This window comes from Cryobacterium sp. W22_MBD10_FK3 (assembly GCF_052113745.1).
GTDB lineage: Bacteria > Actinomycetota > Actinomycetes > Actinomycetales > Microbacteriaceae > Cryobacterium.
Window position 1 is genome coordinate 1 of sequence record NZ_JBGQOH010000028.1, and the last position, 45107, is coordinate 45107.

At 68.8% G+C, this 45107-nt stretch carries 44 protein-coding genes; 21 read left to right on the forward strand and 23 right to left on the reverse strand.

Features of this window, described 5'->3' with window-relative positions:
* From ACEN2M_RS17365 to ACEN2M_RS17395, 7 genes are all read left to right on the forward strand, one after another.
* Positions 1-353 (forward strand): HNH endonuclease signature motif containing protein (locus tag ACEN2M_RS17365; RefSeq protein ID WP_441649396.1); only part of this gene is annotated, 353 nt, incomplete at its 5' end.
* Between the two features lie 133 nt (positions 354-486).
* Positions 487-993 carry a universal stress protein gene (locus ACEN2M_RS17370; RefSeq protein WP_441649397.1) on the forward strand — a complete coding sequence of 169 codons (507 nt, stop codon included), beginning with the start codon at positions 487-489 and terminating at the stop codon, positions 991-993.
* A gap of 106 nt (positions 994-1099) precedes the next feature.
* On the forward strand, positions 1100-1984 hold the full coding sequence (locus ACEN2M_RS17375) for an ABC transporter ATP-binding protein (RefSeq protein ID WP_441649398.1): 885 nt from the start codon (positions 1100-1102) through the stop codon (positions 1982-1984).
* A complete protein-coding gene (locus ACEN2M_RS17380; protein ID WP_441649399.1) occupies positions 1981-3150 on the forward strand; it encodes an ABC transporter permease in 1170 nt (389 codons plus the stop codon). The genes ACEN2M_RS17375 and ACEN2M_RS17380 overlap by 4 nt, the downstream gene beginning before the upstream one ends.
* Positions 3151-3262: 112 nt before the next feature.
* The gene (locus ACEN2M_RS17385) at positions 3263-4333 is read left to right on the forward strand and encodes a threonine aldolase family protein (RefSeq protein WP_441649400.1); all 1071 of its coding nucleotides are present in this window, start codon (positions 3263-3265) and stop codon (positions 4331-4333) included.
* Entirely contained in the window at positions 4330-6036 is a 1707-nt protein-coding gene (locus ACEN2M_RS17390) for a long-chain-fatty-acid--CoA ligase (RefSeq protein WP_441649401.1), read from the forward strand. The genes ACEN2M_RS17385 and ACEN2M_RS17390 overlap by 4 nt, the downstream gene beginning before the upstream one ends.
* Positions 6037-6148: 112 nt before the next feature.
* Positions 6149-6724 (forward strand): nitroreductase family protein, encoded by a 576-nt coding sequence (locus tag ACEN2M_RS17395; protein ID WP_441649402.1) that lies wholly within the window; start codon positions 6149-6151, stop codon positions 6722-6724.
* 176 nt (positions 6725-6900) lie between these two features.
* Here the strand turns inward: ACEN2M_RS17395 and ACEN2M_RS17400 are convergent, their stop codons facing one another.
* The gene (locus ACEN2M_RS17400) at positions 6901-7950 is read right to left on the reverse strand and encodes a zinc-dependent alcohol dehydrogenase family protein (RefSeq protein WP_441649403.1); all 1050 of its coding nucleotides are present in this window, start codon (positions 7948-7950) and stop codon (positions 6901-6903) included.
* A 105-nt stretch (positions 7951-8055) separates the two neighbouring features.
* On the opposite strand from ACEN2M_RS17400, the gene ACEN2M_RS17405 reads away from it, so the two are divergent.
* The 9 genes from ACEN2M_RS17405 (at position 8056) to ACEN2M_RS17445 (ending at position 16339) form a co-directional block, all read left to right on the forward strand.
* On the forward strand, positions 8056-8868 hold the full coding sequence (locus tag ACEN2M_RS17405) for a hypothetical protein (RefSeq protein WP_441649404.1): 813 nt from the start codon (positions 8056-8058) through the stop codon (positions 8866-8868).
* Positions 8865-9764 carry a hypothetical protein gene (locus ACEN2M_RS17410; RefSeq protein WP_441649405.1) on the forward strand — a complete coding sequence of 300 codons (900 nt, stop codon included), beginning with the start codon at positions 8865-8867 and terminating at the stop codon, positions 9762-9764. Before ACEN2M_RS17405 ends, ACEN2M_RS17410 begins: the two co-directional genes overlap by 4 nt.
* Entirely contained in the window at positions 9761-11389 is a 1629-nt protein-coding gene (locus tag ACEN2M_RS17415; RefSeq protein ID WP_441649406.1) for an AAA family ATPase, read from the forward strand. Before ACEN2M_RS17410 ends, ACEN2M_RS17415 begins: the two co-directional genes overlap by 4 nt.
* A 27-nt stretch (positions 11390-11416) precedes the next feature.
* Positions 11417-11629, forward strand: coding sequence for a DUF2997 domain-containing protein (locus ACEN2M_RS17420; RefSeq protein WP_441649407.1), 213 nt, complete (start codon positions 11417-11419; stop codon positions 11627-11629).
* A complete protein-coding gene (locus tag ACEN2M_RS17425) occupies positions 11626-12354 on the forward strand; it encodes a 4Fe-4S single cluster domain-containing protein (RefSeq protein WP_441649408.1) in 729 nt (242 codons plus the stop codon). Before ACEN2M_RS17420 ends, ACEN2M_RS17425 begins: the two co-directional genes overlap by 4 nt.
* Entirely contained in the window at positions 12351-12848 is a 498-nt protein-coding gene (locus ACEN2M_RS17430) for a hypothetical protein (protein WP_441649409.1), read from the forward strand. The genes ACEN2M_RS17425 and ACEN2M_RS17430 overlap by 4 nt, the downstream gene beginning before the upstream one ends.
* 7 nt (positions 12849-12855) lie before the next feature.
* Positions 12856-13668, forward strand: coding sequence for a ComEA family DNA-binding protein (locus ACEN2M_RS17435; RefSeq protein ID WP_441649410.1), 813 nt, complete (start codon positions 12856-12858; stop codon positions 13666-13668).
* A 197-nt stretch (positions 13669-13865) separates the two neighbouring features.
* Positions 13866-15041, forward strand: coding sequence for a MalY/PatB family protein (locus ACEN2M_RS17440; RefSeq protein WP_441649411.1), 1176 nt, complete (start codon positions 13866-13868; stop codon positions 15039-15041).
* On the forward strand, positions 15038-16339 hold the full coding sequence (locus tag ACEN2M_RS17445) for an O-acetylhomoserine aminocarboxypropyltransferase/cysteine synthase family protein (protein ID WP_441649412.1): 1302 nt from the start codon (positions 15038-15040) through the stop codon (positions 16337-16339). The genes ACEN2M_RS17440 and ACEN2M_RS17445 overlap by 4 nt, the downstream gene beginning before the upstream one ends.
* On the opposite strand, the gene ACEN2M_RS17450 is transcribed toward ACEN2M_RS17445, so the two are convergent.
* The 4 genes from ACEN2M_RS17450 to ACEN2M_RS17465 all read right to left on the reverse strand — a co-directional run bounded on the left by ACEN2M_RS17450 (position 16323) and on the right by ACEN2M_RS17465 (position 22265).
* The gene (locus ACEN2M_RS17450) at positions 16323-17957 is read right to left on the reverse strand and encodes an ATP-binding protein (protein ID WP_441649413.1); all 1635 of its coding nucleotides are present in this window, start codon (positions 17955-17957) and stop codon (positions 16323-16325) included. The genes ACEN2M_RS17445 and ACEN2M_RS17450 overlap by 17 nt on opposite strands.
* 112 nt (positions 17958-18069) lie before the next feature.
* Entirely contained in the window at positions 18070-20232 is a 2163-nt protein-coding gene (locus tag ACEN2M_RS17455) for an ATP-dependent Clp protease ATP-binding subunit (RefSeq protein ID WP_441649414.1), read from the reverse strand.
* A 111-nt stretch (positions 20233-20343) separates the two neighbouring features.
* Positions 20344-21624, reverse strand: coding sequence for a Y-family DNA polymerase (locus ACEN2M_RS17460; protein ID WP_441649415.1), 1281 nt, complete (start codon positions 21622-21624; stop codon positions 20344-20346).
* Positions 21621-22265 (reverse strand): TetR/AcrR family transcriptional regulator, encoded by a 645-nt coding sequence (locus ACEN2M_RS17465; protein WP_441649416.1) that lies wholly within the window; start codon positions 22263-22265, stop codon positions 21621-21623. Before ACEN2M_RS17465 ends, ACEN2M_RS17460 begins: the two co-directional genes overlap by 4 nt.
* A gap of 135 nt (positions 22266-22400) precedes the next feature.
* On the opposite strand from ACEN2M_RS17465, the gene ACEN2M_RS17470 reads away from it, so the two are divergent.
* Entirely contained in the window at positions 22401-22865 is a 465-nt protein-coding gene (locus ACEN2M_RS17470; protein ID WP_441649417.1) for a DUF6326 family protein, read from the forward strand.
* Positions 22866-22874: 9 nt separating this feature from the next.
* Here ACEN2M_RS17470 and ACEN2M_RS17475 read toward each other — a convergent pair whose 3' ends face one another.
* The 8 genes from ACEN2M_RS17475 to ACEN2M_RS17510 form a co-directional block, all read right to left on the reverse strand.
* A complete protein-coding gene (locus ACEN2M_RS17475; protein WP_441649437.1) occupies positions 22875-23279 on the reverse strand; it encodes a LexA family protein in 405 nt (134 codons plus the stop codon).
* A 116-nt stretch (positions 23280-23395) separates the two neighbouring features.
* Positions 23396-23992, reverse strand: coding sequence for an alkylhydroperoxidase domain protein (locus tag ACEN2M_RS17480; RefSeq protein WP_441649418.1), 597 nt, complete (start codon positions 23990-23992; stop codon positions 23396-23398).
* Complete coding sequence (locus ACEN2M_RS17485; RefSeq protein ID WP_441649419.1) at positions 23989-24651, reverse strand: CMD domain protein; 663 nt, start codon at positions 24649-24651, stop codon at positions 23989-23991. The genes ACEN2M_RS17480 and ACEN2M_RS17485 overlap by 4 nt, the downstream gene beginning before the upstream one ends.
* A 38-nt stretch (positions 24652-24689) precedes the next feature.
* Positions 24690-25709 carry a putative FMN-dependent luciferase-like monooxygenase gene (locus ACEN2M_RS17490; RefSeq protein WP_441649420.1) on the reverse strand — a complete coding sequence of 340 codons (1020 nt, stop codon included), beginning with the start codon at positions 25707-25709 and terminating at the stop codon, positions 24690-24692.
* Positions 25706-27349: a dipeptide ABC transporter ATP-binding protein gene (locus tag ACEN2M_RS17495; RefSeq protein WP_441649421.1), complete on the reverse strand. Its 1644-nt coding sequence runs from the start codon at positions 27347-27349 to the stop codon at positions 25706-25708. The genes ACEN2M_RS17490 and ACEN2M_RS17495 overlap by 4 nt, the downstream gene beginning before the upstream one ends.
* Positions 27346-28224, reverse strand: coding sequence for an ABC transporter permease (locus ACEN2M_RS17500; protein ID WP_441649422.1), 879 nt, complete (start codon positions 28222-28224; stop codon positions 27346-27348). Before ACEN2M_RS17500 ends, ACEN2M_RS17495 begins: the two co-directional genes overlap by 4 nt.
* The gene (locus ACEN2M_RS17505; RefSeq protein ID WP_441649423.1) at positions 28221-29192 is read right to left on the reverse strand and encodes an ABC transporter permease; all 972 of its coding nucleotides are present in this window, start codon (positions 29190-29192) and stop codon (positions 28221-28223) included. The genes ACEN2M_RS17500 and ACEN2M_RS17505 overlap by 4 nt, the downstream gene beginning before the upstream one ends.
* A 4-nt stretch (positions 29193-29196) precedes the next feature.
* On the reverse strand, positions 29197-30828 hold the full coding sequence (locus tag ACEN2M_RS17510; RefSeq protein WP_441649424.1) for a TIGR04028 family ABC transporter substrate-binding protein: 1632 nt from the start codon (positions 30826-30828) through the stop codon (positions 29197-29199).
* Between the two features lie 210 nt (positions 30829-31038).
* Here ACEN2M_RS17510 and ACEN2M_RS17515 point away from each other — a divergent pair, with 210 nt between their 5' ends.
* Positions 31039-31977 (forward strand): uroporphyrinogen decarboxylase family protein, encoded by a 939-nt coding sequence (locus tag ACEN2M_RS17515; protein WP_441649425.1) that lies wholly within the window; start codon positions 31039-31041, stop codon positions 31975-31977.
* Positions 31978-31992: 15 nt separating this feature from the next.
* Here ACEN2M_RS17515 and ACEN2M_RS17520 read toward each other — a convergent pair whose 3' ends face one another.
* Positions 31993-32865 (reverse strand): RNA polymerase sigma-70 factor, encoded by an 873-nt coding sequence (locus ACEN2M_RS17520; RefSeq protein WP_441649426.1) that lies wholly within the window; start codon positions 32863-32865, stop codon positions 31993-31995.
* Between the two features lie 141 nt (positions 32866-33006).
* Here ACEN2M_RS17520 and ACEN2M_RS17525 point away from each other — a divergent pair, with 141 nt between their 5' ends.
* Entirely contained in the window at positions 33007-34248 is a 1242-nt protein-coding gene (locus ACEN2M_RS17525; RefSeq protein WP_441649427.1) for an NAD(P)/FAD-dependent oxidoreductase, read from the forward strand.
* On the opposite strand, the gene ACEN2M_RS17530 is transcribed toward ACEN2M_RS17525, so the two are convergent.
* Together ACEN2M_RS17530 and ACEN2M_RS17535 are read right to left on the reverse strand one after the other, a co-directional pair.
* A complete protein-coding gene (locus ACEN2M_RS17530; RefSeq protein WP_441649428.1) occupies positions 34187-34840 on the reverse strand; it encodes an alpha/beta hydrolase in 654 nt (217 codons plus the stop codon). The two genes, ACEN2M_RS17525 and ACEN2M_RS17530, sit on opposite strands and share 62 nt — an antisense overlap.
* Positions 34837-35751 carry a VOC family protein gene (locus ACEN2M_RS17535; RefSeq protein WP_441649429.1) on the reverse strand — a complete coding sequence of 305 codons (915 nt, stop codon included), beginning with the start codon at positions 35749-35751 and terminating at the stop codon, positions 34837-34839. Before ACEN2M_RS17535 ends, ACEN2M_RS17530 begins: the two co-directional genes overlap by 4 nt.
* A gap of 178 nt (positions 35752-35929) precedes the next feature.
* Here ACEN2M_RS17535 and ACEN2M_RS17540 point away from each other — a divergent pair, with 178 nt between their 5' ends.
* Positions 35930-36682 (forward strand): SDR family NAD(P)-dependent oxidoreductase, encoded by a 753-nt coding sequence (locus tag ACEN2M_RS17540; RefSeq protein ID WP_441649430.1) that lies wholly within the window; start codon positions 35930-35932, stop codon positions 36680-36682.
* An 86-nt stretch (positions 36683-36768) separates the two neighbouring features.
* On the opposite strand, the gene ACEN2M_RS17545 is transcribed toward ACEN2M_RS17540, so the two are convergent.
* From ACEN2M_RS17545 to ACEN2M_RS17565, 5 genes are all read right to left on the reverse strand, one after another.
* A complete protein-coding gene (locus tag ACEN2M_RS17545; protein WP_441649431.1) occupies positions 36769-37689 on the reverse strand; it encodes a BadF/BadG/BcrA/BcrD ATPase family protein in 921 nt (306 codons plus the stop codon).
* Positions 37690-37824: 135 nt separating this feature from the next.
* On the reverse strand, positions 37825-38934 hold the full coding sequence (locus ACEN2M_RS17550; RefSeq protein ID WP_441649432.1) for a substrate-binding domain-containing protein: 1110 nt from the start codon (positions 38932-38934) through the stop codon (positions 37825-37827).
* 128 nt (positions 38935-39062) lie between these two features.
* Positions 39063-40373, reverse strand: a complete 1311-nt coding sequence (gene mmsB, locus ACEN2M_RS17555) for a multiple monosaccharide ABC transporter permease (protein ID WP_441649438.1) — start codon at positions 40371-40373, stop codon at positions 39063-39065.
* 38 nt (positions 40374-40411) lie between these two features.
* Entirely contained in the window at positions 40412-41932 is a 1521-nt protein-coding gene (gene mmsA / locus ACEN2M_RS17560) for a multiple monosaccharide ABC transporter ATP-binding protein (RefSeq protein ID WP_441649439.1), read from the reverse strand.
* 141 nt (positions 41933-42073) lie between these two features.
* The gene (locus ACEN2M_RS17565; protein ID WP_441649433.1) at positions 42074-43252 is read right to left on the reverse strand and encodes an ROK family transcriptional regulator; all 1179 of its coding nucleotides are present in this window, start codon (positions 43250-43252) and stop codon (positions 42074-42076) included.
* Between the two features lie 149 nt (positions 43253-43401).
* Between ACEN2M_RS17565 and panB the strand changes: the two genes are divergently transcribed.
* Positions 43402-44247 (forward strand): 3-methyl-2-oxobutanoate hydroxymethyltransferase, encoded by an 846-nt coding sequence (gene panB, locus ACEN2M_RS17570; protein WP_441649434.1) that lies wholly within the window; start codon positions 43402-43404, stop codon positions 44245-44247.
* A gap of 11 nt (positions 44248-44258) precedes the next feature.
* Here panB and ACEN2M_RS17575 read toward each other — a convergent pair whose 3' ends face one another.
* Entirely contained in the window at positions 44259-44651 is a 393-nt protein-coding gene (locus tag ACEN2M_RS17575; protein WP_441649435.1) for a VOC family protein, read from the reverse strand.
* A gap of 11 nt (positions 44652-44662) precedes the next feature.
* The gene (locus ACEN2M_RS17580; protein WP_441649436.1) at positions 44663-44941 is read right to left on the reverse strand and encodes an ArsR/SmtB family transcription factor; all 279 of its coding nucleotides are present in this window, start codon (positions 44939-44941) and stop codon (positions 44663-44665) included.
* Positions 44942-45107 lie beyond the last annotated feature (166 nt).

A 45107-nucleotide genomic window follows, 5' to 3' on the forward strand; every position in this document is an offset into this window, starting at 1 on the left:
CCTGGAACACCGGCGGCCGAACCGACGTCGACAACCTCGTGCACCTCTGCAAACCCTGCCACCGCCTCAAACACCAATCCAGCTTCAGCACCAGCCAAAGCCCCGGCGGCGCCATCACCTGGACCACCCCCGCCGGCAAGAAGTACACCAACAGACTCGCCAACAACGCCGATTCAGCCGACCAGACGCCACCGCACCCGTCCCCGACCCCGTCCGAGGCCCTGGCACAGGCACAGGCACAGGCACAGGCACAGGCACAGCAGCCACCACCGACACCGACGCCGCTCCCGATGGACCGGTCGGCCACTCCACCGGCCAGGCCACCGAAGCCGAGGGACCCACCGCCCTTCTGAGCGGGCCTGACTCTCGGACCCGCTCCCGCTCGAAGTTCTCCGGGACTCCCCCTGGCATCCCGGCTAGGGTCGAAGGGAGAGCCCGTCGCCGGGTGACCCGGTGCCCGGAGCCCTCCGTCGCAAAGGAGCAGCCATGGTGCGAACCCCGCCGCCGGTCATCGTTGGCGTCACCTCCGGCCAACCCGATGCGGTGGTGCTGGCGGCCTCTGAATTCGCCGCGCAGTTCGGGTCCGAACTGATCTGCGCCTCGGTGGACCCGAGCCGCTACATGCTCGAGGAACTGCCGGACGGCAACATGACGTCCGCCTCGTTCGACCCCGACTCGTTCGAGCAGGCGGCGGCCGAATTCGACCGGGGCCTCCGCGCCCAGATCGAACGGGTTCTGCACGGTCGCAACGTCACCTGGTCTACCCGCGCCCTCGCCGGCGAACCCGCCCGGGCACTCGGCCAGCTCGCCGGCACCGTGCGGGCCGTGATGATCGTCGTCGGGTCGCGGGAGCCCTCCGTGCGGCACAGCCTGCGGTCCTTCTTCACCGGCTCGGTGGCCGTGCGCCTCGCGCACGGCCAGCAACGCCCGGTGGTCATCATCCCGTTGAACCCGGTGCCGTTCGGCTCCGAGCTGCCCTGGGACGAGGAGTGAACCGGGCACGCTCCCCCATCGGGGGGAGCCGCTCCCTCAGCCCCGCGGCGGATGCGGCCGGCCTTCGGCATCCCTAGCTTTAGAAACACCAGACGAAAGGGCAGCCATGCTCGAGATCAGCGGAATCAACAAACACTACGGGGCCCATCAGGTGCTCACGAATGTGGGCTTCAGTGTGGACGACGGCCGCATGACCGGGTTCGTCGGCGCGAACGGGGCCGGCAAGACCACGACGATGCGCATCATCCTGGGCGTGCTCTCCGCCGATTCGGGTCAGGTGCTCCTCGACGGTGCGCCCCTCACCGCAGGCGACCGCCGCCGGTTCGGCTACATGCCCGAGGAACGCGGCCTGTACCCGAAGATGAAGGTCGGTGAACAGCTCGTCTACCTGGCGCGACTGCACGGCCTCACCCCCGCCGCCGCCAAGCGAAACACCAACGACCTGCTCGAGCGGCTCGGCCTCGGCGAGCGCGCGGGCGACATGGTCGAGTCTCTCTCCCTGGGCAACCAGCAGCGCGCCCAGATCGCCGCGGCCCTGGTGCACGACCCCGAGTTCCTGGTGCTCGACGAACCGTTCTCCGGTCTCGACCCGATCGCCGTTGAAGTGGTGCTCACAGTGCTCAAGGAGCACGCTGCCGCCGGCGCCCCCGTGCTGTTCTCCTCCCACCAACTCGACCTCGTCGAACGACTCTGCGACGACCTGGTCATCATCGCCGCCGGCGAGATCCGTGCCAACGGCACCCGCGAGAAGCTCCGCGACCAGTTCAGCACCCCCCGATTCGAGATCCACGCCGAGGCCGACGCCGGCTGGATCCGCGGCGTCGACGGCATTACCGTGATCGACTTCGACGGCGGCGAGGCCGTCTTCGAGGCCGACTCGGATGCAGCCAGCCAGGCCGTGCTGCGCGAGGCCCTCACCCGCGGCGCCGTACATTCCTTCGGCCACCTCAGGCCATCCCTCGCCACCATCTTCAAGGAGGTCGTTCAATGAGCACCGAAACAGAGCCGGGTACCGAAACAGAGCCGGGCACCCGCCAGGCCACTCCCGCCGCAGCCCGCACGACGGTCGCCACCCACGACGCCCCCAGCTTCTGGGCCAGCGTCTGGCTGGTCGCCTCCCGCGAGATCGCCGCGCGACTGCGCAGCAAGGCCTTCCTCATCTCCACGGGCATCCTGTTCGTGATCGCGATCGGCTCCGTGGTCGCCGGCGGCCTGCTCAGCGCCAACCCGTCCAGCACCAGCGTGGCCGTGGTCGGCTCCGCCAGCAGCGTGGTCGGTGAGTCCGCCGGTCTCACCGCCGTGCCCGCTGACGACCTGGCCGCCGCCGAGGCACTCGTGCGCGACGGCACCGTGGAGGCCGCCGTGGTCCCCAACGGCGACTCCCTCCTCGGCGTCACCGTGATCGCGCTCGACTCACCGCCGATGGATGTGGTCAACGCGCTCAGCGTCGCTCCCGAGGTGCAACTGCTCGACCCGGCCTCGCAGGGCGGCTTCCTCGTCTACCTGGTGGCGCTCGGTTTCGGCCTGGTCTTCTTCATGTCTGCGCTCACCTTCGGCTCCACGATCGCGCAGAGCGTGGTGGAGGAGAAGCAGACCCGGGTGGTCGAGATCCTGATGACCACCATCCCGGTGCGGGCGCTCCTGGCCGGCAAGGTGGTGGGCAACTCGATCATGGCGTTCGGTCAGATCGTGGCGATCGCCGTGCTCGTGGCGATCGGCATGGCCGTCACCGGCCAACGCGTGCTGCTGGCCGACCTGGGCCCTGCCATCATCTGGTTCGCGGTGTTCTTCGCCTTCGGCTTCGTGATGCTCGCCTCGCTGTACGCGGCCACGGCCTCGATGGTGTCCAGGCAGGAAGACGTGGGCACGGCCACCTCCCCGGTGGCCTACCTGGTGATGATCCCGTACTTCGCGGTGATCTTCTTCAACGACAATCCCCTGGTGCTGGGCATCATGTCGTACGTGCCGTTCTCGGCCCCGGTGGGGATGCCCGTGCGCATCTTCCTGGGATCGGCCGAGTGGTGGGAGCCGCTGCTGTCGCTGGCGATCCTGCTGGTCTCCACGGTCGGCGTGATCCTGCTGGGCTCCCGCATCTACCGCAACTCGCTGCTGCGGATGGGCGGCCGCGTCACCTTCAAGCAGGCGTTGCGCGGCTGATCGGCGCTGCCGACCGAATCCGGGCCTGACCCGGGGCGCGAACACACTATCCGTGCGGCGCCCCGGAGCAGACGCACAGATTCGCCGCCGCGGTTTACGCCAAGATGGAGGGGTGACCTCCCTCCATGACCTGCTCTCCCGCGGCTTCGCGTCCGACAACTACTCCGGCATCCACCCGGAGATTCTCGACGCCATAGTGCGAGCCAACGGCGCCCATCAGATCGCGTACGGCGACGACGTGTACACCGCCGAACTGCAGCGCGTGTTCGTGCGGCACTTCGGCGATGGCGCCCAGGCCTTCCCGGTGTTCAACGGCACCGGCGCCAACGTCACCGGCCTGCAGTCGATGCTGCCCCGCTGGGGAGCGGTGATCTGCGCGAGCACCGCACACATCAACACCGACGAGGGCGGCGCCCCCGAGCGGGTCGGCGGCCTCAAGCTGCTGCCCATCGAGACCCCGGACGGCAAGCTCACCCCCGCGCTGATCGACCAGGAGGCCTGGGGTTGGGGCGACGAGCACCGCGCCCAGCCGCTCGTGGTGTCGATCACCCAGACCACCGAGCTCGGCACCCTCTACACGCCGGCCGAGGTGCGCGCCATCGCCGACCACGCGCACGGCAAGGGCATGCTGCTGCACATGGACGGTGCCCGCATCTCCAACGCCGCGGCAGCCCTGGGTGTGCCGTTCCGCGAGTTCACCAGCGACGCCGGCGTCGACGTGCTCAGCTTCGGCGGCACCAAGAACGGCATGATGCTCGGCGAGTGCATCGTGGTGCTGAACCCCGACGCATCCACGGGCCTGAAGTACCTGCGCAAGCTCAACATGCAGCTCTCCTCGAAGATGCGCTTCATCTCGGCCCAGCTGATCGCCCTGCTCGACGGCGACCTGTGGCTGCGCAACGCCGACCACGCCAACGCCATGGCAGCGCGCCTGCGCGGCGCTCTCGAAGAGGGCCTGGCGGATGGCTCGGTGACCGGCCTCTCGTTCAGCCAGCCCACCCAGGCCAATGCGATCTTCGCCGTGCTGCCGGCCGGGGTGGCCGACAAGGTGCGCGAGTTCTACAGGTTCTACGACTGGAACCCGGCCACCGGCGAGGTGCGCTGGATGTGCGGGTTCGACACCACCACCGACGACGTCGACGACTTCGTCGCCGCCCTGAAGAAGGAACTGGTCAGCGCATGAACGACTTCGCGAACAAGCCGTGGCTGAGCTCGTATGCCGCGGGCGTGCCGAACACCATCGAAGACCCCACCGAGACCCTCATCGACATGATCGAGGGCTCCACCCGGCGTTTCGCCGACAAGGTGGCCCTGGACTTCTTCGGCGGCACCATGACCTACGGCCAGCTGGGCGACGAGATCTCCAGGGTGGCCAACGGCCTGCGCCGCCTCGGCGTGAAGCCCGGCGACAGGGTGGCCCTCGTGCTGCCGAACTGCCCACAGCACATCGTCGCCTTCTACGCGGTGCTGCGGCTCGGCGCGATCGTGGTGGAGCACAACCCGCTCTACACCGAACGTGAGCTGCGCCACCAGTTCGAAGACCACGGCGCCAGCGTCGCCATCGTCTGGGACAAGGTCTACTCCATGGTGCGCGGCTTCCCGCGTGACATGGGCCTGCACACCGTCGTGGCCGTCGACGTCACCCGGTCGATGCCGCTGGCCACCCGGCTGGCCCTGCGCCTGCCGATCCCCAAGTCCCGCACCGCCCGTGCCGCCCTCACCGTGGCCCAGCCGCTGAAGGACGCCATCGAGTGGAGCGCCCTGGTGGGTTCGCGCCGGCTGCGCACCGCGCATCCGCGCCCGTTACTCGGCGACACCGCCGTGCTGCAGTACACCAGCGGCACCACCGGCACGCCCAAGGGCGCGATCCTCACGCACTTCAACCTGCAGGCGAACGCCCAGCAGAGCGAGGCGTGGGTGCCCGGTCTCGAACGCGGCAAGGAGGTCTTCTACGGCGTGCTGCCCATGTTCCACGCCTACGGCCTCACCCTGTGCCTCACCGTCGCCATGTCGATCGGCGCCCGCCTGGTGCTGTTCCCCAAGTTCGACGTGGGCCTGGTGCTGAACGCCGTCAAGCGCACCCCGCCCACCTTCCTGCCCGCGGTGCCGCCGATCTACGAGAAGCTCGTGACGGCCGCCAACGCCCAGAAGATCAGCCTGCGCGGCACCAAGTACGCCATTTCCGGCGCGATGAGCCTGCCCCTGGCCACCGTCGAACTGTGGGAGTCCGCCACCGGCGGCCTGCTCGTGGAGGGCTACGGCATGACCGAGTGCTCCCCGATCGCCGTGGGCAACCCGATGGGCCCGAGCCGGCGCCCCGGCACCGTCGGAGTGCCGTTCCCCAGCACCGAGATTCGGGTGGTCGACCCCAAGGACCCCACCGTGGACCGCGGCTTCAACGAGGAGGGCGAGCTGCTCATCCGCGGGCCGCAGGTCTTCTCCGGCTACTGGGACCGCCCCACCGAAACCGCTCAGACGCTGCTGCCCGATGGCTGGCTGCGCACGGGTGACATCGTCACGGTGTCGCCGGACGGCTTCGTCACCATCGTGGACCGCATCAAGGAACTGATCATCACCGGCGGGTTCAACGTGTCGCCGTCGGAAGTGGAGGCGGCCCTGCTGTCGCACCCCGATGTCGCCGATGCCGCCGTCGTGGGTCTCAAGAGCGAACACGGCGGCGAGGATGTCGTGGCCGCCGTCGTGCTGAACGCCGGTGCCACCCTCGATGTGGCCGAGCTGCGGGAGTACTGCCGCACCCGCATTTCCGCCTACAAGGTGCCCCGCCGCATCGTCGAGGTCGAGGACCTGCCCCGCTCCATGGTGGGCAAGGTTCTGCGCCGCAAGGTGCGCGACAACCTTGAAGAGTCGTCTGTGCCGGCCGCGTAGCCTCCACCAAACATGCGCATGCATGGAATAACTGCGCCCGCGCGGCGTTGACCAGATTGGGACGATGATGCCCCGCCCCGATAGAAGACCCACCAGAGAAAGCCCAGGCATCATGACCCTGATCACCGACACCCACAGCCGCGCCGCCGACACGACGGCACCGATCCTTCCCGCGATGGCCCAGCGCTGGAGCCCCCGCGGCTTCGACCCCACCGCCGTGATCGACGAGGACACCCTCACCACGGTGCTCGAGGCCGCCCGCTGGGCACCGTCGGGCAACAACAACCAGCCGGCCCGGTTCATCGTCGCCCGCCGCGGCTCCGAGAGCTTCCGCAAGATCCACTCGCACCTGATGGGCTTCAACCAGGCCTGGGCCGACAAGGCCTCTGTGCTGATCCTCAACGTCGCCGAGGGCGACAACCCCTGGGCCCAGTACGACCTCGGCCAGGCCGTCGCGCACCTCACCATCCAGGCCCAGCAGGAGGGCCTGTTCTCGCACCAGCTCGGCGGCATCGACCGCAAGGGACTGGCCGATGCGTTCCACCTCAAGGCCAACCAGGATGCCGTCACCGTGACGGTGCTCGGTGTGCTCGGCGATGCCGACGCGCTCACCCCCGAGCTGCTCGAGCGCGAGATCGCCCCGCGCACCCGCAAGCCGCTCACCGAGATCCTGCTCGTCAACGACTAACCGTCCACTCCGCCGCGGCGCTCACCCGCCGGATTGCGCCAAAGTCCCCCTTCGAGTGCGCTGAAGGGTGCATCCGCCGCAACTCGCGGGACAGACGGCCCGTGCTGCAGCTCGTTGATTCATAGAAAACGCCCCTCCGCATGACGCAGAGGGGCGTTTTCTGTGAGGGCTACGGGCTACGGGCGCAGCAGCACCTTGATGGCGCGGCGTTCGTCCATGGCGGCGTACGCTTCGGCCACCTCGGTCAGGGGCAGCTGCAGGTCGAAGACCCGGCCGGGGTCGATCGCTCCACTGAGCACCTCGGGCAGCAGCTCCTCCACGTAGGCGCGCACGGAGGCGACGCCGCCGTTCACGCCGACGTTGCGGCCGAACAGTGCCTTGATCGGCAGTTCGGCGCCGCCGTTCGGTACGCCGACGTAACCGACCATGCCGCCGGGACGGGCCGAGCGGATCGCCTGGTCCATCGATTCCTGGGTGCCGACGCATTCGAGCACGAAGTCGGCGCCCACGCCGTCGAACATCTCGTGGATGCGCTCGACGCCCGCGTCGCCGCGCTCCTCGACGATGTCGGTGGCGCCGAACTCGCGGGCCACGGCCTGCCGGTCGGCGTGCCGCGACATGGCCACGATGCGGGAGGCGCCGAGGCGCTTGGCGGCGATGATGGCGCAGAGGCCGACGGCCCCGTCGCCGACCACCACGACGGTGCTGCCGGCGGTGACGCCGGCCGAGACGGCGGCGTGGTGTCCGGTGCCCATCACATCGGCCAGGGTGAGGAGGCCCGGCACCTGGGCATCCGTGGGCTGCACGGGGGTGGCCACGAGCGAACCGTCGGCGTGCGGAACCCGCACGCGCTCGCCCTGGGCGCCGTCGGCGAAGCCGCCGAGCCGGTCATTGGAGCCCCACCAGCCGCCGTTCAGGCAGGAGGTGCTGACGCCGTTGACGCAGTTGACACAGGTGTTGTCGCAGTCGTAGAACGGAGCGATCACGAAGTCGCCCACCTTGATGGTGGTGACGTCGGGGCCGATCTCGTCGACGATGCCGACGAACTCGTGGCCGATCCGGTGCGGCTCATCGGTGGGGGTCACGCCGCGGTACGGCCAGAGGTCTGAGCCGCAGACGCAGGCCGCCACGACCCGCACGATGGCGTCGCCGCCGGTGGAGAGAACTGGGTTGGGAACTTCATCGAGTCGGATATCCCGCTCGCCGTAAATAACTGTTGCACGCATCCCAAAAGCCTACGCGGGGGAAGGCGGTTGGGCGTGCCGGGTTGGCAGGCCGCCCAGTAGTCTGTGAACATTGCGCCGCGCACATCCGGGGGGAGGGAACGCACCGTGAGCACGAACTCCGTCACCGTGTCGAGTACCGCCCGTCGGCGCATCGGCACCTTCTCGGTGTGGGTGTGGGTCTGGGGCGCCCTGGTGCTCGGCATCGGCGCGTTCACCACCTACTCCGATGTCGGTTTCGGCGACGGCGGCTTCGGCATGCTCGGTGACGGCGACAACCCCTGGGAGGTCGCCGACCCGCCGGTCTTCGAGCCCGACGGCACCACCTACTCCGGCGACGGCAGCGGCCTGATCCGCATTCCCCTGGCCGAGCACAACCAGGACCCGTACCTGGTGAACCTGCGCACCGACGAGACCCTGGACCTCTTCGTGACCGAGGCCGTGGACATCGGCCGGCCCGACGACGACCGCGGTTATCCCGACAACATCGCCTACCTCTACGACGCCGGCGACGAGGCGCTCATCATCCCCGCCGACGCCGAACTCCAACTGTGGGTGCGCAGTGACACCGCGTGGGAATTCACCCTGGTGAAGGCCGAGGTCGCCGAGATCACCGACGGCTTCGCCAGCGGAACCGGCAACGGCTTCTTCGCCTATCACGGCGACGCTGTCAGCGCCCGATTCGTGCACAAGGGCGACGGCGTCTTCTTCGTGACCATCCAGACCACCGCGGAACGCTCCGACCAGCCCATCATCGAGTCCGGCGAGGTCGACCAGCGGGTGTCCTGGGATCCCACCGACGCCGTGTACTTCACCGTCGAGGCCGACGACGGGCGCGGCGCCTGGTCGATCGACATCGACGAACTGGCCACGGATGCCCCGGTCGAGCCCGAACCCGCCACGGCAGGAGACGCACCGTGAGCATGACGGATCTTTCAGTGTCGCGCACCGCTCGCCGGGGCATCCGCACCTTCTCGGTATGGGTGTGGGTGTGGGGCGCGGTGGTGCTGTTCATCGGCGCGCTGAACACCTATGCGGTCGAGGAGGAAGTGCTCGAGAACGAGGCGGTCGAGAACGAGGCGGTCGAGCTCACCGACGGTTTCACGTACCCGTGGGAGGCGGCCGAGCCGAGAGTTTTCGAATCCGACGGCACCACATACTCCGGCTGGGGCGGCGGCCTGATCCGCATTCCCGTCGAGGAACACGACCAGGACCCGTATGCCCTCACCATGGTCGCCGGCAGTTACATCAGCTTCTACGCCACGGACGCCGAGGACCTCGGCCAGCCCGCCACTGACCGTAGCTTCCCGTCGAGTGTCACCAGTATCTACCGGGAGGGCGAAGAGAACCTGGTCCTTCCGCAAGACGCCGACCTCGAGCTGTGGGTGGATGCCGATGGCCCGTGGGAATTCACCCTGCAGAAGGCGGAGGTCACCGAGATCACCAACGGCTTCGCCACCAGCAGCCGCACCGGCACCGGCGCCAGCAACGACAAGAACATCCGCCATCTCGTCTACCGCGGGGATGCGGTGAGCGCCCAGTTTTCGCACCGGGGCCCTGGTCCATTCCTCGTGACCATCAAGTCCCTCGACAGCTCTCCCGACGACAGCTCGTCCTACTCCGCGATCAACGTGATCGGCGATGCCGACCAGCGCACCTCCTGGGACCCCACCGCCGCCGTCTACTTCAGCATCAAGACCGGCGACTTCTACGACGCCGCCTGGTCGATCGACATCGACGAGCTGGCCACGGATGCCCCGACACATGCCCCGCTCACCACGACAGCACCCACCACGACAGAAAGCACCCCTCGATGAGTTTCGCCCAGACGCTCGACCAGGCCTTCAAGGCCCGACTGCCGCTGTTGTACATCGAGACCAGCGAGGAGGAACGCGCCCTCGAGGAGATCAGCCGCGCCGCCAAGGCGCTGCGCCGCCCGCGCGAGGTGTGGACCTGGACCAGCGCCACCGGGCTCATCGGCCCGGACGGCAAGGGCGTCACCAACACGAACACGCCGGCCAGGGCCCTCGACCACATCGTCGGCATCCCCGAGAACGCGGTCTTCGTGTTCTGCGACCTGCACGCCTATTTCGGCAGCGAGCAGCGGCCGGGCGACCCGGTCATCATCCGCAAGGTGCGCGAGACCGTGCTCGAACTGCGCCACGCGGATGCCGCGCGCGCGCTGATCGTGACGGCCCCGGTGCGCACCATCCCGCCCGAGCTCGACAAGCTCGCCCACCTGCTCGAATTTCCGTTGCCGACCACGACCGAGCTGCGGCAGATGCTCGACACCATGATCGAGAACAACTCATCGGGCAGCGGCCGCATCAGCGTGAAGGCCGACGAGAAGACGCTCGAGGCGCTCGTGCAGGCGGCGCGGGGCCTCACCATGTCGGAGGCCGAGAACGCGTTCGCCCGGGCCATGGTGGACGACGGCCAACTCGCCTCGGGCGACATCACGGTCGTGCTCGACGAAAAACGACAGATCGTGAGCAAGTCCGGCCTGCTCGACTTCGTCACCAAGACCCTCGACCTCGACTCGGTCGGCGGGCTGAACAACATCAAGCGCTGGCTGTCCAGGCGCAACGGCTCCTGGCTGGCCGAGGCCGAGGAATTCGGCCTGCCCGCCCCCAAGGGTGTGCTGATCACGGGCGTACCCGGCTGCGGAAAGTCGCTCACCGCGAAGGCGATGGCCGCGTCGTGGGGCCTGCCGCTGCTCCGCCTCGACATCGGCCGCATCTTCTCCGGCCTGGTCGGTTCCTCGGAGCAGAACCTCCGCACGGCTCTGGCCACCGCCGAGGCCGTCGCCCCGTGCATCCTCTGGGTCGACGAGATCGAGAAGGGTTTCTCCAACACCACCGGCACCGGCGACTCCGGCACCACGGCCCGGGTGTTCGGCTACTTCCTCACCTGGATGCAGGAGAAGCAGCATCCTGTGTTCGTCGTCGCCACGGCCAACAACATCGACTCGCTGCCGCCGGAATTCATGCGCAAGGGCCGCTTCGACGAGATCTTCTTCGTCGACCTGCCCACCGCCGTGGAACGACGCGCCATCTGGTCGATCCAGCTGGCCTCGAACGCCACCGCCGGCAACGGGCTCGCGACCATTGACGCGACCGCTGTCGACGCCCTCGTGGAGGTGAGCGAGAACTACTCGGGCGCCGAGATCGAGCAAGCCGTGATCGTGGCACTCTACGAGGCCTTCGCCGAACGCCGGCCGGCCACCACGGCCGATCTCAGCCTGGCGATCACCAATATGATCCCGCTGGCCGTCACCCAGGCCGAAGAGGTGCAGGCCATCCGCGCCTGGGCCGAGGTGCGTGCCGTGCGGGCTACCGGCAGCGAAGACATCGACCCGCACGAAGACGCCCTGGTCGGCGCGGCCGCCACCGACGGCGCCGGGCTCTCCAGCCGCCGCGGTGGCCGCACCGTTGATTTTTAACTCGCATTCGATTTCTAAGGACACCCCATGACCGGCAAACAGCTCATCGTGCAGGTTCGGCCCGACGGCAGCGTGCACGCCGAAACCATCGGCATGCACGGCAACGAGTGCCTGGACTACATCGCGGTGCTCGAGAACATGCTCGAGGCCCAGACCACCGAGTCGTCGTTCACGGATGCCTATGGGCAGGTCGCCGCGGAGGAACAGTCCACCGCGACGAACTGGGACGGCGCCAGGTGACCCTGCCCGGCAGAACGCTCCTGGGTACCAGCCTGCCCGCAGCGAAGCCCGGCGCGGAACTGCGCTGGTCGCGGTTCCTGGCCGCGACCGCCGCCGAAGGCCCGGGCCTCCGCTCGGCGCTGTGGGTGCAGGGCTGCAGCGTGCACTGCCCCGGCTGTTTCAACCCGCAGCTCTGGGCGGAGATCGGCGGGCAGGTCGAGAACACCGCCGATCTGGCCGACCGCTTTGTGACGGAAGCGCTCGGCGCCGGTGTGCAGGGCGTCACCCTGCTCGGCGGCGAACCCTTCGACCAGGCCGGCGCCCTGGCCACGATCGCCGAGGCATTCCGTGCCGCCGGGCTCACCGTGATGACCTTCTCCGGGTACACCCTCGAGCTGCTCACCGAGTGGGCGCTCGAACGCCCGGACATCGCCCGGCTGCTCGACGCGACCGACCTGCTCATCGACGGACCGTACCTGCGTGACCGGCCAGACGCCATCCGCCCGTGGCTCGGCTCGACCAACCAGGGCATCCGAGCGCTCTCCCCCGCCTACGCCGCCGAGGTCGCCCGCATCGAGCTGGACGGTGGGCTCGACAGACTGGAGATCCGCATCCACCCGGACGGCCAGATCGACGTGAACGGCTGGGCGGACGACGCAGCCCTCGACGCACTCCTCCACGACCTCGGTCCCCGACAGGACCGGCCCCATTCGACTCGGAACCGTACGAAAGCGAGACTCGCATGAGTGTCACCCTGATCCTTCTGCCCATCGCCCTGGCCGCCGCTGCCGCGGCGGGCGGCATCGGCGTGCTCGGCGCGACCGTGACGGCCACGGCCGCCGATAAGAACTCCGGGGCGGCGCCGGAGATCCGGGTGCGCACCCGGATGAAAGACAGCACACTGCTCGCCGACGCCCTCACCAACCTCGGCGCCACGGGGGTCGTGGTGTCACGCACCCGCGTCACCGCGGAGGTCGACGGCGTGGCCCTGACGATGACCCTCACCGAGGATGCGGTCTGGGAGGCTCATGTAGAGGGCCTGGATGGCGCGGAGGCCACCGTACTGAGCGCCACCGAGCTGCTGCAGCGCCTCGACGGCGAGTACGCCCTGATGGTGCAGCATGCCGTCGCCGAGAAGATCCGTCAGCGCGCCGAGAGCTCGGGGTTCGACCTCGTCTCCGAGACCCGTGAGGCCGATGACACCGTGACCATGGTGCTCAACGTGCACGCCCAGGCGTAGCAACCCGATGACACACGCCCCGAGCCGCACCCCAGGCGCACCCGCCACGGCCACAGGTCCGTCGCTATGGTGGCGGCTGGCCTGGAGTTCGTGGTTGTTGTTGCTGCTCCTGCCGGCCGGCAGCGTGGCGTGGGCCGCCTTCGGCTTGCTCGCCAGCCTCGGCCGTCGTCGGTCCTGGGGGATCGCCGCCGGGGCGTACGCGATAGCCGCGATCATTGTGCAGATGACGGAGGACCCGGCGGGGTCCATCCTGCAGGGAACGCTCTACCTCGTGGCGCTGCTGCACGGCCTGATCATCAACCAGTCCTGGCTGCTGCTGGTGTGGGGCAGCAGGGAGAACGGTCTCTCGCTGTTCGGCAACCTGAGTCGGCGCCGTCCCAGGTCCGCAGCCGGTCCGACCCGGCCCGGCGGAGCGGTGCCGCAGGAAGCGGAGAAGCTCCTGGGCGGCGGCGGCACGTCGAGGTCTGACTACGTCGACGACTCGGCCGACGCTGTGCCGCCGGCGCGGCGTCGACGATCGACCCGCGCCGAGCGACGCGCAGCCACACCCCCACGTGCGGTGCCTGCCCCGGCGCCCGCCGAGCTCGTCGACGTGAACACCGCCAATCAGCGCACGCTGGCGAAGCTCACCGGCATGGACCGGGGGCTGGCCAAGGCGGCGATCGCCGATCGGGCCAAGCGGGGCGGCTTCTCCTCACTTGAGGATTTCGCCGGCTCGGCCGGTCTGCAACCGCACGAGTTGGTGCGTCTGAGTGCCGAGGCCTTCTGTTCGCCGCGTCCGCGGGCCAAACGCTCCTTCGGCCGACGAGTCGACTACTAGCCCCGCAGGCCCGAGTGCTCAGGCGCTGGCGGGCACGGCGGGGTAGGCCTCGGCGACGATCTCCACCCGGGAACGACAGCCTTCCACGTCAGAACGGTCCTCGCGCGCTGACACATGGCGTAAAGGTCGGCCCGCCCTGCCCGCCTGGTTACTAGGGTCAGAAAACGGCCCGTGCACGCTAGACGCGAAAGAACCCGATGACTCCATCACGTTTCGACGAGATCACTCGCGATGAGCTCACCCGCGCCAGCAGCCGCAAGTGGAGCCTGCACCCCGGCACCATCGGCGCCTGGGTTGCCGAGATGGACTTCGGCACGGCGCCGGCGGTGACCGAGGCCCTGCACCGTACCGTCGACGACGGCGAGCTGGGCTATCTCGCCCCCACGACGACCCGGCTGATGGCCGAGGCGACCGCAGACTGGCTCCGGCAGGATTCGGGCTGGGTCGTGCCCCCGGCGAACATCCACCCGGTGTCCGATGTCATGAGCGCCTTCGACGTCACCGTGCGCCGGTTCTCGCCGGACGGCAGCGGCGTCATCGTCCCCACCCCGTCGTACATGCCGTTTCTCAGCTTCACGCCCACCCTGGGGCGGAAGATCTTCGAGGTTCCCGGCCACACCGTCGCCGGCCGCTGGACTCACGACCTGGCCGGCATCGACGCTGCGTTCCACGCCGGCGCCCGCACCCTGGTGCTCTGCAACCCGCACAATCCCACCGGGGTGGCCCTCACCCGGGCGGAACTCGAGGCCATCGCCGAGGTCGTCGAGCGGCACAACGGCCGGGTCTTCGCCGACGAGATCCACGCGCCGCTTCGCTACGGCGGCACCCCGCACATCCCGTACGCGTCGATCTCCCGTGAGACGGCCAGGCACACCATCACGGCCACCTCGGCCTCCAAGGCGTGGAACCTGCCCGGTCTCAAGACCGCGCAGTTCATCACCGCCAACCCGGCCGACGAAGAGGTGTACCAGGTCTACGGGTTCAGCGTCGTGCACGGGGCATCCACGCCGGGGGTCATCGCCGCCACGGCCGCGTACGCCGACGGCCGCGACTGGCTGGCCGAGGTGATCGACTACCTCGACGGCAACCGCACGGCCCTGCGTGACCTGCTCGCCGAGCACCTGCCCGAGGTGCGGTACTCCATGCCGGATGCCACTTACATCGCCTGGCTGGACTGTTCGGCGCTGGGCATTGAGGGGTCCATCGCCGATTTCTTCCGCACCGAGGCCGGGGTGACGCTCACCGACGGCGCCCTGTGCGGCGCCGGGTACGCCAACCACGCCCGGCTGATCTTCGCCATGCCCAGACCCATCCTGGAGCAGGCGGTGCGGCAGATGGCCGCAGCCGTGCACCGACTGAAAGTGACACTGTGACCGATCCCGAAGACGACTGGGCCGGCTACGCGTTCGACACCCGCCAGGTGCACGCCGGCGAGTACGACGACCTCACCAGCGGCGCCCGCATCTCGCCGATCACCATGACCGCGGGCTTCAGGTTCGACTCCTTCACGGATGCCAAGGCCCGCTTCGCCGGCGAGGCCGACGGTCTCATCTACTCCCGGCAGCGCAACCCGTCCGGCGGTGTGGCTGAGCGCCGGATCGCCTCGCTCGAGGGCGGCACCGAGGCGATCGTGGTGGCCTCGGGGCAGGCCGCGATCACCGCCGCGCTGCTGTCGATCGCGCAGTCCGGCGACCACATAGTGTCAACGGCGAGCATCTACAGCGGCACCCGCATCCTCTTCGCCCGCAGCTTCGCCAGGTTCGGGGTCACCGTCGACTACGTCTGGAACGAGTTCGACGACGACGAGTGGGACCGCGTCATCAGGCCCAATACCAAGGCCATCTTCAGCGAGACCATCCCCAACCCGAAGAACGACATCGTGGACATCGGCCGCGTCGCCGCTGTCGCCAAACGGCACGGCCTGCCCTTCGTGGTCGACAACACGATCGCCTCGCCGTTCCTGATCCGGCCGTTCGAGCACGGCGCGGATGTCGTCGTGCACTCCTCGACCAAGTTCCTCAGCGGGCACGGCGCGGCGATCTCCGGAACCATCGTGGACGGCGGCACCTTCGACTGGGCGGCCGCCGACCGGGAGTACCCGTTGATCACGCAGTCCGCGGCGGGCCTGCCGTCCATCGCCGAGAAGTTCGGGCGCACCGCCTACGCGCGGGCCACCCGCGAGGCCGTCGTCAACGACATCGGCCCGGCGTTGAGCCCGTTCAACTCGTTCCTGCTGCACCAGGGCATCGAGACGCTGTCGCTGCGGATGGAGCGGCACCTCTCGAGCTCGCTGGCCATCGCGGCCTGGCTGGCCGGGCATCCGGGCGTCGAGAGCGTGGACTACGCGGGGCTGCCGGGCAACCCGGCCTTCGATCTCGCCCAGCGCCTCTACGGCGGCCGGAGCGGCTCGGTGTTCTCGTTCACCGTGCGCGGCGGTGAGGCCGGGGCCGGCCGGTTCCTCGACCGGCTGCGGGTGATCAGCCACATGACCAACATCGGCGACACCCGGTCGATGGCGCTGCACCCCGCGACCTCCACGCACGCCTCGTTCAGTCAGGAGTTGCGCGACCGCCTGGGCATCGCCGACGGCCTCATCCGCATCTCGGTGGGCATCGAAGACGTGGGCGATCTCATCGCCGACCTAGACCACGCGCTCAGCGCCGCGGGCTGAGCGGCACCCGCACGGTCACCGTGGTTCCCTCGCCCAGCACGCTGGAGAGCTCCACCGTGCCCTGGTGCGCGGTCACGAAGGCCCGCACGATCGCCAGGCCCAGGCCCATGCCGGGGATGGCCAGGTCGGTGGAGTTGCGGGCGCGGAAGAACCTGTCGAAGACCTGGCGCTGGTCTTCGGCGCTGAGCCCGATGCCGTCGTCGGAGACCCGCAGCACCGCATCCGTGCCGTCGAGCTCGACGCTGAGGGCAACGGCGCCCCGCGGCCTGGAGAATTTGATGGCGTTGGTGAGCAGGTTGTCGATCACCTGCTCGATGGCGGCCGGGTCGACCTGGGCGAGCACGACGGCGTCGTCCCTGGCGCTGATGGTCACCCCGGCGGCCTGGGCGAGCGGCCGGGCGGTGTCCAGGCTCGAGCGCAGGATCCGGCCGAGGTCGGCATCGACCCGGTGGATCGGCGGCTGCCCGTCGGTGGCGCTGAGCAGGTGGGCGATCACCGACAACAGCCGCTCAGCGTTTCGTTCGATCACCCCGACCTCCATCGTGATGCCCAGCCTGTCGGCGTCGATCAGGCCCAGATAGCCGATGATCGAGGTGAGCGGGGTGCGCAGCTCGTGGGACACCGTGGCCAGGAAGTCGTCGCGCACGGCGATGGCCTCCACCAGCGGCGTCACGTCGGTGGCCACCACGACGGTGCCCAGCGGATACCCCGACTCCCGTTCCACCACGCCGGCCGAGGCCATGATGGCGCTCTGGTCGTCGTCGCCGCCCACCCAGTAGATGCGGCCGGCCACCAGGTCGCCGCGCAGGGCGCGGGCGGCGATCTGATCGTCGAGGGCGACCAGGGTGGTGCGGTCCACGTCGAAGACGAGGGAGGCATCCCGGCCGTAGGCACCGGTGGCCGAGTCGGTGCGCACGGCCAGGGCGCGGGCCGCCGCGTTGCTGAGCACCACCTCACCCTGCGGGCTGTACAACTCGATGCCGGCGTCGACGGTCTCCATCACGGCCTCGAACAGCGCCTGCCGGTCCGTGGCCTCGAGCAGGGCGGTGCGCAGCTCACCCGAGACCGCCACGAGTTCGCGTTGCTGCGCGCGCAGGCCATTGGCGGCCACGCGGGCGGTGATCGCGATGAAGGCGGTGATGGTGGGCAGGAGCAGGACCGTTCCCCAGCCCACGGCGTCGGTGGGCCACCTGCCGGCCTGCACCAGCGGGAAGGCACTGACGAGGACCGCGCCGACCAGGGCGAGGCCCAGCGCCCACCAGGCGAAACCGTAGGCCAGCCAGAGCACGGGCAGCACGACGAGCATCCCCACGGCGGGGAAGGTGTCGCGCACGCCGTCTCGGAGGAAGGCGACCACCGCCACGTCGAGCAGGGGAACGATGACCAACCACTGGTGCGCGTGCCGTTGCCAGGGTGCGAACATGCCCACGAGGGTGGCGAGGATGAGCAGGCCCAGACCCACCTGAAAACCGGTCTCGAACAGGGCTTCCGGCGCCCCGGCGAGCACGAAGCCCAGGAGCACCGCCACACCGGCCAGGAACGGTATCTGGGAGTACGGGAACTCCCGGATGGTCCGCGGCCGTACCGTCGGCGCGGGTCCCTCGGGTAGCTGCGTCACTCGACGATCCTCGCGTTCAGTGAGGCGTCACAGGCGCAGTTGCCGGCCCTCCCCTGAATTCAAGCAGGTCCGCACGCAATCTCCCCCATTGGGGGCGTTTCGACGCGCCCGGTCAGGCGTGCCCGAGCGGGGTGGCGGCCACGGTCAGGGCGTCGCCGTCCTCGGCGAGGTCCACCAGAACCGTCTCGCCGTCGCGGATGCTGCCGCCCAGCAACGCCGTCGCCAGTCTGTCGTCGATCTCGGTCTGCATCAGCCGCCGCAGCGGCCGGGCCCCGTAGATCGGGTCGTAACCGCGCTCGGCCAGCCAGGCGCGGGCATCCGGGGTCACCGCCAGCTCGAGCCGGCGTTCGCCCAAGCGGCGCTGCAGCCGGTCCACGTAGAGCTCCACGATCTGGGCGAGGTCGTCGGTGGAGAGGGCGGAGAACACCACGATGTCGTCGAGCCGGTTGACGAACTCGGGCTTGAACGCCTGCCGCACCATCAGCTGCACGGCCTGCTCCTTCTCGTCCCAGCTCAGGCTGGGGTCCACCAGGTATTGCGAACCGAGGTTGGAGGTGAGCACCAGGATGGTGTTACGGAAGTCGACGGTGCGGCCCTGCCCGTCGGTGAGCCGGCCGTCGTCGAGCACCTGCAGCAGCACGTCGAACACCTCGGGGTGCGCCTTCTCCACCTCGTCGAAGAGGATCACCGAATAGGGCCGGCGGCGCACGGCCTCGGTGAGCTGGCCGCCCTGCTCGTAGCCGATGTAGCCGGGAGGGGCGCCGACCAGGCGGGAGACGGAGAACTTCTCGCCGTACTCACTCATGTCGATGCGCACCATGGCCTTCTCGTCGTCGAAGAGGAACTCGGCAAGCGCCTTGGCCAGCTCGGTCTTGCCCACGCCGGTCGGGCCGAGGAACAGGAACGACCCGGTGGGCCGGTCGGGGTCGGAGATGCCCGCGCGCGAGCGGCGCACGGCGTCGGCCACGGCCCGCACGGCCTGCTTCTGGCCAATCAGCCGGTGACCGAGTTCGCCCTCGAGGTTGAGCAGCTTCTCGGTCTCGCCCTGCAACAGGCGGCCCACCGGGATGCCGGTCCAGGCGGCGACCACCGCGGCGATGTCCTCGGCGGCGACCTGGTCGTTCACCATCCGCGGGCCCTCCTGCTCGGTCTGCTCGGCCTCGGCGAGTTCCCGTTCGATCACGGGGATGTCGCCGTAGAGCAGGCGGGACGCCTTCTCCAGGTCACCGCGCCGTTCCGCCACCTCGGCCTGGCTGCGGGCAGAGTCCAGGCGCTTCCGCAGGTCGCCGACCCGGTTCAGCGACGAGCGTTCCTTGTCCCAGCGGGCCTGCAGCTCGCCGAGCTTCTCCTGGCGCTCGGCCAGGTCGGCGCGGAGCTTCTCCAGGCGCGCCTTGGAGGCGTCGTCCTTCTCCTTCTTCAGCGCGAGTTCCTCGAGCTTCAGCCTGTCGACGCTGCGGCGCAACTCGTCGATCTCCACCGGGGAGGAGTCGATCTCCATCCGCAACCGGCTGGCGGCCTCGTCGATCAGGTCGATGGCCTTGTCAGGCAGCTGCCGGGCGGTGATGTAGCGGTTCGAGAGCGAGGCGGCGGCGACGAGCGCGGCATCCGCGATCGAGACCTTGTGGTGCGCCTCGTAACGCTCCTTGAGCCCGCGCAGGATCGCGACGGTGTCTTCGACGCTGGGTTCGTCCACCAGCACCGGTTGGAAACGACGCTCGAGCGCGGCATCCTTCTCGATGAATTCACGGTACTCGTTGAGCGTGGTGGCGCCGATCAGGCGCAACTCACCGCGAGCGAGCATCGGCTTGAGCATGTTGGATGCCGCCACGGAGCCTTCGCCGCCGCCGGCGCCCATCAGGGTGTGCAGCTCGTCGACGAAGGTGATGATCTGGCCGTCGGCGTCGTTGATCTCCTTGAGCACGGCCTTCAGCCGTTCCTCGAACTCGCCGCGGTACTTGGCACCGGCCACGAGAGCGGCCAGGTCGAGCGCCACCAGCTGCTTGCCCTTGAGCGAGTCGGCCACGTCACCGGCGACGATACGCTGGGCCAGGCCCTCCACCACGGCGGTCTTGCCCACGCCGGGTTCGCCGATCAGCACCGGGTTGTTCTTGGTGCGCCGGGTGAGCACCTGGCTCACCCGGCGAATCTCGGCGTCGCGGCCGATCACGGGGTCGAGCTTGCCGCTCTTGGCGATCTCGGTGAGGTTCACGCCGTACTGTTCCAGCGCGGTCTTCTGCTTCTCGTCGGTTGCGGGGGCACCCTGCATGTTGGCCATCGAAACATCCTTCGCAATACTTGAGTGGACTCGACTCAAGTTTAAAGTTTAGACGGATGATGGCGGATGCGCTACCGGGAGGCTCAACGGTCGATGATGCGGCCGAGCCGGCTATTTAGCGGCGACCGTGATCAGTTCGTCCCAGTGCGTGGTCGCCCGCGGCGAGACCATCTCCCGCCGCATCGTCCAGGCCCGGTTGGTCTTGAGACCGGCCCGGCCGAGGCCCAGGTTCTCCTGACCGTACTTGGCCGCGATGGAGTCGAGCACGGCACCGGCCGCGAACGGGGCTGGCTCGGTGCCGAAGATGTCCAGGGCCGCGTGCGAGTCCCGTGCCGAGAACTCGTACAGGCTCACACCCACCCGCACATACTGCTGGTCGGCCTGCAACTGCGGGCCGAGCGCGGTGATCGCCGCCCGGTACATTTCCACCGGGTCGTCGGTGGGGTTCGGAAACGCGAGCGAGACGGCGTGGCTGACCTGGTTGTCCCGAAACGCAGAGGTCGAGGCTGTGCAGCCCATCATGTGGGCCAACGACCCCTGCGCGCGCAGCCGGGCGGCCGCGCGCTGGGTGTAGACCGACAGCACCTCCTCGAGTTCGGCCACGGTGCTGATCGGCACCGCGAAGGAGCGGGAGAACTGAATCTGCTCCCGGTCGGCCCGCTCTTCCTCCAGCGGCAGGCAGTCGATGCCGCGCAGTTCCTGCACCACCCGCTCCTGGTTCACACCGAACCGCCGGCGCAGTTGCACGGCGTCGGTGTCGCGCAGGTCGGCGGCGGTGCGGATGCCCATGCCGACCAGTTTCTGCGCCGTGCGGGAGCCGATCCCCCACACGTCGACCACCTCGACCGAGGCGAGAATCGCGGTGAGCTGCTCCGGCGAATACATCCCCAGGTTGCACACCCCCTGCAGAGCCGCGGATGACTTGGAGCCCCGGTTGGCCAGCTTGGCCAAGGTCTTGCTCGGCGCGATGCCGATGCTCACCGGCAGGCCGATCATCTTCTTGGTTGCCAGCTTGATCTCCCGGGCAATCGCACTGACCTGCTCGGCGCCGCCCGTGAGCCTGATGAAACTCTCGTCGATGGAGTACACCTCCTGCGAGGAGGTGTACCGGCCGAGCAGCTCCACACAGCGGGCGGAGATGTCGCCGTAGAGCTCGTAGTTGCTGGACCGGGCGATGACGCCCTTGGCGGCGGCCTCGGCGGCGATGCTCTGCCACGATGCCGCCATGTCGATGCCCAGCGTCTTCGCCTCCTGCGAGCGGGCGATGACGCATCCGTCGTTGTTCGACAGCACGACCACCGGCTTGCCCTCGAGGCGCGGGTCGAAGATGCGCTCGCAGGAGACGTAGAAGTTGTTCGCGTCGACGATGGCGATGGAGGGGGCGTTGCTCACTCGGCGACCCGACGCTCCAGGCCCTCCAGCAGCAGCGCCAAGCCATAGTCGAACTCGTCCGCGAACGCGTAACCGCCCCCGCCGAACAGCTCGGCGCGCGAGCGCGCGATGTGCGGATACAGCTCCGCCGGCGCCGCGACCGTGACGGCGAACGCCTCCTCGGCGCCGTCCCCCGGCTCGAAGGGCAGGCTCGTCTCGGTCAGCGCGAACCCGTACACGTAGGCGTCGATCGCGGAGAACGCGTGTGTCGCGAGCGCGGCGCTGAAGCCCTCGGTCATGAGCACGCCGAGGAGCCTGTCGTGGTGCTGCAGCAGCGCCGGGCCGGGATTGGGGCGCGATTCCATCATCCCCAGCGCCCACGGATGAGCGGTGAGCACCGACCGCGCCGATCGCGCCCGGACGGTGATCGCCTCCCGCCAGCTCTCGCCCACCTCGGGCAGGTCGATCCTCGCGAAGACCCAGTCGGCCAGGTCGTCGAGCAGCGCCTCCTTGCTCGGGACGTGGTGGTAGAGCGACATCGCCTCAACGCCGAGCACCTTCGCGACACTGCGCATGCTCACGGCGACGAGCCCCGCACCGTCAGCGACGGTGGCGGCGGCGTTGATGATCCGATCCCTGCTCAGGGGTGTGCGCGATGCCATAGTCCCATTGTTGCACTTACGCACGTAAGGCCACTCTCGTGATCCACCGTGCTGCCGCTCTTGAATTCTTACGGGTGTAAGACTAGCCTGGCTGGCATCCTTACAGACGTAAGGTGCAGATCAAAGGAGCACCCGATGACAACACGTCAACACCCCACCGCCACCACCACCGCGCTGGTGAACCAGCGGATCCCGGTGCAGGCCAAGCTCGCGGCAGCCTGGACCAGCTTCATGTTCCTCGTCATCTACATCGACTACTTCCACCTCTACCAGCCCGGCGAAATCGACGAGATCCGGGGCGGCGACATCTTTATGTTCGACATCAGCGGCACATTGATGTCAATATTCTTCGCGCTCATAACGATCCCGACCCTGATGGTGCTGCTCTCCACGACACTGCCCGCCCGGGTGAACCGCGCCACGAACCTCGTCGTTGCGGCGCTTTTCATCCCCATCTGCGTGTTCAACGCGGCAGGGGCGTCCTGGGAGTGGGCCTTCTACTACGGCCTCACCATCGGAGTCGAGGTGCTGATCCTGGCCTTCATCCTGCGCTCCGCCTGGACCTGGCCCCGCACCGCACCGCTTTCGCGTTCTCACTAGACACGGTGTCTAGACCCGGTGCAGGCACCTGGTGACGACGCCCCAGACCGATAACTCGCTCAGTTCATGCAACACGATGTCGGGGTAGGCCGGGTTCTCCGGCACCAGGCGCACGGTGTCGCCGTGCAGCCGAAGCCGTTTGATGGTGAGTTCGTTGTCGACGACGGCGATCACGACGCTGCCGTCTCTGGCATCGAGGGACCTGTCGACGATGACCTCGTCACCGTCGAAGATGCCGGCGCCGGTCATGCTGTCGCCGCTCACCCGCACGATGAACGTGGAGGTCGGATCCCTGATCAGGTGCCGGTTGAGGTCGACAGGTCCGTTGTAGTAGCCCTGGGCCGGGGAGGGGAACCCGGCGTGCACGGATTCGAGGGCTTCCTGGATGAAGTGCTGCCCGGCATCCGTCGACACCCCGGCGACCGGCGAGACGAGCGGGTTCTGAGCGTGCACGGCGTGGTTTCCCTTCAGCGACGCGACCTGTCGTTCGCACCACTCTTATTGTGTCGTGCGCGGCGGCTCTCCTGCGCTCAGCCGGCGGCGACCTCCGGCTCCCCGAGCGAGAGCATCAGCCGGTTGGCCCAGTTGAAGAATGATGCCCCGTGGATCGCGTCGGCGATCTCGAGCGAGCTCAGCCCCGCCGCGCGCAGCGCCGCCACATCCGCGGGCCCGAAGGCCACCGGGGTGTCGGTCAGGTGCACGGATGCCGCGATGATGGCGTCCCAGCGGGGATCGATCGTGATGTCGGTGCCTTCGTCGAGCAGGCGCTGCACGTCGCCCGGCCGCTTGGAGTGGTGGCTGGCGAAGCGGGCGTGCACCGAGGCGCAGAACACGCAGCCGTTGTGGCGGCTGGTCGCGGCCGCGGACAGCTCGCGTTCGGCGCGGGGCAGCCCGCCCTTGGTGTTGTAGAAGATGTCGTTGTCGGTGTGGGTTCTGGCCTCGAGCACCTCGGGGTCGCGGGCCAGCAGCGCGAAGTAGGGGCTCTCGGCGCGGCGGCGGTCCACCACTCCGGCCCAGTGCCGGTCGGTGAATTCGTCGACGGGCAGCGGCGGCAGCCACGGCACCCAGCCGAGCTGGTCCTGGGTGAAGCGGTCGGGGCGATCGAGGTCGGGCTGGGCGAGAGTCATCGGTCGGTGTCCTTGTCGGTGTCGGTGTCGGTGTCGGTGTCGGTGTCGGTGTTCACGATGTCCGCGGCGAGTTCAGCGAGGCCGTGCACCACCCGTAGTTGGAACGAGAGGTAGGCGACGAGCTGGGACAGGGTGACGATCCCGGTCACGCTCCAGCCGGCGTCGAGCAGCGCGTCCAGTGCCGCGGGGCTCGCCTCCCGCGGGCGGAAGATCAGCAGGTGGGTGTGTTCCAGGGCGGCGACCAGGCGGGGGCCGAAGAGCTCCCGGTTCTCCTGGGCCACCCGGTAGCGGTCGCCGTCGGTGCTCTCGGTCACGAGCCCGGCCTCGCGGTAGCTGCCGAACGGGCCGTGGCCGGCGCCGCGGGCCAGCTCGGCGGCCAGGGCGGTCGACTGAGCGGGATGCTCGGCCTCCTCGGCGAGCTTGCCGGAGTAGAACGGCCACAGCAGGGCCTCATTGTGCAGGCCCACGGCGAAGGCGGCGATCGTCAACCGTTCGCTGAGGCTGACCTCGGCGTCGTCCACCGGCGAGAACAGGGCGTCGAAGCTGCGTTGGGCGTTCCGGCGGGCGTCGGGGCGGGCGGCGCGGATGTCGGCGAGCGCGCCGGCGCGCTCGGCGCCGAGAATCGTGTCGATGATGTCGACCTGGGTAGTGATGGTCATCTGGTTCCTTTCAGGCGGGGTCGGATGCGCGGGCGAAGTCAGGAGGCGTGCGCCACGGCGGTGTTCACCCAGCCGAGTTCGGGGGCGACACCGGCGGCGATCAGTTCGATCGACCTGAGCACCTCGTGGTGCGGCGGGTCGACGGAGTGCACCTGGAAGGTGATGTCGGTGGTGCGGGCCAGCGCGGTGTCCTGCGCGAGGGTCTCGAGCACGTCGTCGACGGTGCCCAGGTGCGTGTCGAGCCGGCTGATCAGGGTGTCGAGGTCGTCGTCCGGCAGGCTGTGCCCGGCCCGGCGCAGCCCCACGGCGGCACGGCGGAGGCCCGTGGCGGCGTGGCCGCGGGCGCTGTCGCGGTCGTCGGAGACGAAGAGGGTGCGGGAGCCCACGATGCGGGGCGTCACGCCGGCCGGTAACGCGTCGAGGTAGGCGTCGATGATGGGGTTCTGGATGTCGCTGAGCGAGCGGTCCGGCGCATCCGCCGGCCGCGGCTGGGTGCGGGAGAGCATCAGGCCGTCACCGCGGAGACCGGCACGCCGGGCGCCGGCGGCCGAGAACGTCGCCTGCCAGACCCGCTCGGCCAGCAGCGGGGCTTCGGGGTAGAGCGTGTTGTCGGGGTGACCGATCGGCGACCCGGCCCAGGCGGCCAGCAGCACGGCCAGGTGCTCGGTGAAGACCTCGGCCCGGTCGGCCACGTCGAGCCCGAAGGCGGTGAACGATGTGGGCGTTCCGCCGCTGCCCACACCCACCTCGAGCCGGCCGTGCGAGAGCAGGTCGAGCACGGCGGCGTCCTCGGCCACCCGCAGCGCGTTCTCCAGCGGCAGGGTGATGATGCCGGTGCCGAGCCGGATGCGCCGGGTGCGGGCTGCCACATGGCTGAGGAACACCAGCGGGGAGGGCAGCCCGCCCTCGTCCCGGTGGAAGTGGTGCTGGGCGACCCAGGCCGAGTCGAAGCCGACCCGCTCGGCCAGCTGGATCTGCTCGATCGCATTGTCGTAGCGGGTCGCGGCCGGAGCGTCGTCGAGGATTCGGGTGAAGAAACCGAGTCGTTTGGCGGTCATGGTGTTCTCTCCAGTTCGGAATTGACGAGTCGTTGCCCGGGGATCGCGTCGAGCAGCTCACGCGTGTAGTCCTCGGCGGGTGCATCGAAGACGGTGCCGGCGTCGCCGTTCTCCACGACCCTGCCGTTCTGCATCACCGAGATGGTGTCGGCGATGTGCCGCACCACGGCCAGGTCGTGCGAGATGAACAGGTAGGTGAGGCCGAGTTCGGCCTGCAGCCGCTCGAGCAGCGCGAGGATCTGCGCTTGCACGGTGACGTCCAGCGCCGACACGGCCTCGTCGAGCACCACGATCTCGGGGTGCAGCACGAGCGCCCTGGCGATGGCCACCCGCTGGCGCTGGCCGCCGGAGAGCTCACGGGGAAGGCGGGTCAGCGCCGAGGCCGGCAGCGCGACCCTGTCGATGAACTCGGCGACGGTGGCCGCCCGGCTGGTCTTGTCGCCGATACCGAAGTTGCGGAGCGGTTCCGACACGATCTCGCCGACGCTCTGCCGGGGATCGAGCGAGCTGAACGGGTTCTGGTAGACCAGCTGCACCTGCCGGCGAAACTGCCGCAGGCCCTCGCGCTTGTGCAGGGCGACGTTAGCCCCGTTCACCCGGATGGTGCCGCCCGTCGGGGTGCGGAAGCCCGCCACCGCCCTGGCGACCGTGGTCTTGCCCGAGCCGGATTCGCCCACGATGGCGTGCGTGGTGCCGCGGACCACGTCGAAGCTCACCTGGTCGACGGCGCGGAACGGCGTGCCGCGGCCGAACTCCTGCACCAGGCCGTCCACGCGGAGGATCCGGTCGGCGTCGGTGGCGGCGTGCAGCAGGCCCGCGGGCACCGCCCGGGCAGCCCGGTCGCGGGCCACCATCGACGGCGCGTCGCTGAGCAGCTTGCGGGTGTACTCGGTTGCCGGGTCGGCGAGCACGGCGGTGGTGGGCCCCTGTTCCTGCACCCGGCCGTTCTTCAGCACCAGGATGCGCGACGCGCGGTCGGCGGCCACCGCGAGGTCGTGGGTGACGAAGAGGATGGCGGTGCCGAACTCGCGGCGCAGGTCATCGAGCAGGTCCAGGATGTGCTTCTGCACCGTCACATCCAGCGCGCTGGTCGCCTCGTCGGCGATGATCAGCTCAGGCTCGAGCGCGATCGCGTTCGCGATCAGCACCCGCTGTTTCATGCCGCCGGAGAGCTCGTGCGGGTACTGCCGCGCCCGCCGCTCCGGCTCGGGGATGCCCACCCGGTCCAGCAGCTCCAGTACCCGGGCGCGGATGACCGGTGGCGTGCCGAACCGGTGGATGCGCAGCACCTCGGCGAGGTTCGCACCGATGGTCTTCACGGGGTTCAGCGAGTTGTTCGGGTCTTGCGGGATCAGGCCGATGCGCTTGCCGCGCACGGACTCGAACTGGTGGCTCGACCAGCCCGCCACATCCGTGCCGTTCACCAGGATCTCGCCGCTGTCGATCCGGCCGTTCTCGGCCAGCAAGCCGATCACGGCCTGCGCGATGGTGGTCTTGCCCGAGCCGGACTCGCCGACGACGGCGAGCACCTCGCCGGCGGCCACGTCGAACGACACCGTCGACACGGCCGGGGCGTCGCCGCGGCGGGTGCGGTACGACACGCTCAGCTCGCGCACGGACAGGATGGCGGGGATGCTCATGAGGTCTTCCTTCCGAGCGACGAGCTGATGCGGTTGGCGGCCAGGACCACCGCGACCACGATGAGGCCGGGGAAGGTGGTGAGCCACCAGGAGGTGGCCACGTAGTTGCGGCCCTCCGAGATGAGCAGCCCCCACTCCGGCGTGGGCGGCGGGGCGCCGTAGCCAAGGAAGCCGAGGGTGGAGATCGCGATGATGGCCACGCCGAACTGCAGCGCCGCGTAGCCGATGACGGCGTTGAGCGAGTTGGGCAGCACGTGCCGCAGCAGCACGGTGGCGTAGCGGCCGCCGCTGCCGAAGGCCGCTTCGATGTAGTCGGTGCGCCGCACCCGCACGACCTCGGAGCGCGACAGCCTGGCGAACGCGGCCACGCTGCCGATTCCCACCGCGATGGCCGCGTTGGTGGTGCCGAAGCCGAGCAGGATGATGATGCTCAGCGACAGCAGCAGCCCGGGGATGGCCAGGAGCACGTCGACCACGCGCATCAGGATGTCATCGACGAGGCCCCCGGCCGAGCCGGCGATGACGCCGATGGCGCATCCGCCGACCAGCCCCACCGACACCGCGAGGAAGGCGCCGGAGAGCGAGTGCACCGAACCGTGGATGATGCGCGACAGCAGGTCCCGGCCGAGCGCATCGGTGCCCAGCCAGTGCGCCAGGCTCGGCGCCTGCAGTTTCTCGGCCGGGATTCCCACGAGCGGGTTGTGCGCGGTGAAGACTCCGGGCACCAGGGCCCAGAGCACGATCACCGCCACCACGGCCCAGGCGAGCAGGAGGCCGAGCGGGGGCCGGCGGCGGGGAGCGGGTGCGGCGGCGGCGGCAGCGGGGGGCGCCGTGGCGGGGGCATCCGCCGGCCGGTCGAGATGGTCGAGGCTCACGCGGCAACACCGACTTTCTTGCTCGGGCGCGCGTTGGTGTGGCGCGGGTTCTTCAGCCTCGGGTCGAGAACCGGGTAGAGCAGGTCGACGGCCAGGTTCACGGTGACGAAGATCAGCGCGGAGAGCACCACCACCGCCTGCAGCACCGGGGTGTCCTGTTGCGACACCGCCTGCTCGGTGATGCGCCCGATTCCGGCACGGCCGAAGACCGTCTCGGTGACCACGGCGCCGCCGATGAGTTCGCCCAGCAGCACCCCCGCGATGGTCAGGGTGGGCAGCAGGGCGTTCCGGCCCACGGCGCGGCCGAGGATCCAGCGCTCGCTAGCGCCCTTCGCCCTCGCGACCGCCACGAACGGTTGCAGGCTCACCTCGTCGATGCTGCGCACCAGAATCTGGGCCAGCGGCGCCGAGATCGGCACGGCGAGGGTGAGCACCGGCAGGATGAGCGCCTGCGCCGGGCTGGCGCCGATGATCGGCACCAGGCCCAGCTGGAAGGAGAACACCTGGATGAGCACGATGCCCAGCCAGAAGACCGGCACCGACACGAACACCGAGGGCAGCGCCCGCACGAACGCACGCAGCCACGCGAACGGCGCCAGCGTGGAGAGCGCGGCGATGCCGACAGCGAGCAGCACGGCCACGACAATCGCGAGCAGCGCCAGGGTGGCCGTGTCGGGCAACGCCTCCGCCAGCAGTTGGGTCACCGGGGTGCCCTTCTGGATGGAGTAGCCGAAATCGCCGCTGAGGAATCCGAGCAGGGTGTGCACGAACTGCAGCGCCGGCGGCACATCCGCACCGTAGGTGGCGCGGATGTCCGTGATCTGGGCCGGCGAGAGCCCCAGCTCGGGGCTCTCGAACTTGATCAGGATCGCGTCGCCCGGCAGCGCCTGGAGCAGCACGAACGCCACGGTGAACGCGGCGGCCAGCACCAGGGCGGCCTGCCCGACGCGTCGGATCACGTTGTGCATCGGGTTACTTGTCGAGCCACACGTCGTAGAACGACGGGCGGCCGACCGACTCGTACGAGACGCCCTTGACGTAGCTCGCCGCGCCGTAGACCTGCGGTTCCTCGAACAGCGGGATCACGTAGGCCTGCTCGGCGAGGTAGTCCTGCACGTCGCCGGACCGTTCCAGCCGGGCGGCCGGGTCGGCCTCCGAGGCCACGAGTTCGAGCAGCTCGTCGAGGTGGGCGTCGTCGCTCAGCAGCACGTTGCGGTTGAGGGTGTGGAACTGGCTCTTGATCACGTCGAGGTCGGCCCGGCCGACCATCGAGTGGTACAGCGGGGTCTTCAGCGGGTCCTTGATGTCGGCGGCGTAGGTGCCGGAGTCCGCGGCCTTCACGTTCAGCTCAACGCCCACCGTCGCCAGCTGTTGGCTGGCCAGCTCGAGGGTCTGCTGGGAGAGCGGCTGCGGGGCCGCGACGTAGACGTCGAGCGAGAGCCGCTGGCCGTCTTTCTCGCGGATGCCGTCGGCGCCCTCTATCCAGCCGGCGTCCTCGAGCAGGTCCCGCGACGCATCCGGGTCGAAGGTGAGCAGCGCGGATTCGTCCTTGTAGCCGAGGGCGGTCTTGCTCAGCGACGACGTGGCCACCGGGTAGTTCTCGGTGAAGACGGTGTCGACGATCTCCTGGGTGTCGATGGCGGCGACCAGCGCCTGGCGTACCCGCAGATCGCTGACCAGCGGGTTGGTGAAGCGGATGTTCAGCGAGTTGTTCACGCCGCGGGTCTGCGGCGCGTAGAGGGTGATGCCGGCGGCCTCGACCTGGGCCTCGTCGAAGGCCTGCACGTAGCGCACGTAGTCAGCCTGCCCCGAGGTCAGCGCCCCGATGCGCACGCTGTCTTCGGGGGTGACCACCAGGTTGATCTGGTCGAGGTAGGCCCGGCCCTGGTGCTCAAGCGACGGCGGGGCCCAGTCGTAGTCGTCTCGGGCCTCCAGGGTGAGGGAGGTGCCGATCGATTCGGCCGTGATCACGTAGGGGCCGGAACCGATGACCTCCGCGGCGTTGCCGGCGCCGAACTCCTCGTAGGAGCGGTCGAGCGTGGCCGAGGAGACCAGCCCGGAGTTGATGGTGGAGGTGGCCTGCAGGAAGCCGGGCGCCGGGGCGGAGAAGGAGAAGGTCACGGTGTCGTCGTCGACGACGGTGCTGCCGGCGTAGTTGTTGATCGCTTCGGACACCGTCAGGTTGAGGTCGGTCTTGCCCAGGCCGTAGGTGTCGATGTTCTTCGCGACGACGGCCGCATCCAGGGCCGTGCCGTCGGAGAAGGTGATGTCGTCACGCAGGTTGAAGGTGTACTCGGTGGCGTCGCTGTTCACCTCCCAGTCGGTCGCGATCCAGGGCTCGATCTCGAGGGTTTCGGGGTTCTGGTAGGTGAGCCGGTCGGTCACGTTGTTGACCAGGCCGCCGTTGGGATAGAAACCGGCCGTCGGCGGGTACAGCGAGGTGTGCGGCTGGAACTCCAGGTAGGTCAGCGTGCCCCCGGCGACCGGGTCGGTGCTGCCCGCTCCCGCCGTCTGGGGCGTGGCGGCGCAACCGGCGACGAGCACTCCTGCGGTGAGCGTTGCGGCGCTCAGGACCGCGATGCGGGCAGGATTCAATCGAGGCATGGTTTCTCTTTCATGGTTGGCGGAGCGCGGGATGTCGGTGCTGGAACCATCACGCTAGCCAGTGCGGCGAGTGCTCTGCTGGCCGTGTGACTCCGGATGACCCCGCGTGACGCCGTGTGTGCGGGGAGGCCGCTGAGCTCCTCGAAAGGTCCACACTGAGCGCATCCCCTCCGTCATCCCCTCGAGGGGCTGGAGCAGTGGGAGCAGCACATGAAGCAGTCGGAACGATTCGCCGCAGCAGCCGCAGGCACCGGCGCTGACCGCCCGCCGGTGGGAGCGTGGATCCACTTCGGCAGTGCGCTCTGGAGCGCCGAACACGCGGCGGCGGCGCACCTGCGTTTCTACGCGGAGTACGACTGGGATTACATCAAGGTGATGAACGACTACAGGTTCGCCGTGCCGGCGGGGCTGACCGAGATCACCGAGCCCGGCCAGTTGGCCCGGGTGGGCGCCGAGGCGGTCGCGCATCCGGAATTCGACGTGCAGCTGGACGTGCTGCGGCGCATCCGCACGGCTGCGCCGGACGCTGCCGTGATCGACACCGTCTTCTCGCCCCTGCAGACCGTGGTGCGCTCGCTCGGCGACTCGGTGATCCCGCACCTGCGGGAATCCCCCGAGCTGGCCCACCAGTTGCTCGACGCGGTGACCTCCAGGCTCGAGGAGTACGTCGCCCGGTCCGGCGAGGTCGGGGTGGATGGCCTGTTCCTGGCCGTGACCGGAGCGGCGACGGATGCCTCGAGCTGGGGCCTCTCCCCCGCCGAGTTCTCCGCCTGGGTCGCCCCGTACGACCGGCGCGTGCTGCGGGCGGCGGCGGGCGTCACCCGCATCATCCACGCCCACGGCGACGGCCTGAACCCGGGCCTGCTGGCGGACTATCCGGCCGAGGTGCTCAGCTGGTCGCCGGCGGCGTCCGACCTCGCCGTCGGGGAGCTCTACGCCGGCACCGGCCGCGTGCCGATGCTCGGGTTGGACGAGGTGAGTTCGCTCTACTGGCCGCCGTCGCGGGTGCGGCAGTCCGTGTTCGCCGCCCGCGCGGAGGCCGAGGACCGGCTGATCCTTGCTCCGGGCTGCACCCTGCACTCCGACACCCCGCCGGCTGTGCTGCGGGCGTTGCGGGCGAGCGTGGAGCCGGTGCCCAGCCTGGTGTAGGGCCGGCACAGCCGGTCAGAGTTGCTGCACCGCAGTCAGCTTGTCGGGGTTCAGAACGAAATAGACCCTGGCGATTCCGGTGTCGCCCACCGACATGGCGCAGAGGATGACGGCCGTGCCGCCCCGGCTCAAGACGAAGACCTCCTCACCGTTGCCGTGCACCACGTCGACAGACACGTCGGCCGCCACCTTCGCGAGAATACCGGCGAAGAATCGCGTCACGTTGTCCCGCCCGCGGATCGGGCGGCGCGCAGCCGTCACGATTCCGCCGCCGTCGGAATAGACGACGACATCCGCCGCAAAGAACGTCTCCAGGCCCTCAAGGTCGCCGGACTGAGCCGCTGCCAGAAATGCGCGCAGGAGTCGATCGTGTTCCGCGGCCGGGACCTGCCTGGTGCGGGATCCATCGAGGTGGACACGTGCCCGGCGGGCCAGTTGCCTGGCGTTCGGCTCGCTCGTCTCGAGCACACCGGCGATGTCGCTGAAGGAGTAGTCGAACGCTTCCCGGAGCACGTAGACGGCCCGCTCGTTCGGGGTCAGCCTCTCCAGCAGCATCAAGAGGCCCAGTTCGAGGGCCTCGGCCTTCTCGGCCCCGAGGGCGGGGTCGTTCCCGGTCAGGACGGGTTCGGGAATCCAGGGCCCGATGTACACCTCGCGGCGTGTGCGGGCGGATGCTGCCACGGTGATCGAGAGGCGAGTCGTCGCCGTCGTCAGAAACGCCAGCGGGCTGCGAATCTCGGAACGGTCCGTCGCCTGCCAGCGAATCCACACGTCTTGCACCACGTCTTGCGCTTCAACGACGCTCCCCAGCATGCGGTAGGCGATACCGAAGAGCCGGGGACGCATCGCCTCGAATTCGACGGCCAGGCCGGCCAGATGCTCCGTCACAACGCTGCTCCCCGGGTCAGGCGCCGGCCTCCGGCGATGAACGACGCCAACCATACTCCTGTGAAACTTCTTCGCGGGTGTCACGTTTCGGTGGCCGGCCCAGTCAGTACTGGTATCGACCCATCCCGGCAAGGAGAGCCCATGAGCACCCATTCTGACCACACTGTTGTCGTCCTCGGCGCCGGCTATGCCGGAATCCTCGCGGCAAACCGGGTGCAGGCGTCATTGACGCCCGAAGAAAGGCGCCGGGTTCGGGTGGTCATGGTGAACCCCACCGGCGATTTCATCGAACGCGTGCGCCTGCACGAGGTCGCGGCGGGTGTCCGGGAGACCGCGGCGATTCCCCTGCGCGAAATGCTCCACGAACTCATCGAGGTCTCGCTCGGCACGGTTCGTCACATCGACGCGCCGGCTCGCCTGATCTCGGTCGAGACGAGCGCGGGAGAACGGGTCGAGTCGTACGACACACTCATATATTCCGTTGGCAGCATGGCCGCGGTCGGTGTGCCAGGAGTCCAGGAATTCGCGCACCTTCTCAGCAATGCCGATGGGGCCGAGTCCGCGCGGATGCGCATCGCCGGCGGTCGGCGCGACCAGCGCATCGTCGTTGTCGGCGGTGGCGCCACCGGGGTGGAAGCTGCCGCGGAGATCGCGGAACAGCATCCGGCCGCGTCGGTCACCCTCGTGTCGCGGGGCCCGCTGCTCGAGCACCTGCCCGCGGCATCCCGCAGGTCCGTCGCTCGCTCTCTGCACGAGTTCGGCATCACGGTGGTCGAAGGTCGCGGCGTCGTGCGGGTGCTGGCTGACACCGTGGACCTGTCGGGTGGAACCAGGATTCCCAGTGACGTCACGGTGTGGGCAGCGTCATTCGCCGTGCCCGACCTGGCACGGCGCAGCGGGTTGGCTGTCGACTCGATAGGACGCCTGCTCGTTGACGAAGAACTGCGCACAACCCGGTACCCCGAGATTTTCGGCGCCGGCGATGCCGTGCGTCCACCCGCTTCGGTCGGGTCGCACCTGCGCATGAGTTGCGCCATGGCGATGCCCCTCGGGGCGCACGCCGCCGACAACGTCCTCGCGCTCCTGCGTGATCAGGAGCCGACCTGGCTCAACGTCGGCTTCGGCGCCCAGTGCATCAGCATCGGCCGGCGCCGGGGACTCATTCAGCTGGTGGACAAGGCTGATCAACCACGGCCCGTCCGGATCACCGGCTGGGCCGGAGCGATGGTGAAGGAATTCGTCTGCGCCGTGATCGCGACCGGTTCCCCACGCCGCGAGCGCGGTCGACCGGGTTCGCTGATGGTTCCGTCCGGCCCCAGACTCACCGCTCGCTCAGAGAGCCGGTGGCCGCATAGGCCGCAAGGAAATCGCGCACGTCGATGAGCTCGGCCGCGTCGATGCCGTGCGCCAGGCCCGGGTAGAGCCGCTCGACGAGGCTGGTGTGCTGCGGCAGGTAGGCGCCGGTGCGGGTGATCGCGGCTGCGGCGATCACCCTGTCGTCGGCGCCGCGGCCCCAGAAGACCGGCGGGCGGGTCTTCTTGAGGGTGTCGTCGCCGGGCTGCGCCGAGGCCTGCACGAAACCGCCGAGGATCACCGGGGCCAGCACCCGCTCCGGCCGGGTGCGCAACAGCTGGCTGGCCATCAGGCCGCCCTGCGAGAAGCCGATCGGGATCACCCGGGTGGATGCGGCGAGGTGCGCGTCGACCCAGGCCCAGATCTGCTCGGTGGCCGCGGCGAGCGGTTGGGGGTCGGGGTTTCCGGGTGTCGTGATCGCGAACCAGGCCGCGCCGCCGGTGCCGAGTTCCAGTGGGGCGCGCAGCGACGCCCAGGGCAGGGTGAGGCCCAGCGCCGGTACGAGCGCGGTGAGGTCGTCCTCGTTCGAACCGTAGCCGTGCAGCAGCAGCGCGACCGCGGGCTGCGCGGTGGAATCGGAGGGCCAGTCGGCCGAGCGCAGATCCCGCAGCAGGCCGCTCATCGGGCGATCAGCTCGTCGGTGGAGAGGTCGGGCAGCGCGACGGTGACCTGGGTGCCCCAGGGGTCGGTGATGGAGACGGAGCGGCCGTCGCCGGCGAACGGAATCGACCTGGCGGTCAGACGGGCCGTGAGCAGCACCAGGTCCGCGGCGGCGGGCACGGTCACGGCCACATCGCCCAGGCCCAGGCTCGCCGCGCGGGGGCCTGACCCGCGGCTGTTCCAGGTGTTCATGGCGATGTGGTGGTGGTAGCCGCCGGCCGAGGCGAAGAGCGCACCGGAGTAGCCGGTCTGCGTGGCCTCGAAGCCGAGCGCGTCGACGTAGAACGCCCGCGCGGTCTGCAGGTCGCCGACCTGCAGGTGCACGTGCCCGACGGCGCCCGCCACCGCGGGCCCGGCATCCAGCACCCGCTGGTCGAGGTGCTCCTGCAGATAGGCGTTGGGGTCGAGGTACTCGGTGGCCATCCGGATCTGCTCGCCGTCGTGGATCCAGCGGTCGCGGTCGCGGTCGGTGTACAGCTCGACGCCGTTGCCCTCGGGGTCGGTGAAGTAGAACGCCTCGCTCACGAGGTGGTCGCTCGAGCCCACGAACCGGCTGCGCGGGTCCTGCGCGGCGCGGTACACGGTGGCCGCCAGGCTCTCGGGGGTCTCGAAGAGGAAGGCCGTGTGGAACAGGCCGGCCTGGCGCGGGTCGACGCCTGGCAGGTCGGGGGTGTGGATGAGCCGGACCAGCGGCGTCGTGCCGCGGCCGAGCACCCTGTGCACCTCGCGGGAGCGGCTCTGCTCCTCGAGGGGCTCCATCGCGAACGCACCCGAGTAGTAGTCCGACATGGTGTCGAGGTCGCCGACCCGCAGGGTCACCGCACCCATCGACGTCTCGGCGTTGAGGATCTGCTCGTCGGTGGTGACGCCCATGACTGACTCCAATACTCGTGGCAAAATGCTTGCACCGACAACTATACATCAATTACTTGTAGCTGCAACCATTTGTGGGAAGGGAATAGTTATCACCTACCATTGGTTGGTTTTATGTGAACGTATGAAGTTCACCGAATTTTCAGCCCACCCGCAGAACAGATAGGAAGTGGTCCTCATGGCCAGGTTCGACAACAAGGTAGCGATCGTCACCGGCGGCGGAAGCGGCATCGGCGCCGAGATCTCGCGGGAGCTCGCCGCCGAGGGCGCCTCGGTGGTCGTCACCGACATCAAGCTCGAGGCCGCCCAGGCCGTCGCCGACGAGATCAGCGCCGCCGGCGGCGCTGCCGCGGCGTTCGCTCAGAACACCGCGAAGTGGGAAGACTCCGAAGCTGCCGTCGCGTTCGCCCAGAAGACCTTCGGCGCCCTGCACCTGGCCGTGAACAACGCCGGCATCGGCGCTGCACCGCAGATGATCGGCGATTACGACATCGCCGCCTGGGACCGCGTGCGCGCGGTGGACCTGGACGGCGTGTTCTACGGCCTGAAGTTCCAGCTGCCCGCGATCGTCGCCGGCGGCGGCGGCGCCGTGGTGAACATGGCCTCGGTCCTCGGCTCGGTCGGCATCGCCCAGAACGCCGCCTACGTCACCAGCAAGCACGCCCTGATCGGCCTCACCAAGGTCGCGGCACTCGAATACACCGCGCTCGGGGTGCGCACCAACGCCGTCGGCCCCGGCTTCATCGACACCCCGCTCGTGCGCTCCAGCCTCTCCCCCGAGGCCCTCACCGCACTCGAGGGCCAGCACGCGTCGCGTCGCCTCGGCACCGACAAGGAGGTCGCCGCGCTCACCCTGTTCCTGCTCAGCGACGCCGCGTCCTTCATCTCGGGCAGCTACCACCTCGTCGACGGCGGCTACTCCGCTCAGTAAGCGGGCCGAACACCACGAAAGCGGCCGTGTGGTTGCCTCAGCTCAACCGAGGTGACCACAGGGCCGCTTTCGCGTGCGGGCGGGCGTCACGCCGTGAGCTCCGCCCTGGTGATCCGCCGGCGCAGGGCGCTGTGCTCGCCGACCGCGGGCAGCCGGGCCGCGCCGTCGAGCGGATCGGAGCTGTCGATCCCCACCTGGGCAGCGGGCAGCTCGGCGTGTACACGCTGCTCGAAGGCGCGCGCCAGCGCGGCAGACCGGAACACCCCGCCTATTCCCCGCACCTGCGGCGCCTCGACGGTGTCCTGAGCCACTCTGCGCAGCCCGGTCAGGGCGGCGTGGGCGAGTTCTTCGGCGGCCGCGACGATGATCCCCGCCGCAACGGCATCGGTCGCGGCAAGCTCTGCCACGCCGGCCGCGTACCGGGCTATCCGCCGCACCCGTTCGTCGTCGGCTTGCAGTTCGATGTAGGCGTCTTCGAGCGCCGGGAAGTCGGCGAGCACCACCTGCACGAGTGCGGTGTCCGGCCCGCGTCCGTCATAGGCGCGCATCACCGCCTCCAGGGCGGCTCGTCCGATCCAGTAACCGCTGCCGGCATCGCCCATGAGATAGCCCCAGCCGTCGATGCGCGCAACGTCGCGCTCGCCCACGGCGAGCGAGACGACCCCGGTGCCGGAGGCGACCACCACGCCGCACCCGTCGTTGAGGGCGCCGAGATAGGCCGTGATCGAATCGTGCGCCAGGGTCACCGAGTGGGCGCCGAGATCAGCCGCGTCGGCGAGGAGCGATTGAGCATCCGCCGCGCCGTCCGTGAGGCCGGAGACGCCGATGCCGATTTCGGTGGCCGCACCGCCGCGCCGCGCCGCGCCGGCGAGCACGGCCGCCAGCTGCGGCATCAGCGGCAGGTCGGTGCGGATGCCGGGTTCCGCCCAGTCGCGCACGGTGCCGCCCGCGATATGGCGAACCTTGATGCCCGACTGGCCGGCATCGATGGCGAGAATACTGCTCATGAGTGGCATGCACCTATCGTCTCGTGGATCGTTCGTTGACGCAGAACCCGTGCGGCACTCACCGGTCAGGGGTACTGACGCGAAAACCGGCCGACCCCGCAGGGCCGGCCGGTTTTCAGGGGGACCTTCGGTTCGCTACTTGGTGAGCGCCGACAGGTCGGGGTTCTCGGCGTACGCCTCTGCGGCGTTGTCCTTCGTCACGATGACCGGCGAGAGCAGGTCGGCCGGGACGATCTTGTTGCCGTTGTCGTACGACTCGGTGTCGTTGACGGTGGGCTCGTCACCGGCCTGGAGGGCGGTGGCCATGGCGATGGCTTCCTTGACCAGGGCACGGGTGTCCTTGTAGATGGTCGAGTACTGCTCGCCGGACATGATCAGCGGGATCGATGCGGCTTCGGAGTCCTGACCGGTCACGACGGGGAGGACGGCCTGACCGGCATCCTTCACCGAGGTGATGATGGCGCGGGCGAGGGTGTCGTTCGGCGACAGGACGCCATCGACTGCTTCGGCCTGGTAGGTGCCCTGCATCAGGGTGTCCATACGGCGCTGGGCGTTCTCCGGCTTCCAGCCGTCAGTGGCCGTCTGGGCGATGTCGGTCTGGCCGGAGACGACCTTCAGGGTGCCGTCGTCGATCTTCGGCTGCAGGATGTCCATGGCTCCGTCGAAGAAGACCGCGGAGTTGGAGTCGTCGGCGGAGCCGGAGAAGAGTTCCACGTTGTAGGTGGTCTTGTCCGGGAACTTCGCAGCCATACCGTCGAGGAGGGCCTGGCCCTGCAGCTGGCCGACCTTGAAGTTGTCGAACGCCACGTAGTAGTCAACGTCGTCGGTGTTCAGGATGAGACGGTCGTAGGCGATGACGATCGCACCGGCGGCCTTGGCCTCTGCCACCTGGGTGCCGAGCTGCGCGCCGTCCTTCGCGCCCACGATGATGACCTTGGCGCCGTTGGTGACCATGGTCGAGATCTGCTGCTGCTGGTCGGCGACAGCGTTGCTGGCCCCGGCGTACTGCACGTCGCCCTCGAACCCCGCGTCGGCGAGGCCCTCTTCGAACAGGCTGCCGGCCAGAACCCAGTTCTCACTGGTCTTGTCGGGCAGGGCGACACCGATGAGCGAACCGGCGTCGAAGCCGCTGGCGGCTTCCTCGGTGCCGGCCGCGGCACCGCGCCCGGTGTCGGAGGAGCAGCCGGTGAGGCCGAGTGCCGCGACAGCCATGATGGCGGTCGTGGCAAAAAGGATCTTCTTCATTGGGATCTCTTTCTTTTCTGTGTGTGGTGCTGTGAGTGGTGCTGCGGGTTGGTGCTGCGGGGTGGTGCTGAGTGCCCGTCGAGTGACTCGGCGCGGCAGTTCAGCGTGGAAGTGATTCAGCGCGGACGCTAGTTCTTGAGATCGGCCGGAACCGCGGTGTCGGGGGTGCCGCCGCCCGGGGTGACCTGGGACGTGGTGCGCTCTTCGGTCAGAATCTGGCCGCCGCCACCGCCCTTGTTGCGGGTCATCAGTCCGATGATCGACGGGCGTCCCTGCGACTTGTTGAAGACGTCGACGCCAACGGCGATCAGGAGCACGAGGCCCTTGATGATCTGCACGAGGTCGGACGAGATGCCCTTGAGCGCCAGTCCGTTGGAGAGCACGGCCATCACGAGTCCGCCGATGATGGAGCCGGCGACGGTGCCGATACCACCCGAGACCGCCGCTCCGCCGATGAACACGGCGGCGATCGCGTCGAGCTCCCAGCCGGTGCCGTCGAACGGGCCGGAGGCCTGCGAGCGGGCGACGAAGATCATGCCGGCCAGCGCGGCCAGCACCGACATGTTCATCATCACGAAGAAGTTGACCCGCTTCGAGTTGACGCCGGAGAGCTCCGCGGCGTGCTTGTTGCCGCCGACCGCGTAGATGTGGCGGCCGACGGTGGTGCGGTTCGTGAGGAACGAGTACGCCACGACGAGCAAGGCGAGGATGATGCCAGAGACCGGGAAGCTGGTGCCCACGCGGCCGGTTGCGAACAGGTAGGCGGCCACCAGGACCACTCCGCCGAGCACGATGACCCGCAGGATGCTGGTCCAGGCCGGTGCGGCTGTCGCTCCCATCACCGCTCGAGTGCGGCGTCCGCGCACCTCGAGTCCGATGAGGATCAGCACGACGACGATGCCGAGGAGCATGGTGAGGTTGTTCACGCCCAAGTTCGGGCCGAACTCGGGCAGGTAACCCTTGCCGATCACCTGGAAGCCTGCTCCGACCGGCACGGTGGCCGAGTCGCCGATGAACTGGTTGCCGCCGCGCCAGATGAGCATGCCGGCCAGCGTCACGATGAAGGCGGGAACCCCGATATAGGCGACCCAGAAGCCCTGCCAGGCGCCGATGAGCCCGCCGACGACGAGGCCGAGGATGATGGCTGCCCACCACGGGAAGTTCCAGTCCTTCATGGCGAGGGCCACGATGATGCCGGTGAAGGCCGCGACCGAGCCGACCGAGAGGTCGATGTGGCCGGCGATGATCACCATCACCATGCCGATCGCCAGGATCAGGATGTAGGAGTACTGCTGCACGATGTTGATGATGTTGCCGGGCTGGAGGGTCTTACCGCCGGTCCAGATCTGGAAGATGATGATGATCGCGACGAGGGCCCCGAGGATGCCGAACTGCTTGAGCGAACCGCCGCCGCCGAACAGGCTCTTCAGGTCACGGATGTCGAATCCGCCGCGCTTGTCAATACCGGGTGCGCTCATTACGCGACTGCTTTCTGTGAGGAGGAGGTCATGCTCCGCATGAGGGTTTCAGGATCGGCCTGGGCGACCGGGAGTTCGTTGGTGATCTTGCCTTCGAAGATCGTGTAGATCCGATCGGAGACACCGAGCAGCTCAGGCAGCTCCGACGAGATCATGATGATTCCGGTGCCCCGCGCGGCGAGGTCGCGGATGATCTGGTACACCTCGGCCTTGGCGCCCACGTCGATGCCCCGGGTCGGTTCGTCCAGGATCAGCAGGTCGGGATCGGTGAACATCCACTTGGCCAGCACGACCTTCTGCTGGTTGCCGCCGGAGAGCTTGGTCACGCCCTCCTCCACGGTGGGGGTCTTGATGCGGAGGCTGGTGCGGTACTGCTCGGAGATCTGCGCCTCTTCGAGTTCGTTCACGACAATGCCGCGGGAGATCTTGCCGAGCTTGGCCGACACGATGGACCGTTTGATGGTGTCGAGCAGGTTGAGACCCAGCGACTTGCGGTCTTCACTGACGTAGGCGATGCCGTGGCCGATCGCTTCGGCCACAGTGCGGAGCTTGATCTCTTCGCCGTCCTTGAAGACCTGGCCGGAGATGAACTTGCCGTAGGACCGGCCGAAGAGGCTCATTGCCAGTTCGGTGCGGCCGGCGCCCATCAGGCCGGCGAATCCGACCACCTCACCGCGGCGCACGGTGAAGCTCGAGTTCTTCACCACTTGGCGCTCGGCCGTGAGCGGGTGCTGCACGGTCCAGTCGCGCACCTCGAAGAAGACCTCGCCGATCGTGGCGGTGTGCTCCGGAAAGCGGTTGCCGAGTGTTCGGCCGACCATGCCGCGGATGATGCGGTCTTCGTCGACCCCGTCCGCCACCACGTCGAGGGTTTCGATCGACTTGCCATCGCGGATGATGGTGATCTGGTCGGCGATCTGCTCGATCTCGTTGAGCTTGTGCGAGATCATGATCGACGAGATGCCCTTGCCCTTGAGGCCGCGGATCAGGTCGAGCAGGTGCTGCGAGTCGCTCTCGTTGAGGGCGGCGGTGGGTTCGTCCAGGATGAGCAGCTTCACGTTCTTGTTCAGCGCCTTGGCGATCTCCACCAGCTGCTGCTTGCCCACTCCGATGTTCTTCACCTGGGTGTCCGGGTCGTCGTCGAGCCCGACGCGAGCGAGCAGTTCGATCGCCCGGCGCTGTGCGTCGACCCAGTTGATGATCCCGCGGCGGCCGGGCTCGTTGCCGAGGAAGATGTTCTCGGTGATCGAGAGCTCGGGGATGAGTGCGAGTTCCTGGTGGATGATGACGATGCCGGCGGCCTCGCTCTGCTTGATGTCGCGGAAGCGCACCACGGAGCCCTCGTAGACGATGTCGCCGTCGTAGGTGCCGTAGGGGTACACACCCGAGAGCACCTTCATCAGGGTGGACTTGCCGGCACCGTTCTCGCCGCAGATCGCGTGGATCTCCTCGGCTCGTACGGTGAGTGACACCTTGTCGAGCGCTTTGACGCCCGGGAACTCCTTGGTGATGGACTGCATCTCCAGGATGGTGGGGTGCGCGCTGTGAGCCGTCTCCACGTCTGACCTCCTCGTCTAACTGGGCCGGCTTGGCGACCCTGGTCTGAAGGTAGACCTCCAATCCCTTGTCGTCAACTTGTTAACGCAAGAATTTGGCAACGATCAGCTAACGGCGGTTTTGATCCCCGCCTGCTGCAGCACGAGAGCCGCCCCGCCGAGGGCTTCGGCCCGCTCGCCCAGCGATGACATCACCAGATCGGTGGTCTCCATGATCATCGGCACGGCGTAGCGCTTGAGCGCGCTGCGGATCGGACCGAGCAGCATCTCCCCCAGCCCGGTCAGCGGGCCGCCGACGATGATGGTGTGCGGGTTGATGAGGTTGGTGATCGCCGCTATCGATCGGCCGACGGCCAGCCCGGCCTCTTCGACCACCCGGATGGCCCGCTCGTCGCCCTCGAGGGCCATCCGCACGATATCCCGGGTGCGAACCTGGCGGTCCAGGGTGCGTGAGAGCAGTTCGATCATGATCGTGGTTGACGCCACGGTCTCGAGGCAGCCACGGTTTCCGCAGCGGCACAGCAGTCCATGTTCGTAGATGGGAGTGTGGCCGATTTCCCCGGTCAGCCCGATATTTCCGGAGTAGGGCATGCCGTTGAGGATGAGCCCGGCACCGATTCCGGTGCCCACCTTGACGAAGACGACCGTGGGGGTTCCGGCGTGCGGGCCCCAGGTGACCTCGGCGAGCACGCCAAGGTTCGCATCGTTCTCCAGGTACACCGGCAGTTCGAAGATCTCCTCGACCATGCCCACCGTCACGCCCACCCATTCGGGCAGGATGGCGCCGTCGACCACGGTGCCGGTGCGCCGGTCGATGGGACCAGGCACGCCGACGCCGACGCCGAGCACCGACGAACGGGGCACCCTCGCGTGGTTCAGGGTCGAGGTGAGCAGGTTGGCTGCGATGTCGAGCGCTTCGGCGGCCGTGTACCCGGCCGGGATCTCGACCTCCTTTTCGGCGATCACCCGGTAGTCGAGCGTGGCCACGATGATGCGCACGTGGCGGCGCCCGAAATCGATGCCCACCGAGACCGCGCCGTCGGTCGATGACAGGCTCACCAGTTGTGCGCGCCGTCCGGAGCTGGTTGTCGGCGATGTCGCGACCAGACCGAGCTCAACGAGCACCTTGACAATGTTCGAGACGGTCGCGGTGGAAAGCCCGGTGGTGCGCGCGATTTCGGCCTGCGTCGTTGGCCCTCCGGACACCGTGGAGAGAATTCGGCGCTGGTTGGAGAGCCTCAGGGCGCTCTGCGACCCTGGCTTGCTACGTTCGCGCACCGGCATGTATTCAAGAGTGGCGCAAAGCACTCATGCCGTCAACAATTGAATACATTCGAGGTCCACCGAAGCCGTGTCCACGCAGTCACCGGCGCGACGTTCCTCTGCTCTGCGCGCCTAAGGTGAAACGTCACCACGTAAATCGAAAGGCACGTATGAACGAGCAACCTGCTCCCTATGGCACCGCTGCGGCAGCCCCGGCCGGCCGCAAGCGGGTGCGCATCCACCATCTGCAGGAGATGAAGGAACGCGGCCGGAAATGGGCGATGCTCACGGCATACGACATGTACACCGCGGCGACGTTCGACGAGGCCGGCATCCCGGTGCTGCTCGTCGGCGACTCCGCGTCGAACAACGTGTTCGGCAACCAGACCTCGCTGCCGGTCACCGTCGACGAGCTGATCCCGCTCGCCCGCGCGGTCACCCGCTCCGCCGAGCACGCCCTCGTGATCGCGGACCTGCCGTTCGGCTCCTACCAGGCCTCCCCCGAGCAGTGCTTCCACACCGCGGTGCGGTTCATGAAGGAGGCCGATGTGCACGCCGTGAAGCTCGAGGGCGGCGCGGAGATGGCGCCGCAGGTGCAGCTCCTGGTCCGGTCGGGCATCCCGGTGATGGCGCACATCGGTTTCACGCCGCAGTCGGAGCACACCCTGGGCGGCTACCGCATCCAGGGCCGTGGGGCGGATGCCGACAGGCTCCTGGCCGACGCGCTGGCGCTCGAAGAAGCGGGGGCGTTCGCGGTGCTGATGGAAATGGTGCCCGGCGACGTGGCCGCCGATATCACCCGGCAGCTCCGTATCCCCACCGTGGGTATCGGCGCCGGCAACGGCTGCGACGCCCAGGTGCTGGTGTGGCAGGACATGGTGGGGCTTCGCACCGGACGCCTGCCCCGCTTCGTGAAGCAGTACGCCGACATGCACACGGTGTTGCTCACCGCCGCGCAGGAGTATGCGGCCGATGTCACGGCGGGCACCTTCCCCGCGCCGGAGCACACCTTCTAGCGAACCGAGATTCAGGCTGGGCTGGTGAGCTGGATCAGGTTGCCGCAGGTGTCGTCGATGGTGGCCACGACCACCGGGCCCATCGGCGTGGCCGGCTGCGTGACGGTCACGCCGTTGGCCTCGAGCTCGCGAACGGTGGCCGCCACGTCGTCGACGGCGAACGAGGTGGCGGGGATGCCGTCTTCGACGAGCGCGGCCATGTAGGCCTTCGCCGCCGGATGCTCGTCGGGCTCGAGCAGCAACTCGACCCCATCGGGCTCGCCCGGCCCGACCACGGTGAGCCACCGGTGCTGGCCAAGCGGCACATCGTGCTTCGGCACGAAGCCGAGCTTCTCGGTGTAGAAGGCGAGGGCCTTGGCCTGGTCGTCGACGAAGATGCTGGTGATGTTGATGCGGATGGGCATGCGCGTGCTCCTTATCGGTTGGGGGTGACGGGCCAGCGGTCGGTGACCGCGCGGAGGGGTTCGGTGTTCAGGTCGTGGATCTTGGTGCGGCCTACCCGGCGCGTGCGCACCAGGTCCGCCTCCTCGAGCACCGTGAGGTGCTGGGAGATCGCCTGCCGGGTGGAAGCCACGCCGTGCAGCATCGCGAGCCGGCTGCAGAGCTCGAACAGCGTCAGGCCATCCCGCACGACGAGTTCGTCGAGGATCTGCCGTCGGGTCGGATCGGCGAGTGCCCGGAAGATGTCTCCCATGCCAGCCATAATAGGCAAGTAGAAGCTTGCATTTCAAGCGCGCGAAAGCGGCCGTGGGGGGGGGGGGGGGGGGGGGGGGGGGGGGGGGAGGGAAGGGGGGGGGGGGGGGGGGGGGGGGGGGGGGGGGGGGGGGGGGGGGGGGGGGGGGGGGGGGGGGGGGGGGGGG

Coding starts and splice junctions, on each gene's coding strand:
- ACEN2M_RS17370 (WP_441649397.1), top strand. CDS start 487: ATGGTGCGAACCCCGCCGCCGGTCATCGTTGGCGTCACCTCCGGCCAA.
- ACEN2M_RS17375 (WP_441649398.1), top strand. CDS start 1,100: ATGCTCGAGATCAGCGGAATCAACAAACACTACGGGGCCCATCAGGTG.
- ACEN2M_RS17380 (WP_441649399.1), top strand. CDS start 1,981: ATGAGCACCGAAACAGAGCCGGGTACCGAAACAGAGCCGGGCACCCGC.
- ACEN2M_RS17390 (WP_441649401.1), top strand. CDS start 4,330: ATGAACGACTTCGCGAACAAGCCGTGGCTGAGCTCGTATGCCGCGGGC.
- ACEN2M_RS17395 (WP_441649402.1), top strand. CDS start 6,149: ATGACCCTGATCACCGACACCCACAGCCGCGCCGCCGACACGACGGCA.
- ACEN2M_RS17400 (WP_441649403.1), bottom strand. CDS start 7,950: ATGCGTGCAACAGTTATTTACGGCGAGCGGGATATCCGACTCGATGAA.
- ACEN2M_RS17415 (WP_441649406.1), top strand. CDS start 9,761: ATGAGTTTCGCCCAGACGCTCGACCAGGCCTTCAAGGCCCGACTGCCG.
- ACEN2M_RS17420 (WP_441649407.1), top strand. CDS start 11,417: ATGACCGGCAAACAGCTCATCGTGCAGGTTCGGCCCGACGGCAGCGTG.
- ACEN2M_RS17430 (WP_441649409.1), top strand. CDS start 12,351: ATGAGTGTCACCCTGATCCTTCTGCCCATCGCCCTGGCCGCCGCTGCC.
- ACEN2M_RS17435 (WP_441649410.1), top strand. CDS start 12,856: ATGACACACGCCCCGAGCCGCACCCCAGGCGCACCCGCCACGGCCACA.
- ACEN2M_RS17440 (WP_441649411.1), top strand. CDS start 13,866: ATGACTCCATCACGTTTCGACGAGATCACTCGCGATGAGCTCACCCGC.
- ACEN2M_RS17455 (WP_441649414.1), bottom strand. CDS start 20,232: ATGGCCAACATGCAGGGTGCCCCCGCAACCGACGAGAAGCAGAAGACC.
- ACEN2M_RS17465 (WP_441649416.1), bottom strand. CDS start 22,265: ATGGCATCGCGCACACCCCTGAGCAGGGATCGGATCATCAACGCCGCC.
- ACEN2M_RS17470 (WP_441649417.1), top strand. CDS start 22,401: ATGACAACACGTCAACACCCCACCGCCACCACCACCGCGCTGGTGAAC.
- ACEN2M_RS17480 (WP_441649418.1), bottom strand. CDS start 23,992: ATGACTCTCGCCCAGCCCGACCTCGATCGCCCCGACCGCTTCACCCAG.
- ACEN2M_RS17485 (WP_441649419.1), bottom strand. CDS start 24,651: ATGACCATCACTACCCAGGTCGACATCATCGACACGATTCTCGGCGCC.
- ACEN2M_RS17490 (WP_441649420.1), bottom strand. CDS start 25,709: ATGACCGCCAAACGACTCGGTTTCTTCACCCGAATCCTCGACGACGCT.
- ACEN2M_RS17495 (WP_441649421.1), bottom strand. CDS start 27,349: ATGAGCATCCCCGCCATCCTGTCCGTGCGCGAGCTGAGCGTGTCGTAC.
- ACEN2M_RS17505 (WP_441649423.1), bottom strand. CDS start 29,192: ATGCACAACGTGATCCGACGCGTCGGGCAGGCCGCCCTGGTGCTGGCC.
- ACEN2M_RS17510 (WP_441649424.1), bottom strand. CDS start 30,828: ATGCCTCGATTGAATCCTGCCCGCATCGCGGTCCTGAGCGCCGCAACG.
- ACEN2M_RS17515 (WP_441649425.1), top strand. CDS start 31,039: ATGAAGCAGTCGGAACGATTCGCCGCAGCAGCCGCAGGCACCGGCGCT.
- ACEN2M_RS17525 (WP_441649427.1), top strand. CDS start 33,007: ATGAGCACCCATTCTGACCACACTGTTGTCGTCCTCGGCGCCGGCTAT.
- ACEN2M_RS17530 (WP_441649428.1), bottom strand. CDS start 34,840: ATGAGCGGCCTGCTGCGGGATCTGCGCTCGGCCGACTGGCCCTCCGAT.
- ACEN2M_RS17535 (WP_441649429.1), bottom strand. CDS start 35,751: ATGGGCGTCACCACCGACGAGCAGATCCTCAACGCCGAGACGTCGATG.
- ACEN2M_RS17540 (WP_441649430.1), top strand. CDS start 35,930: ATGGCCAGGTTCGACAACAAGGTAGCGATCGTCACCGGCGGCGGAAGC.
- ACEN2M_RS17545 (WP_441649431.1), bottom strand. CDS start 37,689: ATGAGCAGTATTCTCGCCATCGATGCCGGCCAGTCGGGCATCAAGGTT.
- ACEN2M_RS17550 (WP_441649432.1), bottom strand. CDS start 38,934: ATGAAGAAGATCCTTTTTGCCACGACCGCCATCATGGCTGTCGCGGCA.
- mmsA (WP_441649439.1), bottom strand. CDS start 41,932: ATGCAGTCCATCACCAAGGAGTTCCCGGGCGTCAAAGCGCTCGACAAG.
- ACEN2M_RS17565 (WP_441649433.1), bottom strand. CDS start 43,252: ATGCCGGTGCGCGAACGTAGCAAGCCAGGGTCGCAGAGCGCCCTGAGG.
- panB (WP_441649434.1), top strand. CDS start 43,402: ATGAACGAGCAACCTGCTCCCTATGGCACCGCTGCGGCAGCCCCGGCC.
- ACEN2M_RS17575 (WP_441649435.1), bottom strand. CDS start 44,651: ATGCCCATCCGCATCAACATCACCAGCATCTTCGTCGACGACCAGGCC.
- ACEN2M_RS17580 (WP_441649436.1), bottom strand. CDS start 44,941: ATGGGAGACATCTTCCGGGCACTCGCCGATCCGACCCGACGGCAGATC.